Source organism: Brevundimonas sp. TWP2-3-4b1, assembly GCF_049897665.1.
Taxonomy (GTDB): Bacteria; Pseudomonadota; Alphaproteobacteria; order Caulobacterales; family Caulobacteraceae; genus Brevundimonas; species Brevundimonas subvibrioides_B.
On sequence record NZ_JAFCWQ010000010.1, the window covers coordinates 57,672 to 111,689 of the forward strand.

General features: G+C 67.4%; 57 protein-coding genes and 1 pseudogene (2 of these 58 running past the window's edge). 18 read left to right on the forward strand and 40 right to left on the reverse strand.

The window, feature by feature from the left end; all coding sequences use genetic code 11:
- The 4 genes from ACP7A5_RS09630 to ACP7A5_RS09645 all read right to left on the reverse strand — a co-directional run.
- Positions 1-537 carry the start of an aspartate aminotransferase family protein gene (locus ACP7A5_RS09630; RefSeq protein WP_426041775.1) on the reverse strand. The gene continues 645 nt to the left of window position 1, outside the view, so the window shows 537 of its 1,182 coding nt (coding positions 1-537); its start codon is at positions 535-537; its stop codon lies beyond the left edge, outside the window.
- A 118-nt stretch (positions 538-655) separates the two neighbouring features.
- Entirely contained in the window at positions 656-1,036 is a 381-nt protein-coding gene (locus ACP7A5_RS09635; protein WP_426041716.1) for a YkvA family protein, read from the reverse strand.
- A 32-nt stretch (positions 1,037-1,068) separates the two neighbouring features.
- Positions 1,069-1,890 (reverse strand): ABC transporter permease, encoded by an 822-nt coding sequence (locus tag ACP7A5_RS09640; protein WP_426041717.1) that lies wholly within the window; start codon positions 1,888-1,890, stop codon positions 1,069-1,071.
- Between the two features lie 40 nt (positions 1,891-1,930).
- Entirely contained in the window at positions 1,931-2,125 is a 195-nt protein-coding gene (locus ACP7A5_RS09645; protein ID WP_426041718.1) for a hypothetical protein, read from the reverse strand.
- Positions 2,126-2,336: 211 nt separating this feature from the next.
- Between ACP7A5_RS09645 and ACP7A5_RS09650 the strand changes: the two genes are divergently transcribed.
- Complete coding sequence (locus tag ACP7A5_RS09650) at positions 2,337-2,855, forward strand: GcrA family cell cycle regulator (RefSeq protein WP_426041719.1); 519 nt, start codon at positions 2,337-2,339, stop codon at positions 2,853-2,855.
- Between the two features lie 193 nt (positions 2,856-3,048).
- On the opposite strand, the gene ACP7A5_RS09655 is transcribed toward ACP7A5_RS09650, so the two are convergent.
- The 3 genes from ACP7A5_RS09655 to apaG are packed head-to-tail and all read right to left on the reverse strand — an operon-like array spanning position 3,049 to position 4,178.
- Entirely contained in the window at positions 3,049-3,429 is a 381-nt protein-coding gene (locus ACP7A5_RS09655) for a helix-turn-helix domain-containing protein (protein ID WP_426041720.1), read from the reverse strand.
- A 15-nt stretch (positions 3,430-3,444) separates the two neighbouring features.
- Positions 3,445-3,738: a type II toxin-antitoxin system HigB family toxin gene (locus tag ACP7A5_RS09660; protein WP_426041721.1), complete on the reverse strand. Its 294-nt coding sequence runs from the start codon at positions 3,736-3,738 to the stop codon at positions 3,445-3,447.
- Positions 3,739-3,773: 35 nt separating this feature from the next.
- Positions 3,774-4,178: a Co2+/Mg2+ efflux protein ApaG gene (gene apaG / locus ACP7A5_RS09665; RefSeq protein WP_426038161.1), complete on the reverse strand. Its 405-nt coding sequence runs from the start codon at positions 4,176-4,178 to the stop codon at positions 3,774-3,776.
- A gap of 89 nt (positions 4,179-4,267) precedes the next feature.
- On the opposite strand from apaG, the gene ACP7A5_RS09670 reads away from it, so the two are divergent.
- Positions 4,268-5,290: a 2'-deoxycytidine 5'-triphosphate deaminase gene (locus tag ACP7A5_RS09670; RefSeq protein WP_426041722.1), complete on the forward strand. Its 1,023-nt coding sequence runs from the start codon at positions 4,268-4,270 to the stop codon at positions 5,288-5,290.
- A 163-nt stretch (positions 5,291-5,453) separates the two neighbouring features.
- Here ACP7A5_RS09670 and ACP7A5_RS09675 read toward each other — a convergent pair whose 3' ends face one another.
- A complete protein-coding gene (locus tag ACP7A5_RS09675; RefSeq protein WP_426041723.1) occupies positions 5,454-6,749 on the reverse strand; it encodes an MFS transporter in 1,296 nt (431 codons plus the stop codon).
- Positions 6,733-7,209: pseudogene (locus ACP7A5_RS09680) on the reverse strand (cupin domain-containing protein). The gene ACP7A5_RS09675 and the pseudogene ACP7A5_RS09680 overlap by 17 nt, the downstream one beginning before the upstream one ends.
- A gap of 47 nt (positions 7,210-7,256) precedes the next feature.
- On the opposite strand from ACP7A5_RS09680, the gene dapE reads away from it, so the two are divergent.
- Positions 7,257-8,441, forward strand: a complete 1,185-nt coding sequence (gene dapE / locus ACP7A5_RS09685; RefSeq protein WP_426041724.1) for a succinyl-diaminopimelate desuccinylase — start codon at positions 7,257-7,259, stop codon at positions 8,439-8,441.
- On the opposite strand, the gene ACP7A5_RS09690 is transcribed toward dapE, so the two are convergent.
- The 3 genes from ACP7A5_RS09690 to ACP7A5_RS09700 all read right to left on the reverse strand — a co-directional run bounded on the left by ACP7A5_RS09690 (position 8,438) and on the right by ACP7A5_RS09700 (position 10,253).
- Positions 8,438-8,662, reverse strand: coding sequence for a hypothetical protein (locus tag ACP7A5_RS09690; RefSeq protein ID WP_426041725.1), 225 nt, complete (start codon positions 8,660-8,662; stop codon positions 8,438-8,440). The genes dapE and ACP7A5_RS09690 overlap by 4 nt on opposite strands.
- A 38-nt stretch (positions 8,663-8,700) precedes the next feature.
- On the reverse strand, positions 8,701-8,850 hold the full coding sequence (locus ACP7A5_RS09695; RefSeq protein ID WP_426041726.1) for a hypothetical protein: 150 nt from the start codon (positions 8,848-8,850) through the stop codon (positions 8,701-8,703).
- 83 nt (positions 8,851-8,933) lie between these two features.
- Complete coding sequence (locus tag ACP7A5_RS09700; RefSeq protein WP_426041727.1) at positions 8,934-10,253, reverse strand: amidohydrolase; 1,320 nt, start codon at positions 10,251-10,253, stop codon at positions 8,934-8,936.
- Between the two features lie 92 nt (positions 10,254-10,345).
- Between ACP7A5_RS09700 and ACP7A5_RS09705 the strand changes: the two genes are divergently transcribed.
- Positions 10,346-10,690 (forward strand): hypothetical protein, encoded by a 345-nt coding sequence (locus tag ACP7A5_RS09705; protein WP_426041728.1) that lies wholly within the window; start codon positions 10,346-10,348, stop codon positions 10,688-10,690.
- Positions 10,691-10,878: 188 nt separating this feature from the next.
- Here ACP7A5_RS09705 and ACP7A5_RS09710 read toward each other — a convergent pair whose 3' ends face one another.
- Entirely contained in the window at positions 10,879-11,280 is a 402-nt protein-coding gene (locus ACP7A5_RS09710; RefSeq protein WP_426041729.1) for an SRPBCC family protein, read from the reverse strand.
- Positions 11,281-11,500: 220 nt separating this feature from the next.
- Here ACP7A5_RS09710 and ACP7A5_RS09715 point away from each other — a divergent pair, with 220 nt between their 5' ends.
- Complete coding sequence (locus tag ACP7A5_RS09715) at positions 11,501-12,796, forward strand: MFS transporter (RefSeq protein ID WP_426041730.1); 1,296 nt, start codon at positions 11,501-11,503, stop codon at positions 12,794-12,796.
- A gap of 37 nt (positions 12,797-12,833) precedes the next feature.
- A complete protein-coding gene (locus ACP7A5_RS09720) occupies positions 12,834-13,265 on the forward strand; it encodes an SRPBCC family protein (protein WP_426041731.1) in 432 nt (143 codons plus the stop codon).
- Between the two features lie 6 nt (positions 13,266-13,271).
- On the opposite strand, the gene ACP7A5_RS09725 is transcribed toward ACP7A5_RS09720, so the two are convergent.
- From ACP7A5_RS09725 to ACP7A5_RS09765, 9 genes are all read right to left on the reverse strand, one after another.
- A complete protein-coding gene (locus ACP7A5_RS09725; protein ID WP_426041732.1) occupies positions 13,272-14,291 on the reverse strand; it encodes a type II secretion system F family protein in 1,020 nt (339 codons plus the stop codon).
- A gap of 9 nt (positions 14,292-14,300) precedes the next feature.
- Positions 14,301-15,281 carry a type II secretion system F family protein gene (locus ACP7A5_RS09730; RefSeq protein WP_426041733.1) on the reverse strand — a complete coding sequence of 327 codons (981 nt, stop codon included), beginning with the start codon at positions 15,279-15,281 and terminating at the stop codon, positions 14,301-14,303.
- Between the two features lie 6 nt (positions 15,282-15,287).
- Positions 15,288-16,919, reverse strand: a complete 1,632-nt coding sequence (locus ACP7A5_RS09735) for a CpaF family protein (protein WP_426041734.1) — start codon at positions 16,917-16,919, stop codon at positions 15,288-15,290.
- Between the two features lie 3 nt (positions 16,920-16,922).
- Complete coding sequence (locus ACP7A5_RS09740; protein WP_426041735.1) at positions 16,923-18,437, reverse strand: AAA family ATPase; 1,515 nt, start codon at positions 18,435-18,437, stop codon at positions 16,923-16,925.
- Positions 18,438-18,443: 6 nt separating this feature from the next.
- The gene (locus ACP7A5_RS09745) at positions 18,444-19,127 is read right to left on the reverse strand and encodes a CpaD family pilus assembly protein (protein WP_426041736.1); all 684 of its coding nucleotides are present in this window, start codon (positions 19,125-19,127) and stop codon (positions 18,444-18,446) included.
- Between the two features lie 8 nt (positions 19,128-19,135).
- Positions 19,136-20,692: a type II and III secretion system protein family protein gene (locus ACP7A5_RS09750; RefSeq protein ID WP_426041737.1), complete on the reverse strand. Its 1,557-nt coding sequence runs from the start codon at positions 20,690-20,692 to the stop codon at positions 19,136-19,138.
- On the reverse strand, positions 20,689-21,630 hold the full coding sequence (gene cpaB, locus ACP7A5_RS09755; RefSeq protein ID WP_426041738.1) for a Flp pilus assembly protein CpaB: 942 nt from the start codon (positions 21,628-21,630) through the stop codon (positions 20,689-20,691). The genes ACP7A5_RS09750 and cpaB overlap by 4 nt, the downstream gene beginning before the upstream one ends.
- Positions 21,631-21,733: 103 nt before the next feature.
- Complete coding sequence (locus ACP7A5_RS09760; RefSeq protein WP_426041739.1) at positions 21,734-22,246, reverse strand: A24 family peptidase; 513 nt, start codon at positions 22,244-22,246, stop codon at positions 21,734-21,736.
- Positions 22,247-22,361: 115 nt separating this feature from the next.
- Positions 22,362-22,526, reverse strand: coding sequence for a Flp family type IVb pilin (locus ACP7A5_RS09765; RefSeq protein WP_298159380.1), 165 nt, complete (start codon positions 22,524-22,526; stop codon positions 22,362-22,364).
- 366 nt (positions 22,527-22,892) lie between these two features.
- On the opposite strand from ACP7A5_RS09765, the gene ACP7A5_RS09770 reads away from it, so the two are divergent.
- Genes ACP7A5_RS09770 through ACP7A5_RS09780 form a run of 3 tightly spaced genes read left to right on the forward strand, consistent with a single transcriptional unit; the run spans position 22,893 to position 24,424 of the window.
- Positions 22,893-23,327, forward strand: coding sequence for a pilus assembly protein N-terminal domain-containing protein (locus ACP7A5_RS09770; protein ID WP_426041740.1), 435 nt, complete (start codon positions 22,893-22,895; stop codon positions 23,325-23,327).
- Positions 23,328-23,330: 3 nt separating this feature from the next.
- The gene (locus ACP7A5_RS09775; protein WP_426041741.1) at positions 23,331-23,882 is read left to right on the forward strand and encodes a TadE/TadG family type IV pilus assembly protein; all 552 of its coding nucleotides are present in this window, start codon (positions 23,331-23,333) and stop codon (positions 23,880-23,882) included.
- Positions 23,879-24,424: a TadE/TadG family type IV pilus assembly protein gene (locus ACP7A5_RS09780; RefSeq protein WP_426041742.1), complete on the forward strand. Its 546-nt coding sequence runs from the start codon at positions 23,879-23,881 to the stop codon at positions 24,422-24,424. Before ACP7A5_RS09775 ends, ACP7A5_RS09780 begins: the two co-directional genes overlap by 4 nt.
- A gap of 6 nt (positions 24,425-24,430) precedes the next feature.
- Here the strand turns inward: ACP7A5_RS09780 and ACP7A5_RS09785 are convergent, their stop codons facing one another.
- The 6 genes from ACP7A5_RS09785 to ACP7A5_RS09810 are packed head-to-tail and all read right to left on the reverse strand — an operon-like array spanning position 24,431 to position 28,076.
- Positions 24,431-25,747 (reverse strand): anthranilate synthase component I family protein, encoded by a 1,317-nt coding sequence (locus ACP7A5_RS09785; RefSeq protein ID WP_426041743.1) that lies wholly within the window; start codon positions 25,745-25,747, stop codon positions 24,431-24,433.
- Positions 25,744-26,523 (reverse strand): tyrosine-protein phosphatase, encoded by a 780-nt coding sequence (locus ACP7A5_RS09790; RefSeq protein ID WP_426041744.1) that lies wholly within the window; start codon positions 26,521-26,523, stop codon positions 25,744-25,746. Before ACP7A5_RS09790 ends, ACP7A5_RS09785 begins: the two co-directional genes overlap by 4 nt.
- A 19-nt stretch (positions 26,524-26,542) precedes the next feature.
- Positions 26,543-26,845, reverse strand: coding sequence for a winged helix-turn-helix domain-containing protein (locus ACP7A5_RS09795; protein ID WP_426038112.1), 303 nt, complete (start codon positions 26,843-26,845; stop codon positions 26,543-26,545).
- A 2-nt stretch (positions 26,846-26,847) separates the two neighbouring features.
- Entirely contained in the window at positions 26,848-27,474 is a 627-nt protein-coding gene (locus tag ACP7A5_RS09800) for a hypothetical protein (RefSeq protein WP_426041745.1), read from the reverse strand.
- Positions 27,475-27,502: 28 nt separating this feature from the next.
- Positions 27,503-27,916: a hypothetical protein gene (locus ACP7A5_RS09805; RefSeq protein ID WP_426041746.1), complete on the reverse strand. Its 414-nt coding sequence runs from the start codon at positions 27,914-27,916 to the stop codon at positions 27,503-27,505.
- Entirely contained in the window at positions 27,840-28,076 is a 237-nt protein-coding gene (locus tag ACP7A5_RS09810; protein ID WP_426041747.1) for a hypothetical protein, read from the reverse strand. The genes ACP7A5_RS09805 and ACP7A5_RS09810 overlap by 77 nt, the downstream gene beginning before the upstream one ends.
- A 243-nt stretch (positions 28,077-28,319) precedes the next feature.
- On the opposite strand from ACP7A5_RS09810, the gene ACP7A5_RS09815 reads away from it, so the two are divergent.
- Complete coding sequence (locus ACP7A5_RS09815; RefSeq protein ID WP_426041748.1) at positions 28,320-29,066, forward strand: SAM-dependent methyltransferase; 747 nt, start codon at positions 28,320-28,322, stop codon at positions 29,064-29,066.
- A gap of 234 nt (positions 29,067-29,300) precedes the next feature.
- Here the strand turns inward: ACP7A5_RS09815 and ACP7A5_RS09820 are convergent, their stop codons facing one another.
- From ACP7A5_RS09820 to ACP7A5_RS09830, 3 genes are all read right to left on the reverse strand, one after another.
- A complete protein-coding gene (locus ACP7A5_RS09820; protein ID WP_426041749.1) occupies positions 29,301-30,755 on the reverse strand; it encodes an AMP nucleosidase in 1,455 nt (484 codons plus the stop codon).
- Between the two features lie 66 nt (positions 30,756-30,821).
- Positions 30,822-31,706, reverse strand: a complete 885-nt coding sequence (locus ACP7A5_RS09825; RefSeq protein ID WP_426041750.1) for an alpha/beta hydrolase — start codon at positions 31,704-31,706, stop codon at positions 30,822-30,824.
- Positions 31,707-31,763: 57 nt separating this feature from the next.
- The gene (locus tag ACP7A5_RS09830; RefSeq protein WP_426041751.1) at positions 31,764-33,836 is read right to left on the reverse strand and encodes an AsmA family protein; all 2,073 of its coding nucleotides are present in this window, start codon (positions 33,834-33,836) and stop codon (positions 31,764-31,766) included.
- A 178-nt stretch (positions 33,837-34,014) separates the two neighbouring features.
- Here ACP7A5_RS09830 and ACP7A5_RS09835 point away from each other — a divergent pair, with 178 nt between their 5' ends.
- Positions 34,015-34,329 (forward strand): hypothetical protein, encoded by a 315-nt coding sequence (locus ACP7A5_RS09835; RefSeq protein WP_425991955.1) that lies wholly within the window; start codon positions 34,015-34,017, stop codon positions 34,327-34,329.
- Between the two features lie 7 nt (positions 34,330-34,336).
- Here ACP7A5_RS09835 and ccmB read toward each other — a convergent pair whose 3' ends face one another.
- Both ccmB and ccmA read right to left on the reverse strand, forming a co-directional pair.
- The gene (gene ccmB, locus ACP7A5_RS09840; protein WP_426041752.1) at positions 34,337-35,002 is read right to left on the reverse strand and encodes a heme exporter protein CcmB; all 666 of its coding nucleotides are present in this window, start codon (positions 35,000-35,002) and stop codon (positions 34,337-34,339) included.
- Positions 34,999-35,622: a heme ABC exporter ATP-binding protein CcmA gene (ccmA, locus tag ACP7A5_RS09845; protein WP_426041753.1), complete on the reverse strand. Its 624-nt coding sequence runs from the start codon at positions 35,620-35,622 to the stop codon at positions 34,999-35,001. The genes ccmB and ccmA overlap by 4 nt, the downstream gene beginning before the upstream one ends.
- A gap of 203 nt (positions 35,623-35,825) precedes the next feature.
- On the opposite strand from ccmA, the gene acnA reads away from it, so the two are divergent.
- A complete protein-coding gene (gene acnA / locus ACP7A5_RS09850) occupies positions 35,826-38,555 on the forward strand; it encodes an aconitate hydratase AcnA (RefSeq protein WP_426041754.1) in 2,730 nt (909 codons plus the stop codon).
- Positions 38,556-38,639: 84 nt separating this feature from the next.
- On the opposite strand, the gene ACP7A5_RS09855 is transcribed toward acnA, so the two are convergent.
- Together ACP7A5_RS09855 and ACP7A5_RS09860 are read right to left on the reverse strand one after the other, a co-directional pair.
- Complete coding sequence (locus ACP7A5_RS09855; protein WP_426041755.1) at positions 38,640-39,665, reverse strand: endonuclease domain-containing protein; 1,026 nt, start codon at positions 39,663-39,665, stop codon at positions 38,640-38,642.
- Positions 39,666-39,936: 271 nt separating this feature from the next.
- On the reverse strand, positions 39,937-40,824 hold the full coding sequence (locus tag ACP7A5_RS09860; protein WP_426041756.1) for a hydrogen peroxide-inducible genes activator: 888 nt from the start codon (positions 40,822-40,824) through the stop codon (positions 39,937-39,939).
- A 154-nt stretch (positions 40,825-40,978) separates the two neighbouring features.
- Between ACP7A5_RS09860 and ACP7A5_RS09865 the strand changes: the two genes are divergently transcribed.
- Together ACP7A5_RS09865 and ACP7A5_RS09870 are read left to right on the forward strand one after the other, a co-directional pair.
- Complete coding sequence (locus tag ACP7A5_RS09865; RefSeq protein ID WP_303696739.1) at positions 40,979-41,533, forward strand: peroxiredoxin; 555 nt, start codon at positions 40,979-40,981, stop codon at positions 41,531-41,533.
- Between the two features lie 86 nt (positions 41,534-41,619).
- A complete protein-coding gene (locus ACP7A5_RS09870) occupies positions 41,620-42,153 on the forward strand; it encodes a carboxymuconolactone decarboxylase family protein (RefSeq protein WP_426041757.1) in 534 nt (177 codons plus the stop codon).
- Here the strand turns inward: ACP7A5_RS09870 and ACP7A5_RS09875 are convergent.
- Both ACP7A5_RS09875 and ACP7A5_RS09880 read right to left on the reverse strand, forming a co-directional pair.
- Positions 42,144-42,701, reverse strand: coding sequence for a hypothetical protein (locus ACP7A5_RS09875; protein ID WP_426041758.1), 558 nt, complete (start codon positions 42,699-42,701; stop codon positions 42,144-42,146). The two genes, ACP7A5_RS09870 and ACP7A5_RS09875, sit on opposite strands and share 10 nt — an antisense overlap.
- 49 nt (positions 42,702-42,750) lie before the next feature.
- Positions 42,751-43,602: a glutamate racemase gene (locus ACP7A5_RS09880; RefSeq protein WP_426041759.1), complete on the reverse strand. Its 852-nt coding sequence runs from the start codon at positions 43,600-43,602 to the stop codon at positions 42,751-42,753.
- Positions 43,603-43,723: 121 nt separating this feature from the next.
- Between ACP7A5_RS09880 and ACP7A5_RS09885 the strand changes: the two genes are divergently transcribed.
- A complete protein-coding gene (locus ACP7A5_RS09885) occupies positions 43,724-45,916 on the forward strand; it encodes a M3 family metallopeptidase (RefSeq protein WP_426041760.1) in 2,193 nt (730 codons plus the stop codon).
- Between the two features lie 18 nt (positions 45,917-45,934).
- Here ACP7A5_RS09885 and ACP7A5_RS09890 read toward each other — a convergent pair whose 3' ends face one another.
- From ACP7A5_RS09890 to ppc, 3 genes are all read right to left on the reverse strand, one after another.
- Complete coding sequence (locus ACP7A5_RS09890) at positions 45,935-47,893, reverse strand: ATP-binding protein (RefSeq protein ID WP_426041761.1); 1,959 nt, start codon at positions 47,891-47,893, stop codon at positions 45,935-45,937.
- 98 nt (positions 47,894-47,991) lie between these two features.
- Entirely contained in the window at positions 47,992-48,306 is a 315-nt protein-coding gene (locus ACP7A5_RS09895) for a UrcA family protein (RefSeq protein ID WP_426041762.1), read from the reverse strand.
- Positions 48,307-48,441: 135 nt separating this feature from the next.
- Positions 48,442-51,141, reverse strand: a complete 2,700-nt coding sequence (ppc, locus tag ACP7A5_RS09900) for a phosphoenolpyruvate carboxylase (RefSeq protein WP_426041763.1) — start codon at positions 51,139-51,141, stop codon at positions 48,442-48,444.
- A 338-nt stretch (positions 51,142-51,479) separates the two neighbouring features.
- Between ppc and ffh the strand changes: the two genes are divergently transcribed.
- The 3 genes from ffh to rimM all read left to right on the forward strand — a co-directional run.
- Positions 51,480-53,006 (forward strand): signal recognition particle protein, encoded by a 1,527-nt coding sequence (gene ffh / locus ACP7A5_RS09905; RefSeq protein ID WP_426041776.1) that lies wholly within the window; start codon positions 51,480-51,482, stop codon positions 53,004-53,006.
- A 26-nt stretch (positions 53,007-53,032) separates the two neighbouring features.
- The gene (rpsP, locus tag ACP7A5_RS09910; RefSeq protein WP_426041764.1) at positions 53,033-53,611 is read left to right on the forward strand and encodes a 30S ribosomal protein S16; all 579 of its coding nucleotides are present in this window, start codon (positions 53,033-53,035) and stop codon (positions 53,609-53,611) included.
- A gap of 147 nt (positions 53,612-53,758) precedes the next feature.
- Positions 53,759-54,018, forward strand: partial view of a ribosome maturation factor RimM gene (gene rimM / locus ACP7A5_RS09915; RefSeq protein ID WP_426041765.1) — the 5' end (the start) only. It continues 271 nt past the right edge of the window; 260 of the gene's 531 nt are visible here — the first part of the coding sequence; it begins with the start codon at positions 53,759-53,761; the stop codon falls past the right edge of the window.

The window sequence follows — 54,018 nt, forward strand, 5'->3', positions numbered from 1 at the left end:
CACCGGCTCGACGATGATGGCGGCGGTGTTGGGTTCAGCGATCGCGGCCTTCAGCGCATCGTGATCGCCCCACTTCAGCTGGTGGAAGCCCTGCATCTTGGGCCCGAAGCCCTCGGTGTAGCTGGGATTGGCTGCAGCATTGATGGCCCCGTAGGTCCGGCCGTGGAAGGCCCCGTCGAAGCCGTAGATATCGATCCGCTCGGGCTGGCCATTGGCGGCGTGGTATTTGCGCGCCGTCTTGAGAGCGCACTCGACCGCTTCGGTGCCGGAATTGGTGAAGAAGACCACGTCCGCAAAACTGGCCTCAGTCAGGGCGTCGGCCAGTTCTTCCTGACCCGGGATCTTGAAGATGTTGGAGACGTGCCAGAGCTTCTCGGCCTGGGCCTTCACGGCCTCGACCAGCACGGGGTGGGCGTGACCCAGGCCGTTGGTCGAGATGCCCTGAACGCAGTCCAGATACTCGGTCCCGTCCGTGTCCCACAGGCGCGCGCCTCGCCCGCGATCCACTTCCAGCGGCGCGCGATTGTAGACACCCATCAAATGACCGGACACGGACAGACCTCCAGAAGAAACGAAGCCCCGGCGCGGGTGCGACGGGACTTTCAGCAGTCTGGCGTTGTCGGACGGGGGCGGGGGTTAGTCAACACCGGCCCCCTCAGCCATGACGATCCCATTGCAGGCGATAGAGCCACAGGCCACAGGCCACGACTGCCAGAACCCATACCGCCAGGATAAGCGCGCCAGCGACACGACTGGTCGGGCGCTCCAGCATCTCGACTGCTCTCGCCCGGTGCTCCTCCAGAATCGCGAAGGGCAGGAGGCGGATGACGGCGAGCAGGCCCAGTGGAACCAGGATCAGGTCGTCGACCATCCCGATCACCGAAATGAAGTCGGGGATGAGGTCGATGGGGGACAGCGCATAGGCGCTTACGGCCAGGGCGAGAAGCTTGATGGGCCAGGCCACCCTGGGATCGCGTCCGGCCAGATAGATCGCCACCACGTCGCGCTTGAGCCGAAGCGCCCAGTCACGGAGCACGGCCAGCACTCTTTGCGGGTGACCGCCCGTCGTCAGCTCTTCAGCCGCCAGCCGGACCTGAACACCATCCAGCAGGCTCCGGCCATGACGACGGTCAGGACGCCCGACATCACGACGCCAACCAGAAGGTTGCCCTCCGCGTGGCCGATGAAGCCGTAGCGGAAGCCGTCGATCAGATAGAAGAACGGGTTCCAGTGGCTGATGGCGGCGAACGGCTGCGGCAGGTTCTCGACCAGATAGAAGGCGCCCGACAGGAAGGTCATCGGCAGGACGACGAAATTCTGGACCGCAGACAGCTGATCGAACTTCTCGGACCACAGACCGGCGAGGACGCCGACCATCCCCATCAACAGCGAGGCGATCAGGCTGAAATACAGGATGGCCGCGATATGGGTCACCCCAAGCTTGGCGAACGGCATGACGCAGATCGCCGTGACCAGGCCGACCACGATGCCCCGGGTCGCGGCGCCGAGCGAAAAGCCGATCGTCAGCTCCAGCGGGCTCAGCGGGGGCGTCAGGAAGTCGGTCGAGGTGCCCATGATCTTGGCCTGGATGAGGCTTGAGGAGGCGTTGGCGAAGGCGTTGTTCAGGATCGCCATCATGATCAGGCCCGGCGCCACGAACTCGGCGAAGGGGGTGCCGTGCAACGGCGGCCGCGCGCCCTTCAGCGCCACGACGAAGACCAGCATATAGAGCAGGGTCGTCACCACCGGGGCGGCGACCGTCTGGGCTCCGACCTTCCAGAAGCGCCGGACCTCGCGCAGGTACAGGGTCTGCACCCCGATCCAGTTGACCCCGGCGTAGTGGCGCGGGGTCGGCAGGCAGGAGGGTCGGGTGGAGGCGAGATCGGTCATGGTCCGTCAGATGCGGCCGCGTGACACGACACGCAAGGGCTCAGGCGAGGGGGTTAACCCTGCGCCGCGCCTGGTCCGCCTCGGCGATCAGGCGCAGGCCCGAAATCTCGGCAGCGTCCGGCGTCATCGTGATAGCGATCTCCGGCGGATCCACGACCCGAACGCAGCCATGCCCAGCCAATGGAGCCAAAGGCTTGCGTGTGATCGGCGGGTCGGCGGCAGGCGTATCGGTCATGCAGCCTGAACCCGGCCTGACCACGCCTGTTCCGTATCGCGGCGCTTGCGACAGCTCAGCGAACACCGATTCAAGATGTAGTTCCTGTGGACGACTGATTCGCACATCTTGCGTCTGTTAAGGTCTCGTTTACGATTAGTGGTGGCTGACGAGACCCGGGAGGGGCTCCAGGCGCCAAATGTTGAATCAAAACTGTACCCCGGAGGGTGGCATGACCGCAGGCTGGACCGAAGATCGCGTCGGCGCGCTGAAGAAGCTGTGGCTCGAGGGGCAATCCGCCTCGCAGATCGCCAAACAGCTGGGCGGCGGCGTCACCCGCAACGCCGTCATCGGCAAGGTCCACCGCCTCGGCCTGTCGGGTCGCGCCACCCCGTCGCAGCCGGCGCGCACCGCCACCGCCTTCCGCCCGGCCCGTACGCGCACCACGCCCCCGGCCCAGCCGTCGGCGCCTCGGCGTATCGAGGCGGCACAGGCCGTGCTGCGCCCGGTCGTGACGACCCCCAGCTTGCCGGCCGTCGCCGAAATGCCCGGCACCGCCACGGTGATGACCCTGGGCGCCCACATGTGCAAATGGCCGATCGGGGACCCGTCCTCGACCGAGTTCAGCTTCTGCGGACGTCGCGCCTCGGAAGGCGTCTACTGCCAGGAACACGCCCGTGTCGCCTACCAGCCGCAGATGAAGCGCGGCGGCAAGGAAGAGCTGGCCCGCAGCCTGCGTCGCTACATCTAGCTAAGGGCGCTATCGCTCGCGACGCGGTCGCTCACTGCTTGAGCGCGGAGTGTCATCTCCGCAGAGACCCGTCGATTGTCATCCCCGCGAAAGCGGGGACGCATCCGCCTCGCCAGGTCCCTGGCGAGACCGGGGCGGGGCTGCGGTTATCCGGGTTGACGCAGCCCCCCACCCCCCTGCCGGCGCCATCGTTCTAGGCGGCCTGGGCCGTGCCGATCAGAGCCGCCGCCGGGATGCGCCATGCCGCGCTGATGGTGCGGATATGTTCGACGGATAGCCCGCGACGCCCGTTCAGAATTTCCGAAGCACGCGAACGGGATCCCAGAAGCGCGGCGAAGTTGGCCTGGGTGTAGCCACGCCCCTCCATCACAAGACGAATGACCTCGAGCGGGTTCGTGGCGGCGACCGACCAGCGGCGTTCCTCATAGGCTGCGATCACAAGTCCCAGCAGTTCGAAGCGATCCCCCTCCGGCGTGCCAGGCTCGGGCTCGGCGTCGAAGAACGCCTCGTAGGCGGCCAAGGCGGCGGCCAGTTGATCGTCATCATGGATGACGCGAACGGGGAAGGGGGTCATGGTCGCCTCTCCTCTTCAGACCGACGCCGGATCGATCCGGTCATACTCGGCATGGGTTCCGACAAACTTCACCAGCACCTGTTTGAACGGATAGGAAATCCGGACCACCAGCCGATAGTTGTTGCCGCCGATGTCGAAAATGACCCGGTTGTCACCGACGAAATCGACAGTATTGAAGTCGTCGCGCACCTCCTGCGGCGTCCGCCATTCTGCGGCTCGTGCAATGTCATACCACGCCGAAAGCGGCCCCATCGCCCGAGGATACCGGGTCCAGAACTCGACGAGCGTGCGACGCGCCACCACGTTCATACAAACACTCTAGCATGTTCCCGTTTCGGGAACAACTAGTTCAGAACCCGACCGCCCGGCACGTCCAGGCTGAAGGCGGGGATGACGGCCTCGAACGACCGGCCGGTGGCGTCGGTCATCATATAGGCCCCCTCCATCGATCCCGACGGCGTCGGGAGCGGGCATCCGGACGCATAGGAATAGCTGTCGCCCGGCGCGATCAGGGGCTGTTCTCCAACTACGCCCGGGCCGCGCACCGTCTCGACATGACCCGTGGCGTCGGTGATGACCCAGCGGCGCGCCATCAGCTGCACCGCCTCGGGGCCGTGGTTTTCGATCTCCACCTGGTAGGCCCAGACCCAGCGACGCTCGTCCGGATCGGACTGGCCGGCCAGATAGCTGGGCCGAACGCGCACGATGACGCCCTGGGTTTCAGCCACATAGGGTGCGGTCTCATGCATGACCCATCGTCGCCCGGAGCCGGGATCGTGGCAAGCGTGGTCGCCCAACCCGCTATTTCTGGCGGCAATCCCTGTGTATGCCGTTCTCCATGACTCTTGAATTCCCCACGCCGGGCATCCTGCCGGCCCAGTCCATCGAGGCCCTGATCGCCGCCGGAGCAATCAGATCGGCCACGCCCTGGGACGCCGACCAGGTCCAGCCGGCCAGTCTCGACCTGCGCCTGTCCGACCGCGCCTGGCGCGTGCGCGCTTCCTTCCTGCCGGGCCGCCGACTGGTGTCCGAGCGGATCGCTGACGTCGAGATGCACCCGATCGACATGAGCAACGGCGTCGTTCTGGAAAAGGGCTGCGTCTACATCGCCGAGCTTCAGGAACGGCTGAACCTGCCCAAGGGCCTGATCGCGCGCGCCAATCCGAAGTCCTCGACCGGCCGCGTCGATGTCTTCGTGCGCCTGCTCACGGATCGTGGCGGCGCGTTCGACGATGTCGACGAGGGCTACGAAGGACCGCTGTATCTGGAGATCGCGCCTCAGACCTTCTCCATCCTGGTGCGCCCCGGCACCCGGCTGAACCAGCTACGCCTGAAGGCCGGGGAGCCGCCGAAGCTGGAGACCCGCAGCGTCGGCGTCGACCTGCAGACCGGCGACATCGTCGGCTTCCGCGGCCGTCGTCACGCCGGCGTCGTCGATCTCGACAAGATCGACGGCCACGACCCGAAGGATTTCTGGGAACCGCTGACCCTGCGTCGCGGTGAACTGCTGCTGGACCCGGGCGAGTTCTACATCCTGGCCTCGAACGAAGCGGTCGAGATCCCGGTCATGCAGGCCGCCGAGATGACCCCGATCGACCCTTCGGTCGGCGAATTCCGCGTCCACTACGCCGGCTTCTTCGACCCTGGCTTCGGCACCGACGAGGCTCACGGCGCGGGCTCGAAAGGGGTGCTGGAGGTCCGCACCCACGACACGCCGTTCCTGCTGGAACACGGCCAGATCGTCGCCCGACTGGTCTATGAACCGCTGACCGAACGCCCCTCACGCCTCTACGGCGAGGGCGGCAGCCACTATCAGCGGCAGGGGCTGAAACTGTCGAAGCACTTCAGGGCGTGGGGGTGAGACCCAGCCCTCTCCCTCCCCCTCGGGGGAGGGTCGTCGCGTAGCGACGGGGTGGGAAGGGCCGGCGACGCGGACACCGTCGACAGGGATTGCCTCGCCGCCCCCACCCGGTCTCCGCTGCGCTCCGACCACCCTCCCCCGAGGGGGAGGGAGACGTTCGAGCTCAAACCAGCTTGTCGGCCTTCCGCAGACTTGGGAACAGTTTCGCCCACACGCCCGTCGCCGCCAGCGCTCCCACGCCGCCGAAGACGGCCGCGCCGATCGGCCCGAGGAACCGCACCATCACCCCGGAATAGGCCTCGCCCAGTTCGTTCGACGCGCCGATGAACAGCATCGACACCGACGACACCCGCCCGCGCATGTGATCCGGCGTCGACAGCTGGATCAGGGTCTGGCGGATGTTGACGCTGACCATGTCCGCCATGCCGCCGATGAACAGGGCCGCGGCCGAGATCCAGACGACCTTCGACAGGCCGAAGACGATGGTGCAGACGCCGAACACCGCGACCGAGGCGAACATCAGCATGCCGCCGCGTCCCGGGATCGGATAGCGGGCCAGAACCAGGGCCATCAGGAAGGCCCCGCCGCCGAACGAGGCCCTCAGCAGGCCGAACCCTTCCGGTCCGACATGCAGGATGTCGCGTGCGAAGATCGGCGTCAGCAGGGCCACGCCGGCAAACAGCACCACGATCAGGTCGAGCGAGATCGCTCCCAGCACGATCTTCGTGCTCCAGACATATTTCAGCCCGTCCTTCACCGCCTCCCAGCGGTCGCCCGCGGCCTCGACCTGCGTCGGCTTGCCGCTCGTCCTGATGATCAGGAAACAGATCAGGGCGACCGCGAACAGGGCCAGCGACACCGCATAGGCCAGCGGCACGTTCACGCCGACGATGACCCCGCCCAGGGCCGGCCCCGCTATGGCCCCGGTCTGGAAGGCGATCGACTGGGCCGCGATGGCGCGCGGCAGGGCGGCGCGCCCGACCACCATCGGCAGATAGGCCTGGCTGGCCGGGGCGAGGAAGGCCCGCGACGCCCCGAACCCCACGGCCACGGCCAGCAGTCCCCACAGCGGCGGATTGCCGTGAATCGCCATGGCCAGGAACGACAGGGCGCAGGTCCCCTCGGCCAGGATGGCGAGGATCACCGTGCCCCTCCGATCGCGCCGGTCCGCCATCTCCCCGGCCGGCAGGGTCAACAGCAGCAAGGGGATGAACTGCGCCAGCCCGACGAGGCCGAGATAGAGGCTGGCCTGTTCGATCGGATGGTCGCGGCGTGCGATCTCATAGACCTGCCACAACAGGGCCGAGGACTGGATCTGGATCGCCAGCACCGCCGCGAGCCGGCCCAGCCAGATCAAACGGAAATCGTTGATGGCCCAGGGATTGGTCCCGTGGGCGGCCAGCGCAGCCTCGGCGTTGGGCTTGGTGATCGGCTCGGGCGCCTCAGGTGCGTCGGTCATGTTTCGGGTAAGGCGTTCCGTCTCGGTGGAAATAACGGTCCGCGCCCAGGGGCAGGACCATGTCGATGTCGGGATAGTCGGCCCCGTCGCCGCCGGGGGCGCGCGTCCCGACTTCCAGCAGAACCGCCTCGGCGCCCGACCGGTTCTCGATCTTGTGGCCGTTCGGCACGCCCGCCTTGAAGCCCGCACAGTCGCCGGCCTTCAGCACCGTCTCGCCGTCCTCCTAGATCAGGACCACCTCACCCGACAGGACCCAGACGAACTCGTCCTCGGTCGCATGCCAGTGGCGCTGCGACGACCAGGCCCCGGCCGGAAGCCGCAGCAGGTTGACCCCGAACTGATCCAGCCCGGCCGCGTCACCCAGCTTCCAGCGACGGCGCGGCTTGCAGGGCCCGGCGAACTCTTCCGGATAGGCGGTCCCGTGACCGATCGGTGCGGCATCGAGGTCGATCTTCGGCATGGCGGTCCCCTTTCCGGCTGCACGCGATCTCCCTAAAGCATAGCCGTATGGGCGCAGCATCAACTCCTGTCATCGATCCTGTCGAACTGACCCGTGATCTGATCCGCAGGCCGTCCGTCACGCCCGCCGACGCGGGCGCCATGGACACCCTTCAACGCGTGCTCACCGACCTCGGCTTCACCTGCCGTCGCATGGCCTTCGAGGGGCCGGGCGGCGAGGGCAGGGAGGCGCGGATCGAGAACCTGTACGCCCGGCGCGGAACGGGCTCGCCCAACCTCTGCTTCGCCGGCCACACCGACGTCGTCCCGACCGGCGAGGCCGCCGCCTGGTCGTCCGGCCCGTTCGAGGCCGAGGTCAGGGACGGCATCCTCTATGGCAGGGGCGCCGTGGACATGAAGGGCGGTATCGCCGCCTGGGTCGCCGCCGTGTCGCAGGTCCTGGCCGAGGGCGAACCGGCAGGCTCCCTCTCCTTCCTCATCACCGGCGACGAAGAGGGCCCCGCGCTGCACGGCACCAAACGGGTGGTCGAAACCCTGATGGCCGAGGGCGAGGTCATCGACGCCTGCGTCGTCGGCGAACCGTCGTCGCAACAGCAGCTGGGCGACATGATCAAGATCGGCCGCCGCGGCTCGCTGAACACCTGGATCACCGTCCACGGCAAACAGGGCCACGTCGCCTATCCTGCCCGGGCCGCCAATCCGGCCCCCGTGCTGGTGCGCCTGCTGGCCGCGCTCGACGCCCATGTGCTCGACACGGGCTACGAAGCCTTCCAGCCGTCGAACCTGGAGATCACCACCATCGACATCGCCAATCCGGCGACGAACGTCATCCCGGCGGAGGCCCGCGCGCGGCTCAATATCCGCTTCAACCCGGCCCAGACCGGCGACGGCCTGATCGACTGGCTGAACCGCGAGGCGGGGCGGGTCCAGGCCGAAACCGGCCTGCAGATCACCCTGGACCACATGTGCTCGGGCGAGGCCTTTCTGACGCCGCACGGCCCGTTTGTGACGGCGGTGCAGGACGCGGTGGAGGCCTCGACCGGCGTGCGCCCGGAAGCCTCCACCACGGGCGGCACGTCGGACGCCCGTTTCATCCGCGTCCTGTGTCCGGTCCTTGAGCTGGGCCTCGTCGGCCAGACCATGCATCAGGTCGACGAGCGGGTTCCGGTCGCCGAGCTCGAAGCCCTGACCGCGACCTATCGCCGGGTCATCAAGGCGGTTCTGGCCGGCTAGTTCAGCGACCCGGTCGGCGTCGCAGCCATCAGCGCCAATCGGGCGATACGGCGGTCCATGTCGGCGACCGAAGCCTCAAGTCGCGCCTTTTCCGACGCCATATCAACGGGCGTACCGTCCTCATAGAGGATCTGCGCGCCCTGCTGGATCAGGTTCAGGCGATGGATCGCCGTGTCGCGCGCGGCCTTGAAGCGTTCCAGTTCGGTGTCGGAGGAGGTCATTGGCCTCCCCTCGCCGCCCCTGCGCCGCAGGTCAAGCTTCAGGCGAGGACCGCCGCCGCGTGATTCATCATCACCACCACGCCGCCCATCGTCGCGAGGAAGGAGGCGAGGAAGAAGCCGGTCTCTCGCCAGAGCTGGCGTCGAGGCATCGGCTCGATGGCGGGAAGATGGAAGTTCAGGATCCTCATGGTCGCTCTCCGGCGTGACCCACGGAGGTTGCGCCCGGTTCGTTGAACGATTGTGCACGAAGGTGGCGAACGCGCCGTTGACCCTATTCCCGTTCCAGGAAGCGCAGGGCCGAGAGGGCATGGGTTTTCACACCGAGCACCAGCACATCCTCGTTGACGTCGAACCGGGGCGAGTGGTTCGGCGCGGCCGTCGCCGGATCGACGCCGTCGGCGGTCCCGCCAAGGTGGTAGAAGACGCCCGGGACCTCGTTCTGGAAGTAGGAGAAGTCCTCCGCCACCGTCGTCGGCGGCGCCGCCGGGTTGACGTTGCCCTCGCCCGCAGCCTCGGTCAGGACCGGGGCCAGCCAGGCGGACAGCTCTTCATTGTTGAACACCAGGGCGGCGTTCTGGCGGATCGAGAAGTCGGCGGTCGCGCCATAGGCTTCGGCGACGTGGTCGATGGCGGCCTCGGCCCGCTTCACCAGATCGTCGCGCTGGGCCACGTCGAAGGTGCGCAGCGTGCCCGACATCACCGCCTCGTCCGGAATGATGTTGTAGCGGACGCCCGCCTGGACCGTGGCGATGGTGAAGACGGTCGGCGTGGCCGTCGGATCGATGGTCCGGGCCGTCAGGGTGTTCACCGTCTGGATCACCTGTCCCGCCACGGCGATGACGTCGACGCCGCGCCACGGCCAGGCGCCGTGCGTCTGGCGCCCATGCAGGGTGATGTCGACCCGGTCCGACGCGGCCATGAAGCCCTGCGGTCGATAGAAGACCGTCCCCGCCCGGCCCGGCACGACATGCAGGCCGAAGATGGCCTCGACCTTCGGGTTCTCCAGAGCCCCGTCCTGGATCATCAGCCGGGCGCCGCCCAGCGGCTCTCCCGGAGGCACCCCCTCCTCCGCCGGCTGGAAGAGGAAGACGACGGTCCCCGAGAACCGGTCTTTCATCCCGCTCAGCACGCGCGCAGCGCCCAGCAGCATGGCGATGTGGGCGTCGTGACCGCAGGCGTGGGCCACCGGCACAGTCTGGCCCTGATAGGTCCCCGTCGCGGTCGAGGCGAACGGAAGACCCGTCGCTTCCAGCACGGGCAGGGCATCCATGTCGGCGCGCAGGGCGACGACGTGCTGCGGCCCGGATCCCGTCCCGCGCAGGACGCCGACGACGCCGGTGCGTCCCACGCCCTCGCGCACCTCCATCCCCATCTCGCGCAGGTGTTCGGCGACGAAGGCGGCGGTGCGGGTCTCGGCCAGGCCGAGCTCCGGATGGGCATGCAGGTCGCGGCGCCAGGCGATGACATCCGCCTCGATCCCTTGCGCCGCCGTCGCGATGTCGGCGGCGGGCACGGTCTGGGCGAAGGCGGGAGCCGCGAGGAGCGTGAGGGCGGCGGCCCAGAAAACGGAGTGCGCGGCGATACGGATCATGAAAGCTCCCGGGAAGGTGCGGGATGATGACGGTGTCGCGCCCGCCGACGCAAGCGCCTTGCGTCACGCCGCTCGTTGACCGACATCAGGTCATGGCCATCAAGACCTCCAGGACGAAATGGCGCGACGTCGTCCTGGTCTGCAAGAAATGCCAGAAGAAGCTCGACGGCGGCTTCGGCCCGCACGGCGACAAGAGCCTGAAGAAGGCGCTGAAGAAGTATCTGAGGCCCGGCGACGGCAAGGGGCGCAAGGCGGAGCTGGCCGTGATCGAGACGGCCTGTTTCGATGTCTGTCCGAAGAATGCGGTGGTCGCCATCAACGCGGCGAACCCCAAGGCCCTGCTGATCGTCCCGGTCGGCGCCGACCTGTTCGAGGTCAAGGCGCGGCTGGGACTGGATGACGGGCGACGATTGAAGCCGACGCTGACGGTGGTTTAGTGAGCCCTCTCCCCTTGTGGGAGAGGAAGATCGCGCACGGCGGCGTAGCCGTCGTTCTTGCGCGGTCGGGTGACGGGTCCCACCGACCTGGACCAGCAAGCCCGCCCTGGTCCAGCCGCCCGCGTGACCCCTCATCCGTCAGCCTTCGGCTGCCACCTTCTCCCGCAAGGGGAGAAGGAATTGAGCCATTAGCCCGCCGCCTTCTCCATCGCGGCTTTGATTGCGTCGGCGCCCGCGTTCATCATGCCTTCGATGCGCGCCTTGGGCTCCGCCGGCAGGAAATCGACGACCCAGACGAACCGGCATCGGTCCTCGCCTTCAGGCACGACGGTATTCGAGGCGCTGTGGTGTTCGAACAGATCAGCGAGGATCGAATAGACGATGCGGCGATGGTCGTCGTCGATGGCGATCAGCCGCTCGCGCATGACCAGGCCGCCGTCGAAGGTGACGGTGCGGACGTCGCCCTCGACCAGCGTGTCCAGGATGAAACCCGGCGCAACCCGGGTGTGCAGCGCCCCGAAATCGCGCAGCCGGTCCCAGACGAAGTCCGCCGACGCCTCGATGACCCGCTCGATGTGAATGGTGGCCATGTCCGTCTCCCCGTTCAATGCGAACGTGATTGAAGCGTCGCCCGAAGTCTCGCGGCAATCGGACGGCATCGCCCAATTCTCCCCCATCGGGGGAGGTGGCTTGAAGCGAAGCGCAGAGACGGAGGGGGCTCGTCGCAAGCGACGCCGCCTGGGGCCAGCCCCCTCCACCACTTCGTGGTCCCCCTCCCCCGATGGGGGAGGATTAGGCTATGCATCTCGAATGTCGCCTCGCTCTCCCGCCTTCATGATCCTGTTCGTCGTCAGCCTGATCGCGACGGCGGGGAACATGGGGCTGCAGTCGGTGCTGCCGGCGATCGGGCGCGAGTTCCATCTGGCCGACACCCTGGTCGCCGGCGCCTTCGCCATCTCGGCCCTGATGTGGACGTTGACCTCGCCGTTCTGGGCGCGCTGGTCGGACAGTATCGGGCGCAAGAAGGTCATCCTGATCGGCCTGACAGGCTTCGTCGTCTCGATGACCGGCTTCGGGCTGGCGGCGACCTCCGGCATCGAGGGCTGGCTGGGCGCCGGCGTCGCCTTCATCCTGATGGCGACGGCGCGGACCATCTACGGCGTGTTCGGCTCCGCATCTCCCATTGCCTCCCAGGCCTATGTCGCCGACCGCACCACCCCGGAGCAGCGAACCCAGGCCATGTCTCTGCTGGCCTCGGCCCAGGGCCTGGGCACGGTGATCGGGCCGGTGCTGTCGCCCTTCTTCATCCTGCCGCTCGTGGGGCTGGCGGGACCGATGTACGTCTATGCCCTCGTCGGCGTGGTCGTGCTGCTGGTCGTCTGGTTCAAGCTCCCGAGCGGCGAGGTGATCCGCACCCCCTCGCCCAGCGGGCGACGCGGCGGCGCCGCCAGGGGCCTGTGGCGCGACCCGCGTGTGCGCGACTTCCTGCTGTTCGGCCTCTTCATCACGGGGGCCCAGGCGGTCAATATCTCGGTCCTGGGTTTCCACATCATCGACGAGTTCGCGGCCACCGGAATGGAGGCCCGCCAGGCCCAGCCCTTCATCGGTCTGGCCATGTTCGCGGGCGCCCTGGCGACCCTGATGGTGCAATGGGGACTGATCCCCCTGCTCAAGATGCAGCCGCTCCAGCTGATGCGTTGGGGGGCGATCCTGGCCCTGGTCGGCAACCTGATGACGATCGCGGCCCCGGCCTATTTCGGCGTCGTCGTCGGCTATGCCGTGGTGTCGATGGGCGTCGGTTTCGCCCGGCCGGGCTTCACTGCGGGCGCCTCGATCGCGGTGGGGCCGCACGAGCAGGGGGCCATCGCCGGGCTGATGATGTCGCTGGCGGGGCTCAGTTTCCTGGTGCCGCCGGTCGTCGGGGTAGCGCTGTACGAGCTGGTCGAGTGGGCGCCGTTCGCAGCCAACGCAGCCTTGCTGGCGGCGGGCGTCGCCCTGGCCTACCTCAGCCCGGTGCTGCGCTACGATCCGACCCCGGGCGTCGAGGACAACCCCCCGCCCGACGCGCCGCCCGCCTCACAGCCGGGGCCGGAGGGCAACCGTTAGCCTTGCGTCCGGGCGGGAGGCTTGCGAAATCACGACCATGAACTTCAAGATCGAGAAACGCGTCGGCGTCCGCGCCCCTTCCGACAGGATCTGGGAGGTCATCGCCGACCTGCCGGGCTGGGACCAGTGGAACCCGATAGAGACAGGCGTCAGCGGAACCATCGCCTTCGGCGGCGTGATCAATCTGACGGAACGCATCGAAGGCCAGCCGAAGCGTCAGGTCACCGGTCGCGTCGCCGACTGGCAGCCGAACGCCCAACTGGTCTGGACCGAGAAGCGCGGCTGGCTGTTCAACGTGGTCCGCTACTACGAGATCGAGGAGCTCGAGCCCGGCAGCTGCATCATCGCCAACGGCTTCATCTTCTCCGGCTTCCGCGGCGAAGGCTTCCACGACAAGCACAAGAAGACGATCCGCACCGCCTGCGAAGCCATCGGCGAGGCATTGAAGCTGAAGGTCGACAGCCTGTAGGCGGACCTACTTCTCCGCGCTCTGCTCGGCGCGGGGCACGTCCCTGGCCGCATTCGAGGCCATGGTGTCCTGGATCTTGATGATGGCCGGACCCAGGATGACGGTGAACAGCACCGGCAGGAAGAACAGGATCATTGGCACCGTCAGCTGGGCCGGCAGGGCCGCAGCCTTCTTCTCCGCCGCCGACAGGCGCAGATCCCGGTTTTCCTTGGCCATGGTCCGCAGCGCGGACCCGAGAGGCGTGCCGTACTGTTCGGCCTGGACCATTGCCGTGGCGACGGCGCGGACGCCCGGATGGTTGGTGCGTTTGGCCAGGCCCTCATAGGCCATGCGGCGTTCGGGCAGGTAGCTGAGCTCGGCGGACAGCAGGCTGAGTTCCTCGGCCAGGGCTATGGAGGTGGTGCCGATCTCCTGGGCCACCTTCACGATCGCGGACTCGATCGACATCCCCGCCTCGACGCAGATCAGCATCAGGTCGAGCGCGTCGGGAAAGGCCTGCATGATCGACGTCTTGCGCTTGGCGATCACGTTCTGGAGGAACATGTTCGGGGCGTAGAACCCGGCCATGGCGCCCGCCATCACGATCGCCACCTTGACCATCAACGGCTGGCCGAAGTCGTTGATGAAGAAGATGTAGACCCCCGCCAGCAGGAAGCCGACGAAGGGCGAGGCGAAGCGGAAGAAATAGAAGGTCGTCAGCGGCCGCGGCCCGCGGAAGCCGGCCTGGGCCATCTGCTCGACGACCTTGGGGTCCTCCAGCATCTTGGTCAGGTTCAGCCGGTCGACGACCCGCTTCTTGAAGCCGTCGTCGGTATGGCGCAGACCGCCCTGCCCGCCGGCGATGGCCTGACGCGACCGGCGCTTCAGCTCGTCGCGGCGCACGGCGACCGCCTTCATCCTTCTTTCCAGGGCCACGCCGCTGCCCATTCCGCCCAGCAGGGTCAGGATGGTGGCGAAGACCAGCACGGCGACCGCCAGGCTGATGAGGTTCACCGGCTCGACGATGGCGCGCATGATGGATTCCATCTCGCCCTCCTAGAACTTGAACGAGATCATGCGCTTCATCACGAAAATGCCGATCGCCATCCAGGTGGCTCCGCACAGCAGCATGATCTGGCCGCGGAAGTCGGTGAACATCAGCAGCATGTAGCTGGGCGTCGTGATCGAGACGAGGATCATGACCACGGGCGGCATGGAGCCGATGATGCCCGCCGAGGCCACCGCCTCGGACGACAGGGCCTTGATCTTTTCGCCCATCATCCGGCGCGCACGCAGCACGGTCGAAAGGTTGCCCAGCGCCTCGGCCAGGTTGCCGCCGGTCTTCTGCTGGATGGCGATGACGATGGCGAAGAACTTCAGCTCCGGCGTCGGTATCCGCTCGTACATCCGGTCCAGGGCCTGGGCGAGCGTCAGGCCGACGCCCAGCCCCTCGACCAGCTTCTGGAATTCGGGACCGAGCGGCGCGGGGCTCTCCCTGGCGATGATCTTGAAACAGTCGTGCACCGGCAGGCCGGTCTTGATGCCGCGCACGATAACGTCGACGGCGTTGGGGAATTCGGCTGCGAACTTCTTCATCCGGCTCTTGCCGATGAAGCCGACGACCCAGCGCGGCAGGCCCAGACCGGCGACCAGGCCCGCGCCCAGAGCGACGAAGACGTTCGGCCCGAACAGGAGCGCCAGCAGGAAGACGATGACCCCGGCGGCGACGCTGATGATCGTGAAGGTCCTGATCGTCAGGGCCAGGCCGGCGTGCTTCAGTTTGGCCGCCATCGTCATGCGGGCCTTGCGCTCCTGGCGGTCGGCCTCCTTGAGTTGAAGCTCGATGGCCTTGCGTCGGGCTTCGGGCGTATTGGCCTCCGCCTTCGCGGCTTTGGCGCGGGCGTTGCGCGCCGAGGGAGAGGTGAATCCTTCAGCGCGCTTCAGGGCCTGGGCGCTGGAATCATCGCCGCCGACGAAGGCCCAGCCGAGGCCGCCGATGGTGATGAAGGCCAGGACGGCTGCGAGGATGGGAAGCATGGCCGCCTACTCCGCCGCGTCGAGGGCTTCCGCCAGCTCGCGCTCAAGGCCGTAATAGCGGGCCCGGTCCCAGAAGCGGGGGCGGGCGATGCCGGTCGAACGGTGACGGCCGACGATCTTGCCGTTCTCGTCCTCGCCGGTGATCTCGTAGACGAACAGGTCCTGGGTCACGATGACGTCGCCTTCCAGCCCCACCACCTCGGTGATGTGGGTGATGCGGCGCGAGCCGTCGCGCAGGCGCGCGGCCTGGATGATGACGTCGACCGAGCCGACGATCATCTCACGGATGGTCTTGGACGGCAGGCCGTAGCCGCCCATGGTGATCATCGATTCCATCCGGCTGATGGCTTCGCGCGGGGAGTTGGCGTGCAGCGTGCCCATGGAGCCGTCGTGGCCGGTATTCATCGCCTGCAGCAGGTCGAAGGCTTCCGGACCACGGACCTCGCCGACGATGATCCGTTCCGGGCGCATCCGCAGGCAGTTCTTCACCAGGTCGCGCATGGTGATCATGCCCTGGCCTTCCAGGTTGGGCGGCCGGGTCTCCAGACGCACCACGTGCGGCTGCTGCAGCTGCAGTTCGGCGGCGTCCTCGCAGGTGATAACCCGCTCTGTCGGGTCGATGAAGGCGGTCAGGGTGTTGAGCAGTGTCGTCTTGCCCGAACCCGTCCCGCCCGAGATGACGATGTTGCAGCGGCAGGCGCCGATGACGCCCAGGACACGGGCCCCTTCCGGGCTGATGGAGGCGTACTCCACCAGGTTCTTCATCGTCAGCTTGTCTTTTTTGAACTTCCGGATCGTCAGCGTCGGGCCGTCGATGGCCAGCGGCGGGGCGATGACGTTGACGCGGCTGCCGTCCGGGAGGCGAGCGTCGCAGATCGGGGAGCTCTCGTCCACGCGGCGGCCGACCTGGCTCACGATCCGCTGGCAGATGTTCATCAGCTGGGTGTTGTCGCGGAAGCGGACGTTGGTCAGCTGGACCTTGCCGTTGACCTCGATGAACACCCGGCCGGCGCCGTTGACCATGATGTCGGCAATGTCGTCGCGGCCCAGCAGCGGCTCCAGCGGACCGTAACCCAGGACGTCGTTGACGATGTCCTGGACCAGGTGCTCCTGTTCGGCCACCGACATGGAGACGTTCTTGATCGCCACCAGCTCGGCGACGATGTCGCGGATCTCTTCCGACGCGGCCTTGGTATCGAGTTGCGCCAGCTGGGCCAGGTCGATGGTATTCATCAGCGCGTTGAAGATCGTCGTCTTCGTGGCGTGGTAGTAGTCGCTCTGCTCGCGGACGATCTCGGCGACCGCCTGGGCCTTCTTCAGCTGTTCGAAGCCGGGGGTCGCCTTGGGGCCGGGTCCGGCGTTCGGCGGCGGCGCGGCGGCCGGCCTGGGCCGCGCGGCCAGCGCATCAAGACGATCGGCGGCGGGCGACGGCGGGGCGGATGCCGCCCGTCCGGAGGTGTGGGCGAACCCGGTCTCCGCCGGCGGGGCATCGGCGGAATAGGCGAAGGCCTGGGTCTGCTGGCCCTGGTCCGGTTGGGGCGGCAAGGCGTCATCGAACGCCTCGGCCGGCTGGGGCGCAGGCGCGGGCCGGGGCTGGGTCGCTACCCCGCCGGGCTGGGATGTACGCTTTCCGAACACCCGTCAGGTCTTCTTCTTGAACAGGCCGGAGAACATCGACTTCTGTTCGCCTTTCGGCGCCTTGCCGGGCCCCGCGATCATCGGCAATTCGCGGCGCGAGACGATCTGGGCCAGGGTCTGGAAGGCCTCGGCCGCCTTGGACCTGGCCCCAGCGTCGAGAATCATCTGGCCATTGTTGGCCGCCATGCCGAACAGCTTGGCGTCGAACGGAATCGACAGGCTGGGATGGATGCCGAGGGCCGCGCCGAAGTCCTTTGCCGGGATTTCCGGGCGGCCCGGAACGCCGACCTGATTCAGCACCAGCCGGGGCGGCGCGTCGTTCGGACGACCCGAACGGATCAGGTCGATTATGTTCTTTGCGTTGCGCAGGCTGGCCAGATCCGGCGTCGCCACGACCACGACCTCATCGGCCGAGATCAGGGTCTTGCGCATCCAGCCGGTCCAGATGTGCGGCAGGTCCAGGACCACGAAGGGCGCGGTGCCGCGGATCCGGGCGGTGACTTCCTCGAAGGCGTCGGGCGAGATGTCCCAGTCCGTGTCCAGGGTCGCGGGCGCAGCGAACAGCGACAGCTTGTCGGTGCAGCGGACCATCATCCGGTCAAGCAGAACGGCGTCCAGCCGGTCGGGCTGGCCCAGGGCGTCGGCCACGCCCGACAGCGGGTCCTGGTTGAAGTCGAGGCCGGCGGTGCCGAACGGCAGGTCGTAGTCGACGATGACCGTGTTGGCCCCGATCCGCTCCGACATCGCATAGGCGGTGTTGTGCGCCACGGACGAAGCCCCCGCCCCGCCTCGCGCGCCGACGAAGGCGATCGAGCGACCGACGAACGGCTGGGCGGGGTCGGAGAAAAGCCCGCCGATCGCGGCGATCAGTTGCAACGGCTGGACCGGGGCGACCAGATATTCGCTGACGCCCCGCTTCATCAGCTCGCGGAACAGGATGATGTCGTTGGTCGCGCCGATAACGACGACCTTGGTGCCCGCGTCGCACACCTCGGCCAGGCGGTCGACCTGCCACAGCAGGGCCTGGGGATCCTCGAGGCATTCGACGATGATCAGGGGCGGCGTCGGCTCGTGCGAATAGGCGTCCAGGGCGCCCGGGATGCCGCCGACTCGGATCTGGGTCGTGGCGCGGGACATGCGCCGGTCCTGGCCGGCGCGCTCTGCGGCGGCCAGGGTGTCCTGACGCTCGGCGAAGACGTGGATGGCGATGCGCGGAACCGTGACCTCGTTCTGCAGCCCGGAGAACTGGGGCGCGAAGGCGGCGGAGGCGCCGGCCACCAGTTCGCCGACCGGGTTGTAGCCCGGCGCGGGGCCGGGTCCCGAAGCCATCGGCAGGCCGGGATGGGCCACGACCGCCCCTGCAGGAGGCGGAGCGCCGGCCGGAGCGGTAAACTGCAACGGCTCGCGCGGATTGATATCGGCGTCCGGCGACGGCGCGGCGGCCGGCATGAAGTCGAGATCGGCGTCGAACTCGTCGTCGAGGTCGTCAAAAGGGCGGGAGGCGGAGGCATTGGTCATGTCGCGTCAGTCCACCGCATTCGAGACGCGTCCGCGATCCACTAGCGTCTCACGCACCGCCGCCGCCTGTTCGCCCGCGCGGTAGTGGTCGATGACCACCGAGCGTCGCGTCGCGTCGGCCGGAGTCATGGTTCGCGGCGTCACGATGTCGCGCGGATTGGCGATCTGGGCCGCGAGGTTGGCGTTGACCGCGCAGCCGAAGTTCGCACTGCCGGCGTTGTTGCCGGTCCGTGCGAGATTGGTCCACGATTGGCCGCACTGGGGCACCACGGCGCGGACGGTGTCGAACCCGACCAGCACCGGCGCCCGGGGGTCCGGTGCAAAATAGGTCACGATCCTGACCTGATAGGCGGGCACGCCCGCCGCCTCCAGTGCACCCTTGATGCTCCAGGCGGCGGCCGAGGCCACAGGGTCGTCGCCCGACGGCGCCTCGATCGTCAGCAAGGGCGCGCCCTCGGCGGCGAAGCGATTAACCATGTCGCGCAAGGCCAAGGCCTGATTTTCCGACAGACCCGTCTCGTGCACAGCCAGTGCCACCCGATCGACGCCCGGCTCGACCTGCAGGGCGAAGCGCGATGTGGGGTTGATGGGCGTGGGGCCGAGGCCTTCGGCCGGCGCGCCCATACAGCCCGACTGGGCGACGGCGATCGCGGCGGCGAAAAACAGGCTGCTGGTCATGGTACGGGTCATGGGCTCGCTCACTCGATCACATAGCCCACCGGACCCTGCCAACCGGCGGAGCCCGAGTTGGTCGGAGCCGGCGAACCGTAGGCCTGGTTCAACTGGCCGAAGAAGATGGTCTGGGCGTCGGTTGCGATCCGCAGGCCGTCGGCCGGGGTCTGCAGGCGATCACGCGAAGTCGGGTTGACGATGAAGGGCTCGACGATGATCGCCAGCTCGGTCTCGCCTGACAGGTAATCCCGCGACCGGAACAGCTGGCCTAGGATCGGCAGGGCGCCTATGCCGGGGAGGCCGTCGATCGTCTGACGTGTCTCTTCCTGCAGCAGTCCGGCGATCATCATGGAGCCGCCCGACGGGATCTCGACGGTGTTCTGCACGCGACGCACGTTCAGGCCTGCGATGGCGAGTGACGATGCCGTACCGGCACCAAGGATGATGCCGCCGGTCTGGGTCAGCTCCGAGACCTCCACATTGATCTGCAGCGAGATCCGGCCGCCCGACAGGACCACGGGCCGGAACGCCAGGTTCACGCCATACGGCTTGAACTCGATGGTGACATTGCCGTCGCGGTCGCGACCCGTCGGAACGGGATATTCGCCGCCGGCCAAGAAACTTGCGCTCTCGCCATTGACCGAGGTCAGGTTCGGTTCGGCCAAGGTGCGGATAAGCCCCACCCGCTCGAAGGCCTTGATAGTGGCGTTTCCGCGGTTCAGCCCATCGTCCCCGACGGTCTCGCGGGCGGTGGCCGTGTCCCAGTTCTCTATGTTGTAGCGATTGTTGGGGCCGTCGATGACGCCATAGCAGGTGCCGGTCACGCCGGGCGAGCAGGGGATGACCAGTTGGGGCTGGAACCGCGTGTCGCGGCTGATCCCGCTGGTAAGCCCGCCCAGCAGGCTCCCGTTCGTCGCGAAGTTCGCGGCCTGTCCGAGCATGAACTGGGCATCGCCGACTCGGCCCAGAACCGCATTGGTGTCGAAGCCCAGTTGCTTGATGGCGTCTCGCTGAACCTCGACCACCCGGACACGCAGAGTGACCTGGTCGGACTCGGCCACGGTCATCATGTTCAGCACCTTCTCCGGCGCCGAGACGAAGGCGCGGGCGACCGAGACGATCCGTTCGGCCTCGGCGGTGCTGGTGACCATGCCGGTCAGGATGATGCTGTCGTTGACCGCCTCGGCGTGGACCTGGGCCCCCGGAGCGATGCGGCTGAGCGTGTCCTGCAGGGCCGAGGTGCCGGCGTCCACGCGGACGCGCAGGGTCAGGATCTGGCGGCCGGCGGCGTCAAGGAAGACCGCGTCGGTTTCGCCGGGCGCGATGCCGATGATGGTGATGCGGCGTGGCGAATGCACATTGGCCTCGGCCACGGTCGGGTTCGACAAGATGACGTCCCGCGCATCGGCGGGAAGGTCGACGGCGAAGGAGGTGCCGCGCGGCAGGTTGACCAGCTGCGGACCGGAACCCGCCGCGACCGTCTGGCGCGCGCCATAGGTCTGGGCCGTCGCGGGAGCGGCGGCGCCTGCGGTGACGAGGGCGGCGCAGGCCAGGGCGACGAAACGGTTCACAGAGGCGGTCATTGGACGCTCACCACTTCGGGTTCTCCGCCGCGGAAGATGCGGACCGTAGCGGGACGACTGGCGACCGGCGTCCGGGCCGCCGGACCCACGCGACCCGAGGGCCCGGCGGTGTCGGCATAGGACCGCAGGGTCAGCGAAAGAATGCCGGCCGCCTTGGCCAGGGCGAGGGTCTCGGTGTCGCTGGGCGCGATCTCCAGGGTGGCGGTGGCGCCGACCACGGCCTGCTGGTCGTCCTCGGCGCGGGTCGACTGGTCGATGGCCAGGACCTTGACGTTCTGCAGCACCAGACGACTGGCGAACTTGGCCTGGTTCGGAGCATCGTCCGAGCCGCGTTCCAGCTCGACGGTGACGAGCACGTCGACCCGGTCGCCCGGCAGGATGAAGCCGCCGGCGGCGGTCTCGGTCGACACGGCGACGGCCATGGCCCGCATGCCGGGCTCCAGATAGGCGGCCATGTAGCCGCTGTCGCCGGCGCGGACGATCTTGCGGCCCACGATCGGCTCACCGGCCAGGATCGGTTCGCGAACGACCGACCCGAAATATTCCGACTTGGCTCCGCCGCCGGTCAGCGCCTCGGCGGCGCGGGTGACGCGGGCGACCGTGCCCTCGGGCTTGTCTTCTTCCTCGGCTTTGGCGGCCTCGCCCTCGGCGGCGGCGGCTTCAGCCTGGGGCACGGGGACGGATCCGTCGGTGATGAAGGCGGGATTGACCTCGTCGGCGGGCCAGTCCTTCCATTCCAGGTCGGCGTCGGTGAGCCGTTGACCGGGCGCCAGATCACGCGCGGCGACCAGGACCTTGGCCATCGGTCGCGCGGGTTCGGCTGCTGCAGCAACAGCCGCAGGCTCGCCAGAGGACGATCCCATGGCGCGCACGACCAGGGCCAGACCGATGGCGGCCACGGCGGCGATGCAGATGACGGCGATACGGGCGGGCTTCATCGACGGTCTCCGGCGAGACCGGGCCCGAATCGTGGCTCCTGCGGTCTACCGTTAACGACCATGGCGGTCGCGGGTTAACGCGACGCTAAACGCGCAAGCCTAGCTAGCCGGCGGCGAAGGCCGCGAGCAGAGCGCTGGAAGGAAACGCCATCAGGGCGCCGGCGCAGATGGCGATGCCATAGGGAATGTCGCCCTTGGTCTCGAGCAGGGTGTGGACCCAGACCGGACCGCCGACGATGTGGGGCGCGACATCGCGCCGGGCGACGATCAGGGCCAGCGACAGCAGGCCGCCGACCACTGCGGTCCAGAGAATGAATTCAAAGGACGCCGACGGCCCCAGCCACAGGCAGGCGGCGGCGATCAGCTTGGCGTCTCCGCCGCCGATGACCCGAAGCGCGAAAAGACCCATGCCGACCAGAAGGGCGATGACGGCCACGCCGCCATGCATGCCGACCATGTCGACCGGCAGGCCGACCGCCAGGGCCGCCGGGAAGAATCCGAGGATCAGGGATCCCGACAGCCAGTTCGGAATCCGCATCGTCGTCAGGTCCGACAGGGCCGCAGCGATGACCAGGCCGGGCAGGACGCTGAGCAGGGCGAGGGAAACGATGTCCATGACTGCATTCTGCATGGGGCGGGTTAAATCCGGGTTGCCGCGACGACCTCGCCGGAAAAAAACAAAGGGCCGGCGCGTTTCCGCGCCGGCCCCCGCTTTCAAGAACCGTGAGGGCTTAGCCGAGCTTGGCCGACACCTTGCCGAACGTGGCCGACAGGTTGGTGCCGACCAGTTGCACGGCGCCGATGATGACAACGGCGATCAGAGCCGCGATCAGGCCGTACTCGATGGCCGTAGCGCCCGACTCGTCCTTGGCGAAACGCGAAACGAACTTGGTCATGGTGTTCTTCCTTGTGAAATCTGTGAAGCGAGCAACGATGGCTGGGAGGCTCGGTCGCCCGCTTGTCCCCCAAACGCATGGGCATATTGGCCTGGACCGGTTAAAACGGGGCTAGAAGGCGTGGTTACCTGCGCGTTTACTGTGAAAAGTTTGCATGTTTCGATCGTCGTCGCAGCAAACGCCCGCCATCACTGAATAAGACGGCACCTCGGGTCGATGCAAACAAGGTCATGCGTTAACGCTTGTTCAGACGTCTGAACGAAACATAGCCGAAATTCTCTCACTTTAGAGTTTGTAGAGGATTCCGGCCGATCTTCGCGTCTCGCCCTCGCGCGCGCCCGTTCAGAGCTACAAGGACACATACCCATGGCCGGATCGATCGCTGCCCTGCTGCGCCCCGCCCTCCTCGCCGGCCTTCTGCTGGTGGCGGGCGCTGCCCAGGCTCAGACGCTGAACGTCGAGATTGACCGTTCGGCCCGCATCGGCCTGACGGGATCGGCCGCTTCGGTCATCGTCGGCAACCCGGCCATCGCCGATGTCACGGTCGTGGACGCCAACACCCTGTTCGTCACCGGCAAGGGCTATGGCGTGACCGAGGTCGTCGCCGTGGATGGCGTCGGACGGACCATCTTCCAGGGCGAGATCGTCGTCACCGGCGGCTCGACCGGATCCGTCCGCGTGTGGCGCGGCGCCCAGGCGACCGAGATGGCCTGCGCCGCCTCCTGCGCGCCCAGCATCCGCAACGTCTCCGGTCCCGCCACCGCCGCGGCGGCTCCGGCAGCTTCCGCCCCGACCCCCTGATCCATGAGCCGGTCCCTGTTCCTCAGGCGCGGCCGGGCCGCCGTCCGCACGCCCCGTGAAGGCGCTGCGGCGGTCGAGTTCGCCATGGTCGCTGCCCCGTTCTTCTTCATGATCTTCGCGGTGCTGGAACTCGGCCTGGTCTTCCTGATCGACTCCACGCTCGAGAACGCCGTGTTGACCGCCAGCCGGCTGGTTCGCACCGGCCAGGCCGACACCGGGAACATCTCTGCGGCCCAGTTCAAGACAGCCCTGTGCGCCGAGATGAGCGTTTTCGAGGGCGACTGCGGCAGCCGCGCCGACGTCGATGTCCGCGTCATGCCCCGGTTCACCGACGGCATCCCGGACAGTCCGATCCGCAACGGCGTCATGAACACGGGCGATCTTCAATACAACAAGGGCCAGCCGGGCGACCTGATGCTGGTCCGCGTCTGGTACTCCCAGCCGCTGGTCACACCCTTCATGCAGCAGGCCATGTCGCGGCTGGACTCCGGCGCCGCCGTGATCTCGGTCGCCACCGCCTTCCGCAACGAGCCCTATCGCGGGTCCACGCCGTGAGCCTGCGCCGCTCCGCCAGCCTGGGCTTCCTGCGCCGTTTCGGTCGCGACGGGTCCGGCGTGTCCGCCGTCGAGTTCGCCCTGCTCGCCCCCGTCCTGATCCTGATCTATTTCGGCCTCGCCGAGTTCTGCCAGGCCTATATGGCCCAGCGCCGGATGAGTCACTCGACGTCCCAGGTCGCCGACATCGTGGCCCAGTACCAGGCGGTCGACACCGACCTGATCGACGACACCTTCGCTATCGGCGGCCTCGTCCTGGCGCCCTTCCCGGACAGCGCGCTGAAGCTGCGCGTCACCGCCATCACCCGGGGAACCGACGGCGTGGCGCGGGTGACCTGGAGCCGGGGCAAGGGCATGACCGTGCGCACGGGGGTCGTGACCGTTCCCGCCGGCCTGATCGAGAACGGCGAGAGCATCATCATGAGCGAGGGGACCTACGACTATGTCTCGCCGCTCAACCAGGTCCTCGGGACCAAGCAATTCAGCCACACCTACTGGCTCCGGCCGCGGCTCGTGAACACCATCACCTGCACGAACTGCTAGGCGGTCCTAGCCGACGAGCGCCTGTCGGATCGCCGCGATCTTGGTGTCCGTTTCCTGAAGCTCAGAGGCCGGATCGCTGTCGGCCACGATCCCCGCCCCGGCCAGGGTCCGGAACGCCCAGGTCTCGCCCTCGCGCCAGAAGGCGATGGTCCGGATCAGCACCGAGGCCGTCAGCGCGCCGTCGTCGTCCAGCAGGAACAGACTGCCGCACCAGGCCCCGCGCGGGCCTTCGTGAGCCGCGATCACCCGCATGGCCTGATGCTTGGGCGCGCCGGTGATCGATCCCGGCGGGAAGGACGCCGCCAGCACCTCGGCCGGACCGACGCCCGGCTCGGCCACGCCGGTCACGGTCGAGACCAGGTGGTGGACGGTGGCGAAGCTCTCCAGCTCGAACAGGGACTCGACCACGACGGAGCCCGGTCGCGAGACGCGCGACAGGTCGTTGCGCATCAGGTCGACGATCATCAGGTTCTCGGCCCGATCCTTGGCGCTGGCGATCAGTTCGGCCGCCTGTGCCGCATCGATCCCGGGGTCTGCGTCGCGAGGGCGGGTGCCTTTGATCGGCCGCGTCTCGATCCGCCGGGTGTGGGGATCGAAGGTCAGGAACAACTCCGGCGAGTTGGACACCAGCACCCGGTCCCCGATCCGCCAGAAGGCGCCATAGGGCGCCCCTCCCGCCGCCAGCCGGGCGAACACGTCGAACGGGTCGGCCTGGGGCTCGAGTTCGCCGCTCCAGGCCCGGGCGATATTGGCCTGAAACAATTCGCCGGCCGCGATTCGCGCCACGACGTTGGCGACGGCATCGGTGTAATCCCGCTCGGGCCGCTCCGGCTCGAAGCGCGCTGCCGGGACGCCGCCGGGCGCGCCAGGGGTCGCCGAAACGATCCAGCCGACGGCCTCGTCCGCCGTCCCGGTCGCCTCGCCCTCGTCCCGCCCCAGCCCTATGGCCGAGACCGTCCGCGCTTCGTGATCGAAGACCAGCATGGCCGGATAGCGGGCCAGCATCAGATCCGGCCAGTCTCCCGGCGACGCCCCCCGATCTCCGGTCGCCGGGCGGGCCCCGGCGTCATAGGTCGCAAGCCCGACCACGAACCGGTCCATCCCGTCCTCTGCCAGTGCGGCGAAGGAATGGGATGCCTCCATCCGCGTCGCGACGATCCGGTCGGGGGCGCAGGCGACCCAGGAGCGCCGCGCGTTGGGGCCGCCGTCGGACAGGAGACACAAGGCCCCCTGGCGATGCGCCAGCCCGGCCGCGACGGCCAGGGGCTCGACCCAGTCGAGGGTCCTGACGACGCGAATGGCCAGAGTCCCCTCGCCTGTCACGCTGCCAGCCGCTCCGTGATCCGGGCGCGCAGGGCGGCATCGACCCCGAGCGCCTGTTCCAGATAGCCGTCGATCGAGCCGTACCGCTCATCGATGGCGGCGATGGCGGCGTCCAGATAGGCGGGCTCGACCCCCATGAAGGCCACCACGGCGTCGTGCGAGGCCTCACGCCCGGTGAAGCCCTTCAGCTGTTCGGCGATGGCCGGCGCGCGGCCGACCAGATCCACTGCCGTATTGGTCAGCAGGTAGTCCTGCATCAGGTCGTCGTGGCCAACGCCCAGCAGGTGATGGGTCAGGGCCGCCAGCATGCCGGTCCGATCCTTGCCCGCCGCGCAGTGGATCAGCACCGGCCGATCGGTCTCGCCCAGGGCGGAGAAATAGCGGCCGAACAGGTCGATATGAGCCGGAGCGAAAGGCAGCTGGCGATAGGTCGCGGTCATGAACCGGCGGCCCGAGTCAGGCGTCAGGTCCGCGGTCTTGAGGAAGGTGATGTGCGGCGCCTCGCCGGCCTCGTCGAGATCGCTCTCGAACACCTGGCCGGTGAAGTTGGCGGCCCGCTTCGACGGCTGCCGACGCCGTTCAACCGGACGACGCAGATCGACGACCACGCCGAGGTCCAGCGCCGCCAGCCGATCCAGATCCGCCTCCGAGGCCGAGGCCTGATGCGCCGACCGGAAGAGCCGGCCCGTCTTGAGCACCCGGCCGGCGGCGGTGTCGTAGCCGCCATAGTCTCGGAAATTGTCGAGCGCGTCGAAGGCGTGGATGCGGGAGGTCATGGCCTCCCTATAAGGTGTTTCAGCGCGGCCCGACCAGCCCGGCCATGGCATCCAGATAGGCGAGGAAGGCCTTCCTGCCGACCTCGGTCATCGAGGCCTCGGTCAGGGGCTTGCGACCCACGAAACGCTTGGTCACGGCGACGAACCCCGCCTCCTCCAGCTTCCTCAGATGAACCGACAGGTTGCCGTCGGTGGTCTGGAGCCGCGCCTTCAGGGTGCCGAAGTCGGCGCTCTCGACCCCGGACAGGGCCGCCATGATGCCGAGACGAACCCGTCCATGGATGACGTCGTCGATCCGGCCGATATCGAAATCGTCGGCCATTCTCAGCCCCGGTTCGCGGCGCGCATCAGCAGGTAACCCGGCAGCGCCATCAGCAGATACATGGTCGCGGCATAGGCCAGATACTGGGCCGTAGAGCCCGAAATCAAAGCCAGCACGGGCGCTGCGACGAAGGACGCGATCGCCAGCACCCAGAGCCTGCGTTGGCGCAGCATGGTCGCGGAGACTGCCCAGCCCATTCCATAGAAGGTCATGATGATCGAGGGGATGGCCAGCGACCATTCCGCCATATTCACCTCGCCCGTCCGGCTGACGTCGAGCAACATCAGGGCCGTGAACAGCGAAAAGATGCCCCATCCAAGGGCCGACCAGACGCTGCTGAAGGCGCGATTGGCGGCGGTCTCGACTCCTCCCTGCGCCTTCAGCCGGCGGATCAGGACGACCAGGGTGGCGAAGAAGACCAGCAGGGCCACGCCCCAGATCAGGCCGTAACCGCCGGGATCGACGGGAAACAGGCCCGTGATGATGAACCAGTGCGCGACGCTGGCCGTCCCCCAGATCAGTCCGGCCGCGAACAGGATGGATCCGCCATGAGGCGGCGTCTTCGCGCCTTCCTCGGCGAGACTGCGCAGCCAGGCGATGTCGGCGGTGTCGTTGTTTGGATCGGTCATGTTCGGGTTTTCCAGTTTGTGTTCGGTGTCAGCGGGCGCGGCCGAAGGCCAGCATCAGACCGGGGATCAGGGCCGCACAAACCAGGCCGCAGGCATAGGCGAGGTACTGTGTCGGCGTGCCGACCAGCGACGCGACACCCATCGTTCCGCCCAGGGCGCCGAGCGCCACGCCGCCCGCCCAGGATGGTCCGCCGCGGAAGGCCGCGACGGCCCAGGCGGCACCGTAGAAGGCCAGACCGATCGGCGGCATCCACATCATCAGCGCCCAGTTCTGCGTCACGCCGGATACGATCGCCAGCGACACAGCCGCGACGATCTGGAGCAGGATGGCCCGGCGCGACCACGAGGCCGCCCGCAGCGCCGGTTCACCGCCCGCGCCGCGCAGGCGTCGCACGGTGATGATGAAGGCGGCGACCGCTACCGGCCAGCTGAGGGACAGCATCGCCGGGTGCAGAGGCAGGGCCCCCGCTCATCACGCCCCACTGGAACAGGTTGGCGCCGCCGAAGATCGAACCGGCGGCGATCAGGTTGCGACCGGCCGCGATGGCGAGTGTCGGCGGGGCGTGGGAGGAGACGACGGGGTCGAAGGTGGTGGCGGTCATCGCGGGTGCGTCCGTGGGGTGATGCGCTTCAATCCCACATGCACTTTGTGTTGTAAAGTGCTTTTGGCTACTTCGTTCTTCCTTCCTCCGTGCACCCCGGCGACGGCCGGGGTGCAGATGGAGCACGCCGACTCATCAACTAGCCTGCGGTGCGATATCCCAAACTTCCGTATCCGTGATCTGGACCCCGGCCGTCGCCGGGGTGCACGGATGTCGGAGAGCACCAGACCATCGGATCCGCCCATGACGCCGACCTACCACAGCATCGCCTATGCCGGATTCGAGGTCGCCAACCCCGTGACTCTCGACGCCATCCTGGGCCTGGTCGCCCGGACCGGCCTGCTGGAAGGCGCAGTCGCGCTAGACATCGGCGCCGGGGCCGGAGGGGTGTCGGTCGCCCTTGCGCGGGACTTCGGCCTGCGGGTCCAGGCGATCGAACGCTATCCCGACATGGCGGAGATGATCCGCGTCCGCGCCGAAGCGGCCGGTGTGGCCGACAGGGTCGCCGTGGTCGCCGAAGGCTCGGCCACGGCGCTCGACCGGCTCGCCCCCGCCGACCTGATCGTGGCCCTGGGCTCAACCGAACCGGCCGGGCCGGGCATCCGGTCCGCCACCGGGATCTTCGCCCGCATGTCCGACAGACTGGCCTCGTCCGGCTGGCTGCTGTGGGGGGATCTGACCTGGAAGGGCGAACCACCCGAGCCCCTGCGTCAGGTGATCGGAGCGACCGGCGACTACGCGACCCACGAGGGCTGGCTGGCCGCCGCTGAAGCCGCCGGCCTGGAGGTCGTCTCGGCCGGGATCGCCCCGGACGCCGATTGGGACGCCTTCTTCGGCGGCGCCGACACGCGCGTCCGCGACTGGCTCGTCGCCAATCCCGGGGACCCGGCCGCGCCGTCGATCCGCCGGCGCGCCGACCTGTCCAGGACCACCTTCGACTTCGGAAGGCCCTGGCTCAGCTTCGGTCTCTACCTGTTCAGGAAGCCCTGACGGCCTCGCTCATTCACTTCCGATGCCCGGATTGACGCCCATACCCATCAACGGATCGTCCGAATCCGCCTTTCAAATCAGAGGCCGGGTCTAACGAAGGGCGTTTTGTTCGACGCTCCTTGCAGCCGGGTTACAATCCTCGCGAACCGGCTTTCGCCCGCTGCCCAGCAAAGGAGATTTCGTCCGTTTCGTCCGTTTCGTCAGGGTGTTTTCCGTCCGGACGAACCGGACCGGTCAGCGGAACGGCGGCTCGTCGAAGGCGCGCAGCTTGCGGGAGTGAAGGCTCGCTCCCTCCTTGCGCAGCAGGTCGATCGCCTGGATGCCGATCTGGAGGTGTTCCGAGATCGAACCCTCGTAGAAGCGGTTCGCCTGGCCCGGCAGCTTGATCTCGCCGTGCAGCGGCTTGTCGGACACGCACAGCAGGGTCCCGTAGGGCACGCGGAAGCGATAGCCCTGGGCCGCGATCGTGGCGCTCTCCATGTCGATGGCCACGGCGCGGGACTGGTTGAAACGCAGCGCCGACTTGGAATAGCGCAGCTCCCAGTTCCGGTCGTCGGTGGTCACCACCGTGCCGGTGCGCAGGCGCCGCTTGACCTCTTCGCCCGGCGCGCCGGAGACCTGTTTGGCGGCGTCGTAGAGGGCGCGCTGGACCTCGGCGATCGAAGGGATCGGGATGTCCGGCGGCAGGACGGCGTCCAGCACATGGTCGTCGCGCAGATAGGCGTGGGCCAGGACATAGTCGCCGATGGTCTGGCTGGGGCGAAGGCCGCCGCAGTGGCCGATCATCAGCCAGGCGTGCGGCCGGGTCACGGCCAGGTGGTCGCAGATCGTCTTGGCGTTCGACGGCCCGACCCCGATGTTGACCAGGGTGATGCCGTTATGGCCCGGCGCGGTCAGGTGATAGGCGGGCATCTGGTGCTTCTTCCAGGCCGCATCCATGACCGCATCGGCGTCCGCGGTCTCGCGCGTGATCACCACGCCGCCGGCGCACGACAGGGTCTCGTAGATGCTGTTCGGATCCTTCAGCTGCTCGCAGGCCCACCGAACGAAGTCGTCGACGTAGCGGTTGTAGTTGGTGAACAGGATGTAAGACTGGACGTCCTCGACCGGCGTGCCGGTGTAGTGCCTGAGCCGCGCCAGCGAGAAGTCGGTGCGCAGCCCGTCGAACTGCGACAGGGGAAAGTCCTGGTTCAGATTGAACAGGCCGTCGGAGATCTCGTCCCCGATATGGGCCAGGTCGGTGGTCGGGAAATATCGCGCGATGGCCGCCGTCTGCGAAGGGTTCAGCACCACGTCCGAGCCGTCGAGCACATAGGGGAAGGGGATCTCCTGCTCCGACGGTCCGACCTCGAAGGCCACGTCGTAGTCGTGCTGCAGCAGGGTCAGCTGCTCCATCAGATAGGGGCGGTACAGATCCGGCCGGGTGATCGTCGTGGCGTATACGCCCTGACGCGACATCCGGGCATAGGAGCGGATCGGCAGATTGGTGGGGCGGTCGCCGAACCAGCTGATCTTCAGGGAGGGGTAGGAAAACAGCCCGTTCGCCCGGGCCTCGGGGTCCGCCCGCTCGCCCGTGGCGAGGAAGGTCCGGACGGCGTCCCGCAAGGCGGCGACGGATTGGGTGTAGAGAGTTTCAAGGCGATCCAGCGCCTCAGACGCCGACAGCGCCTCGTTTTTCTGTTCTGTCATGACCTCCTCTAGCGGATCATCGTGGCTCTGGCGAGACGGCAGCGCTTCATGTCGTGTGAGCGTCCGTTACGGGCTCGTCGCGACCTGGCCCAGCTCGCGATGGAAGAAGGCGGAGACGTCGGCCAGCACCGGCGCTTTCTTGCGGAACAGTGGCGAGAAGGTCGCGATCAGGTCTTCGTGGCTGAGACCGGGATACAGTTTGGCCTCGCAGCGCCCACCCAGTTCGCGCATCCGCGCGTCAAGCAGGAGGGTGTCCTCGTCGTGGACGATGACGTCGGCAGCGCCATGGCCGAGCCACAGGGGCGGGGCGTCGGCGCGGGCGAAATGCAGGGGTTGGGTCTGGACCGGGTCGGGCGCCTGGCCGAAGGCATTGATGGAAGACTCCACGTCGAACGGCAGGAAGTCATAGGGACCGGCCAGGCCCGCCGTCGCCCGGATCAGGTCCGGCTTGCCGACAGCAGCCATGTAGCTGCGATTCAGGGTGATCATCATGGTCAGGTGGGCGCCTGCCGAATGGCCGATCACGCCCAGCCGCGCTGGATCGCCTCCATAGGTCGCCGCGACCTCGGCGACCCGGGCGACGGCGGCCGCCGCATCCTCGATGAAGACCGGGAACAGCACCTGCGGGACGAGCCGATAGTCGGGTACGGCAACGACGAACCCCTGAGCCGCCAGAGCTTGCGCCGCCCAGCCGTAGAGGTCTTTCGCCCCCGAATCCCAGCCGCCGCCGTAGAAGAAGACCAGCACCGGCAGGGCCGGGCCGGCGCCGTCAGGGGCGTAGAGGTCGAACCGCTGGCGAAGATCCGCCCCGTATTCCAGATCGCGCGCCACCCGACGCACGCCCCGGTCGCGCGGAGCCACCGCATTCAGCACGCCGAGGGGACTGCAGGCGGCGCCGAGCGACGCGACCATGGCGCCGAGCGTCGGCGCGAGCAGGCCTCTACGAGTCATCGGATATTTCTCCCTGAACAAGACGAGGCCAGATACGCACGCCTGCACCATCCGGCCTCACCGCGCATTGGCGATCAGGGAGCCGCAGTTAGCGTCCTCGGCCAGACCGGGCTCGACGAAGGCGAAAAGCGCCGCGATCGGCGCGACCACGGCGGCCAGCAGGCCGGTCAGCCCGGCCTGGACGACGACAGCGCCCGTGTCCACGCCGACGCTCGGCGCCGACAGATGACCGCGCACAAGGATGGGGGCCCAAAGGCGCAGGAGACGCGGCCTCTTCGATTCGCCTTCGATCTTCAGGTCCATCGTCTCGGTCCCGAGATTGATCGAACCCGATCCTTGCGCCAGCACCACGTCGGTATCGACCACGAAGGTCTTCGCCCGAGCCACACCGTTTGTGACCTCGAAGTCGGCGACGGCGCAGCGGATCGAACTGCGCGACTGGTCGCCGCTCAACAACTTCAGCAGGCCGGCGCTGGCGTTGACCCCCAGCAGTTCAGCGAAGGCGGCGCGCAATTCGCCCTGGGGCACGACAAGGCTGATCGAACCCTTCGATCCGGCGGCGAAGCGATGGATCGAATTGCCCTGCCCCTCCAGACGCACACGACCCAAGGCCCGGCCCGTGATCGGCGCCACGCCGCCCCGGACCGGCACGATCGATTCCAGCGGATAGCCTGCCAGGCGAAAATCGATGGCGCTGTAAGGCATCTCACGCGTGGCGTTGATTTTCGCCGTCCCATTCAGCTCGCCGCGATTGAAGGCGAAGGAGACGGGATCGAGATCGAGGACGCCTCCCTCCAGCACGGCGCCAAGGCGCACCGTACGGATGTCGAGGTCGTTCGCCTTCACGCTGGCTGCGCGGTAGGTGAGGGTCCCGTCCATGGTCCGCAGGCGATCGACCTGCAGGGTCGCGTCGGGCAGCAGCATTTGCGGGCCAGAGCCCGAGGCCACGGTCGTCGTATTGGTGCCCGCCGTATTCGTCCGCGTATCGGCGCCCAGGATCGCCATGAGGTCATCGATGTCGAGCAGTCGCGAGGCCAGTTCCGCCTCGACTCTCAACCGATCTCGCGCATCGACCCGTACATTGCCGGACAGGTCGGACGCGCCGACGCGGCCATTAAAGTCAGTGAACGTCCAGATCGCATCGTCGCGGGTCAGGGCGCCGGACAGCCGATAGGGCGGGGTGTTCGGCAGGGTGACCCCAGTCAGCAGATAGAGGTCGTTCAGGTCCTGACCCTGCAGGCTCAGGGTCGATGTGAACTGACCCAGATCGAACGGTCGGGTGATCGACCCATCCGCCACCAGCCGGGACCGCGCGCCGGCCAGAATCGCTTCGAACCGATAGGGCCGGTCGCGGCGGATATTGATGATGGGCCCACCTTCGATCTTCAGTGTCAGGGGCGAGCCGTTGATCGATCCCTGGCCGGTGAGCCGAAAGCCCGTGTCGCCGTCGGCTGCGCTGGCCGCCTCTCGCGCGGTGATCGCGGCTTCCAAGGTGATGTCGCGATCCTGGGCGTCCAGCGAGATGAGGCCGTCATCGATGACCAGCTGGGTGATGAGCGGCAGCTTCAGGCCCTCGCCGGTGTCCGGCTTGTTGGGCTCCAGATCCCAGCTCTGCCGGCCGTCCCTGGTCGAGATCAGCACGACCTTGGGCCGCGTGACGGCCAGAAGCGGCATCTCGATCTGGCCGGCGAACAGCTTCCTCAGCCGGAACTTCGCCTCGATCCGTTCGACATTGGCGGTGTCGGCCTCGCGCGCCCACTGCGGACCGCCGAACTTCAGGTCGCGCACGATCACCGACGGTGTCCAGCTGAACAGGGTGACGTCCAGGTCGCCACGGAGCGCGATCTCGCGATCATATTTCGCCGAGGCCCAGCGCCCGATCGGCTCTCTCAGCCAGTTCCAGTCGAACAGCAGCAGGAAGATCGCCACAGCCAGAATCAGCAGCAGGGTGACCGAGGCGGCAACCTTCTCTGTCCGCCCGGGGCGGCGGAAGGAGCCAAAAACAGGATCGTTCTCGACCACCCAGTCGCGCCATTCGCGTATGCGCGCGCCGGCAGGGACCAGGGCGCGCGCCCGCACTTCCCGCCAGTTCGGTGGAAAATTCAGACGGTTGGGGAGGAGGCGCTTCACGGAGGAACACAACGCGCCAGACGCCGGAAAGGCGCCAAAGCCCCTTGTCCGAGACTGCGGGCCATCGCTAATTTCATCCGTTTGCAGCGGAATTGTCTTATTTTCTTTACAGAGCCGGAATTGCGCGCATTATTCCTCCGAACCCTGATGTCTTTCGGGTCTTGAGGAGGAGCCCGCCATGAACCGTTTCACCACTATCGCCGCCGTCGCCGCCCTCGCCGCGTCCGTCGCCGCCCCTGCCCTGGCGCAACAGAACCGCCTGCCGACCGAGGCGCCCGCCGGCGCCCAGCGCGTGGTGATGATGTGCACGAACGACGCCGCGACCCGCAGCGCCTTCCGCCGCGAGCACGGCGCGCCCCCGACCTTCGTGACCGCCGATCAGGTGCTGCAGGCCCGCGCGACCGGCGAGGCCTGGTCCGCCCCTCGCTGCATGAACACGCGCGAGCATGGCCGTCTGACCCAGACGCTGAACACCTACGCCTCGGTCCGCTGAGGCTCGATTACCCCTGGGCGCTGCGGATCGCCGCGGCGCCCGCCGGAGGGGCGATGACGGCCGCGAACAGCACATAGGCCGTCAGCAGCGCCAGCGCCGAGAGCGGGCTCAATCCCGCCGCCGCCCGGTCGAGCGCGCCTGATCCGAACACCACCGGCGGAATGAACAGCGGCAGCACCACGACTGCGATCAGCAGACCGCCTCGCTTCGCTCCCAGCGCCAGGGCCGCCCCGAGCGCCCCGGTGAAGGCGAAACCCAGACCCCCGATCAGGGCTGACAGCGCCGTCAGCGGCGCCAGTTCGATCGACTGACCCAGGGCCAGGGCTGCGAGGGGCGCAGTCAGGGCCAGCGGCAGTCCGGTCGCCAGCCACTGGCTGACCGCCTTGATCGCGAACACTCCCTCCAGCGCCAGCGGCCCGGTCGCCAGCAGGTCCAGCGCTCCGTCTTCCAGATCCCGCTCGAACAGCCGCTCCAGCGACAACAGGCTGGACAGGGCCAGCGCCAGCCAGGCGATCCCCGCCGCTACCGGTTTCAGCACAGTCGGATCGCCCCCCGCCGCCAGCGGCACGACCGTCGTCAGACAGGCGAAGAAACCGCAGGCCAGCAACGGCCCGCCCCCCCCGCCCCAGGCCAGGGCCAGCTCGCGCCGGAAGAGGATGTATGCCGCCCTCATCGCCCCGCCCCCAGATCCAGCGACCGGGTCGGGATCGGCAGCGGATCATGCACCGCCGCCAGGATCAGGCCGCCGGCCGCTAGATGTCGCGCCATCATCGTCCCGACCGCCTCGCGCCACCTCGCATCCAGCGGGCTCAATGGCTCATCCAGCAGCCACAGGGCGCGCGGCGATCCAATCAGCCGGGCCAGCGCCAGTCGCCGACGCTGACCGGCCGACAGCTTACGCACCTCGAGATCGAGCAGCGGCGTCAGGCCGAGGGTATCGATCGCCTCCTCGATGCCGTGGTGGCTGTGGCCCAGCCATTGGGACTGGAACATCAGCTCATCGCGCGCCGTCCGGGCGCCCTTCAGACCGTCCAGGTGGCCCAGTAGATGCACTTCATGCGCTCGCGCCCGCTCCGGTTCGATCGGCTCGTCGTCGGCGTCGCGAAACGCGATATCTCCAGCCTCAAAGCGGATGAATCCGGCGATAGCGCGCAGCAGCGACGTCTTGCCCGCGCCGTTCGCCCCGGTCAGGGCCACGGCCTCACCCGACGACGCCGCGAACGACAAGGCGCTGAAGAGGGTGCGTTCGCCGCGGGCGAGCCGGAGGTCGGTGATGGACAGGGTCGAAATCACGGCCGCAAGCCCCTAAATTTGCGACCCGTTCTCAATGTCCCCACAGCCGACGTGGATACATGGACGCACCCCGCAACCACCGCTATATCCGGCCTCGCCGCAGCAGGCTGTCGCCGCGCGCGCCGGGGACCTGTGCGCCCCTGCGATCGCCGCGAGACGGCGCAACCGGATGTCCGGGCGGCTTTGACCAGAGGACTTCTCCCATGCCGTCAGTCGACAGCCTTTCCACCCGTCGCGATCTTTCCGTCGGGCGCAAGAAATACGCCTATTACAGCCTTCCCGCCGCCGAGGAAGCCGGTCTGACCGGGATCTCGCGCCTGCCGCGCTCCATGAAGGTGCTGCTGGAGAACCTGCTGCGCAACGAGGACGGCGTTTCCGTCACCGAGGCCGACCTGCGCGCCGTGGCCGCCTGGATCGACAACAAGGGCGCCGTCGAGCACGAGATCGCCTTCCGTCCGGCCCGCGTCCTGATGCAGGACTTCACCGGCGTTCCCGCCGTCGTCGACCTGGCCGCCATGCGCGATGCGATGGCCAAACTCGGCGCCGACGCCGCCAAGATCAACCCGCTGGTCCCCGTCGACCTGGTCATCGACCACTCGGTCATGGTCGACAACTTCGGCACCGCGAAAGCCTTCGGCCAGAACGTCGAGCGTGAGTATGAGCGCAACATCGAGCGCTACAAGTTCCTGCGCTGGGGCTCCTCGGCCTTCAACAATTTCCGCGTCGTGCCCCCCGGCACCGGCATCTGCCACCAGGTGAACCTTGAGAACCTGGCCCAGACCGTCTGGAGTGTGGCCGAGGGCAAGGCGACCGTCGCCTATCCCGACACCGTGGTCGGCACCGACTCGCACACCACCATGATCAACGGCCTGGCCGTCCTGGGCTGGGGCGTCGGCGGCATCGAGGCCGAGGCGGCCATGCTGGGCCAGCCCATCCCGATGCTGATCCCCGAGGTCATCGGCTTCAAACTGACCGGCGCCATGCCGGAAGGCACGACCGCCACCGATCTGGTGCTGACCGTCACCCAGATGCTGCGCAAGAAGGGCGTGGTCGGCAAGTTCGTCGAGTTCTTCGGCGACGCCCTGCCCAACATGACCATCGAGGACCAGGCGACCATCGCCAACATGGCGCCCGAATACGGCGCCACCTGCGGCTTCTTCCCTGTCTCGGCCGCCACCCTCGCCTATCTGACCGCCACGGGCCGCGACAAGGCGCGCGTCGCCCTGGTCGAAGCCTATGCCAAGGCTCAGGGCTTGTGGATCGACGAGACCTCGGAAGACCCCGTCTTCTCCGACGTTCTGGAACTGGACATCTCGACGGTCGTGCCGTCGCTGGCCGGCCCGAAACGTCCGCAGGACAAGGTCGAGCTGACCACCGCCGCCCCGTCGTTCGAGACCGCCCTGACCGACGTCTTCAACCGTGCGACGGACGCGCCCCGCGCCGCCGTCTCGGGCCAGAAGTTCGACCTCGGCGACGGCGATGTGGTCATCGCCGCCATCACCTCCTGCACCAATACCTCCAACCCGTCGGTCCTGATCGCCGCCGGCCTGGTGGCGCAGAAGGCCAACAAGCTGGGCCTGAAGACCAAGCCCTGGGTCAAGACTTCGCTGGCCCCGGGCTCGCAGGTCGTCACCGACTATCTGACGGCCGCCGGCCTGCAGAAGGAGCTGGACGCCCTGGGCTTCAACCTAGTCGGCTACGGCTGCACCACCTGCATCGGCAACTCCGGTCCGCTGGACCCGGCGATCTCGACCGCGATCAACGAGAACGCCATCGTCGCCACCAGCGTCCTGTCCGGCAACCGCAACTTCGAAGGCCGGGTGAACCCGGACGTCCAGGCCAACTACCTGGCCTCGCCGCCGCTGGTCGTCGCCTACGCCCTGGCCGGTTCGATGCGCATCGACATCACCACCCAGCCCCTCGGTCAGGACAAGAAGGGCAAGGACGTCTTCCTGAAGGACGTCTGGCCTACGTCCGCCGAGATCGCCGCGATCCAGAAAAAGTCGGTCACCCCGGCCATGTTCGCCAAACGCTATGCCGACGTCTTCAAGGGCGACGAGCATTGGCAGGGGATCTCGGTCGAGGGCGGCCAGACCTACGAGTGGGACGCCGCCTCCACCTATGTCGCCAACCCTCCGTATTTCGAGGGCCTGTCGATGGAGCCGACCCCGGTCACCGACATCGTCGAAGGCCGGGTCCTGGCCATCTTCGGCGACTCGATCACGACCGACCACATCTCCCCGGCCGGTTCGATCAAGAAGACCTCGCCCGCCGGCCAGTATCTGACCCACCGTGGCGTCGAAGCCGAGGAGTTCAACTCCTACGGCGCGCGCCGCGGTCACCACGAGGTGATGATGCGCGGCACCTTCGCCAACATCCGCATCCGCAACAAGATCACGCCGGACATCGAAGGGGGCGTGACCAAACACTTCCCGTCGGGCGACACCATGTCGATCTATGACGCCGCCATGCGCTACCAGTCGGAGGGTCGTCCGCTGGTCGTCTTCGCCGGCAAGGAATACGGCACCGGCTCGTCGCGCGACTGGGCGGCCAAGGGCACGCGCCTGCTGGGCGTCCGCGCCGTCATCGCCGAGAGCTACGAGCGTATCCACCGTTCAAACCTGGTCGGAATGGGCGTCGTGCCGCTGCAGTTCAAGGCGGACGGCTGGCTGAAGCTGGGCCTGACCGGCGAGGAAATCGTCACCATCCGCGGCCTGTCGGACGTCAACGTCGGCAAGCTGCGTCCGCGTCAGGATCTGTGGGTCGAACTGTTCCGCCCGTCGGACGGCAAGATGGCCCGCTTCCCGGTTCGCTGCCGCATCGATAACCAGACCGAGCTCGACTACTTCAAGGCCGGTGGGGTCATGCCCTATGTGCTGCGCAACCTGGCGGGCGTCGGCGCTCCGGCCCCGGAAGCCATCGCCGCCGAATAGGCTGCCGACCGACCATACGAGAAGGGCCGGCGGAGCCATCCGCCGGCCCTTTTTCTTGGGCCACTCGATTAGTCCCGGAGTGTGTCAACTAACGTGTGCCCACAGATCGCCACGGCCAAGGTCTGTTAGTGCATCGCGCATATGGGAGCGAACTCGATCATTTTCCGCCAGTCTGCTCTTGGTAGACTGGAACAAGGCGGCACGGCGGGCAGCTTGCCTATCGAAACACTCAGAAATCTTTGCATCCACCCATTCGTCTCCAGTCGATGCTGGCCGCTCGAAATTGGACTGCGCGACCGGGATCAAGACTTCGGGGCCAGCACCAACGACAGCTCCAAGGTCGGCCACACTCTGCTCGTAGCAGGCTCGAACATCGTCGCTTATCCCTTTCAACCAGAGAGCATGGTCCATTCGCTCGTTGGCTAACTGGAATGCAGACGCCAACGCTTTCTCTTCCGCTTCCATTGCAAGATCACTCGCAGTGGCAGCTAGTCTTATCGCGTGCCTCTTGCTCGCAAGCTCATCTACTTCTCCGAAAGCGGCGATTGTCTTGGCGAGGCGAGCAAACCCGCTCGTCGGTTGTGGATCTGAAGGCGGGTTTTCAATCTTCCGCTTCCCAAGCTCAAGGGCAGACTGGACTTCCTCAACAGCGCGGTCGGGGGTTTGAAAGACGACCTTCGCTGGAACGCGAAGAACGGTGTAGCCAAGCCCCTCAAAATAGCGGTCCCGCATTTGGTCGCGGGCCTTCGCTTCGGCCGAGGAGTGATAGGCGGCACCATCGATCTCAACTACCAGCCAGTGGTTGACTAGGAAGTCCACGCGGTACCGCCCTTCCTCCACCTGAAAGTCGAGACGAATCCCCTCCGACACCAACGCTCCGAGATAGGGCTGCATCCCAAGGGACGTAATCATGGCCCTCAGGAATGCAATCTCCGCGGGAGATTCGCAGTGCTCTTCGACAAACGCCTGCCATTCGGCTTCACCGGCCGACACTCTAAAATCGTTTCGATATCTCGGGGCCGGCTTGGGCGCTTCAGTCTTCTTCTGCGGCAGGAAGTGCCACAAGACAAAGATCGCGCAGGCGACAAACAAAACAACCAGTGGCGACATAACGCTCTCCCTAAGCCGTATTCACCATCCCGCGTCGGGAAAGCCAATACTTCGGTGCCAACAGCGTCGTGTCCTAGATGCTGCGGCACCGATTCATGAGTTGATCAACGGCATCCCTCTCACGGTGGGAGCGGACTTGAGCGCCCGAGAGCCATCAGGCGATCGGACTTGCGCGAGAGGGTGAGGGTCGGCGCGTCTCCGGTGAGGCCAGACCCTCATGCGTCTCGTTTCGCGAGCCACCTCCTCCTAACGGCAGAAGGACCTGAGTTTCTCAGTCCAGCCGCATCGCCTCCGCCAGAAGCCGCGCTTCCGCTGCCCGGCTCGAACCCGATCGCCAGGCGACGACAATCTCGCGGCGCGGGGCTTCAGCGGCAAAATGGCGGATGACGACGCCCTTGTCGTCGGCGAGCCCGGCCCTCACCGCCATCGCGGGAAGGAAGGACACGCCGAGGCCGGACGAGACCATCTGCACCAGCGTATGCAGCGAGGTGGCGGCGAAGATGTCTTCGCCGCGCGGAGCCTCCATGTCGATCCCGGCCAGGGCCTGATCGCGCAAGCAGTGGCCGTCTTCCAGCAGGATCAGATCCTCCGCCTTCAGCGCTCCGGGCTGGATATCGCCCGGCGCAGCCAGCGGGTGGTCGATCGGCGCAACGGCCAGTATCTCGTCGTCGCCGATCCGGGCGTGTTCGATGCCGGGCGCGTCGTATGGCAGGGCTATGACGGCGCAGTCCAGTTGACCCGCCTTGAGCCCCGCGATCAGGCGCGGCGTCAGATCCTCGCGGATGAACAGACGCAGCGCCGGATAAGATTGCTTCAGTCCGGGCAGGGTCGCCGGCAACAGGAAGGGCGCCACGGTCGGAATGATGCCGAGACGCAACCGCCCCGACAACGGACGCCCCGCGTTCTTCGCCGCCTCGACCAGATCCTCGGTTCTTGCCAGCACGTCCTCGGCCCGGCGGCAGGCTTCGGCCCCGACCGCCGTCAACTGGACGTTTCCGCGCGTGCGCTCGACGACGGGCGCGCCCAGGACGCGTTCCAATTCCTGCACGCCCGAAGATAGGGCCGGCTGGCTGACATGCGCCGCCTCGGCCGCGCGGCTGAACGATCCGTGCTCGGACAGGAGGGTCAGATACTGCAGCTGGCGGAGGGTTGGGAGCATAGGCTTGGCCTGAGATTCAGATAGATATTATCTATGAAGGTAACGACCTCTATCCGTTGACTTTGTGCGACGCAACCGCCATTTCGCACTTGCGGCAGGCCCTCCCCGGCGACCGCCTCATAGACATTCTTGTTTCCTCCGAAAGGGATAACCCATGCTCGGCGTCGGCGAAAAACTACCTGAATTCAAAGTCATCGGCGTGAAGCCGGGCTTCAACTCCCATGAAGAAAACGGCGTCTCGGCGTTCGAGCCCGTCACGAATGAGTCGTTCGAAGGCAAGTGGAAGGTCATCTTCTTTTATCCGAAAGACTTCACCTTCGTCTGCCCGACCGAGATCGCCGAGTTCGCCTCTCTGGCCCGCGACTTCGAAGACCGCGACACCGTTGTCCTCGGCGGCTCGACCGACAACGAATTCGTCAAGCTGGCCTGGCGCCGCGACCACGCCGACCTGTCGAAGCTGCCGATCTGGCAGTTCGCCGACAACGGCGGCAAGTTCGCCCGTCAGTTGGGCATTCTGAACGAGGAAGAAGGCGTCGCCCTGCGCGCCACCTTCGTCGTCGACCCGCACAACGTCATCCAGCACGTCTATGTCACCAACCTGAACGTGGGCCGCGCCCCTGCCGACACCCTGCGTGTCGTCGACGCCCTGCAGACTGACGAACTGTGCGCCTGCAACCGACCGGTCGGCGGCGAGACGCTCGCGGCCTGAGGCCGGTCTCCCTGTCTGACGAACAGAGGGCGGCGGCGGTCAACGCCGCTGCCCTTCTTAATTCCGCACGCTGCGAAAGAACTTTCATGTCGATTGACACCCTGCGCGACCTGATGCCGGCCTACGCCAAGGACATCTCGCTGAACCTCGGCTCCCTCGCCTCCGAGACCGTCCTGAACGACCAGCAGAAATGGGGCTGTTTCCTCGCCTCCGCCCACGCCGTCGGCTTCGCTCCGGTCGTGCGGGCCATTGAGGCCGCCGCGCGTGAAAAGCTCTCGCCCGAGGCCATGACCGCCGCCAAGGCCGCCGCGGCCATCATGGGCATGAACAACATCTACTACCGCTCGCTGCACCTGATGAAGAACCAGGAATACACGACCATCCCGGCGCGCCTGCGGATGAACGTCCTGGCCAATCCAGGCGTGGACAAGATGGATTTCGAGCTGTGGTCCACGGCTGTCAGCGCCATCAATGGCTGCGGCGCCTGCATGGATGCCCACGAGGGCGAACTGCGTAAGCACGGCGTCCCGGCGGCCCAGGTCCAGACCGCGCTTCGGATCGCCTCGGTGGTCCATGCCGCCAGCCGCATCGCGGCCTCGGAAACCGCGCTTCAGGGCTGAGGCGGCTCGCCGTATTCGATCTGATGGATCAGGCGATCGAACGCCTGGTCCATCACCGTGTTGACCCCGTCTGCCATGGCGCCGAGGCCCGGTCCCTCGACCACGAAATCGACCGTGACCGGCCGGCCCCGGTTCTCCGGCTCGGATCCGAAGGTCAGCTCCGCCTTCGTGGTTTTGTCGTGGAGGGGCCCCAACGCCGCGATCATCGTCACCCGGTCCGCCAAAATTCCCGTGACGACGGCGTGCTCGAAGATCGTCCCGTCGGCCAGCCGCTCACACCAACAGCCGCCTACCTCGAAGGCCAGCGACAGGTTCGCGGCATCTCCTGTGTAGGTGTGCGCCGGATCCCACCACCGGGGCAACTCGGAGACGGCGGTCACCACATCCTCCGGCGCGGCCTCCGCCCCCACGGCGAAACGCAGGGTGAAGCCGTCGGCGGAGCGGGAGACGACCTCGGCGCGAGCGTAGGAACTGGTTATCATGACCGCCAGCAGCACAGACGCGCCACACAGCAGAACATCCAGAGCGATCTTGGCGCTGCGGATCATGGCAGGTCCTCCCGCCCGCATCGGGCGCACGGAACGCCGGTCCGTCAAGTCAAGCCGCGTCGAAACTCAGCGGCTCGCCCCAGAACTGGTTGACCATATCCGACTGCGGGCCCGTCTTGCCTGTGGTGATGAAGTCGCGACGGCCGCTCTCGCCCAGACCGTATTCCGGATGCCGCTCGAAATACCGCTCAAGCGCATCGGCCACCGCCGTCGGCTGGTGAATCAGGGGCGTGCCGGGCGGCAGGGCGGCGGCGAAAATGGGCGCCACGATCTCGTAGTGGGTGCAGCCGAGGATGGCCTTGTCCGGATGACGACCGATCCGGCGGCGGAGCGCATCAACGTGGTCGCCGATCACGACCGTCAGTTCCTCGACGGGCGCGCCCAGTTCGATCAGTCCGGCCAGGCCCGGGCAGGGCTCCGAGAAGACCGCCAGGTCTTCGCGGCGCTTGTCGATCTCGATCTCGTAGACCCGGCTGATCGCGGTGGCGGCGGTACAGAAGACGCCGGTGATGTCGATGGCCTCGACCTTGTCGCCACGTCGCTCCGCCTCATAGGTCCAGGGCAGGCCTGTCGCTGCCTCAATGGTCGGGACGATGATGCCCAGCACATTGACCGGCCGCCCGTGACGCTTCGAAGCCTCGGGCACCCAGGCCTGCTGCAGCCGCCTCAGGGCGACGGCGGACGCAGTGTTGCAGGCCAGGACAATGACGCTGGCACCCGCCTGGAACAGCCGCTCGCAGCCGTTCCGGGTGATGTCGACGATCTCCTCGCCGGTCTTCGACCCGATAGGCGCATTGGCCTGATCCGCCAGGTAGATGAAGTCCCGCGCCGGGAACCGCCGGGTCAGCTCGCGGTGGACCGTCAGACCGCCCACGCCGCTATCGAATACGCCTATCGCCATGACCCGGCGTTTAGCGGGCGCTTGCGTCCTCGTCCAACGGGATTACTTCCTGTTCATGTGACGGTCAGGCGACTGAGGCCTAGGGTGCCGCACAACAGAGTCAGATGAACAGGATTCCACCATGCCCATGCCCCTTCCTCGGCGCCAGGTCCTTATCGGCGGCGCGAGCCTGATGGCCCTCGCCGGATGCGCCAGCGCGGGCGCCGGCTCCGCCGGTTTCACCGCGCCGGACCCCGCCGCCGTGGCCGGGGAAGCGCGCATCGCCCGCGCCGTCCTGCCCGCCCAGACCCCGCGCGCCGAACTGCTGCAGCCCTGGACCGGCCCCTACGAAGGCGTGCCGCCGTGGAATGCGATGACCGCTCCGAAGCTGAAGGCCGCGATCCTCGAGGGCATCGAGCTGAACCGCGCCGACATCAACGCCATCGCCAGCAATCCGGAAGCGCCGACCTTCGCCAACACGATCGTGGCGATGGAGCTCGCAGGCCAGCCGCTGGATCGCGCGGTGAACCTGTACGGCGTCGCTACCTCGAACATCGGCGGCGAAGCCTATGACGCGATGGACACGGAGGTCTCCCCCCTGCTGTCCGCCGCCGGCGACGAGATCACCTTCAACGCCCCCCTGTTCCAGCGCATCAAGACCATCGCCGACAACGCCGACCGCGACGGATTGAATGCCCAGCAGAAGCGGCTGGCCGAACGTTCGCGCGACGCCTTCATCCGCTCGGGCGCCAATCTGGACGCCGCCGGCAAGGCCGAACTTGGCCGGATCAACACCGCCCTGTCGAACGCTTTCACCGCCTTCGGCCAGAAGGTCGTGGCCGATGAGAACACCTGGACGGTCATCCCGAACGAAGCCGGACTCGCCGGGCTGCCGGATTCCAACAAGGCCGCCGCCCGCGCCGCCGCGGCCTCGCGTAATCTCGAGGGTGCGGTCATCGTCAATACGCGCTCCAGCGTCGATCCGTTCCTGACCTTCGCCGACGACCGGGCCCTGCGCGAGCAGGTCTGGCGCAAGTTCGTTAACCGTGGCGACAACGGCGACCGCAACGACACCAACGCGACCATCGCCGAGATCGTCCGCCTGCGCGACCAGCGCGCCAAGCTGCTGGGTTATCGCAACCACGCCGAATGGCGGATGCAGGACACGATGGCCAAGACCCCGGCCGCCGCCCAAAGCCTGATGAACCGCGTGTGGGAACCGGCCAAGGCCCGGGTCGCCGAAGAGGTCGCCGACATGAAGGCGATCGCCGGTTTCGACATCGAGCCGTGGGACTACCTGTATTTCGCCGAGAAGGTCCGCAAGGATAAGTACGACCTCGATCAGAACCAGCTGAAACCCTACTTCGAGCTGGGCGCCGTCCGGAACGCCTCCTTCTACATGGCCGAGCGACTGTATGGCTTCGTCTTCACGCCCAAGCCGCAATCGACGGCTCCGGTCTTCGAGGGCGATGTCAAACTGTACGAGGTCACCGACAAGGCCTCGGGTCGCCTGATCGGTCTCTACTACGCCGACGACTTCGCCCGCGCCGGCAAGCGGTCAGGCGCCTGGATGACCACCTACCGGTCGTTCTCGACGCTGGACGGCTCCAAGCCGGTGCTGGCCTCGAACAACAATAACTTCGTGAAGCCGGGGGCCGGCGAGCCGCTGTTGATCTCGCTCGACGACGCCGAGACCCTGTTCCACGAGTTCGGCCACGCCCTGCATTATCTGTCGTCGCTCGTGACCTATCCCTCCTACGGAAACACCCCGCGCGACTTCGTGGAATATCCGTCGCAGGTTCACGAGCACTGGGTGCTGTCACGCCCGATCCTCGATGGCTTCATGAAGCACTACCAGACCGGCGAGGCCATGCCGCAGGCCCTGGTCGACAAGGTCCAGGCCTCGGCCACCTTCAACCAGGGCTATGCGACCGTCAGCTATCTCTCGTCCGCCATGGTCGACATGGACCTGCATACCCAGGCCACGCCGCCGACCGACGTCGACGCCTTCGAGAAGGCCTCTCTCGCCCGTCTGGGCATGCCGCATGAGATCGTGATGCGGCACCGCCTGCCGCAGTTCAATCACCTGTTCACCTCCGATGCCTACTCGGCCGGCTATTACAGCTACCTGTGGTCGGAAGTGATGGACGCCGACACCTGGGCCTACTTCGAAGCCTCGGGCGACGTGTTCGATCCGGACATCGGCGGCCGGTTCAAGTCGATCATCCTGGCGCCGGGCAACACCACGGATCGGGGCGACGCCTACCGCGCCTTCCGGGGACGTGACCCCGACGTCGCCGCCCTGCTGCGGGTCCGGGGCTTCCCGGTCTCGTAAGAGACAAGGCGCGGGCGATCAGGCCGCCGCAGCTCCGGTTGCGGCGGCTTTTTCGTGAGCCGGGCGGGCGTAGTCCCTGAGCGCGGCCATGAGGGCGCGCGGGTCGATGGGCTTGGCGACATGGCCCTGCATCCCGGCCGCGCGGCATTGTTCGATCTGTTCAGGCAGGACGTTGGCGGTCAGGGCCACGATCGGCGTGGAATCACCCGAGGCGCGTATCGCGCGCGTCGCCGCCGGTCCGTCCATGACCGGCATCTGCATATCCATGAGGATCAGGTCATAGGCTGCGGTCGCAGCGGCCTGCACCGCCTCCTCGCCGTTCTCGACCATGTCGAGCGACACGCCCATCGAGCCGACCAGGGCCGCGATCAGCGTCCGGTTGGCCGGGTTGTCCTCGGCCAGCAGCACCCGCAAAGGACGCGCGGGCGCACCACCGGACGGCTCGGCGTCGGGGAATGCCTCGACACCCGACCGGGCCAGCGGCACGCGGAACCAGAAGGTGGAACCGGTGGCGCCGTCGCTAGTGGCGCCGATCTCTCCGCCCATGATGTCCAGCAGACGGCGCGAGATCGCCAGCCCCAGACCCGTGCCGCCGAACTTGCGCGAGACCGAGCCGTCCGCCTGGGTGAAGCGGTCGAACATCTGGTCGATGTGGGCAGGGTCCAGCCCGACCCCGGTGTCGGTGACGGTGGCGCGCAACACGGTCGAACCGTCGGGGCGCTCTTCTGTCGCCAGCGCCAGTCTCACGGAGCCGCGCTCGGTGAACTTCACCGCATTGCTCAACAGGTTCAGCAGCACCTGTCTCAGGCGGGTCACGTCACCGGTCAGGCGGACGTCGTCGCCGACCTCGCAGGTCAGGGCCAGTCCCTTCGCTTCGGCCTGGTCCCGCAGTAGCGCGGTCGCCCCCTCGGCCAGGGCCGCGATCGAGAAGGGTTCCGGGTCCAGCGTCAGGGCACCGGCCTCCAGTTTGGAGAAGTCGAGGATGTCGTTGACGACCGTCAGCAGGGTCTCGCCCGCGCTGCGGATCAGATCGAGATAGCCCTTGTCGCCCTCCGACAGTCCGCCGCCCGCGCCGATCAGGCGCGAGAAGCCGAGGATGCTCGCGAGTGGCGTGCGCAGCTCGTGGCTCATATTCGCCAGGAATTCACTCTTGGCCCGCGACGCCGCCTCGGCCTCGAGGCGGGCGGAGTGCAATTCGGCCTCGGCCTGTTTGCGAGCCGAGATGTCGCGCACGACATCGACGATCTCAGTCAGCGTGCCGGCGCCGTTGATCACCAGACGAGGATTGGCCTCCAGCCAGACCAGGTGGCCGTCCTTGTGAATGCCGCGATACTCATAGCCCTCGGCCGAGACAGCCTCGCGTCGGGCGATCCGTTCGGCCAGAAGGGCGCGTATGCGAACCACATCCTCGGGCGCCACCAGGTCGGCGGGGGCCTTGCCCAGCATTTCGGACGGCGAATAGCCGAACACGGCCCGGGAAGCCGGCGAGACATAGGTCAGTCCCACGCCCATGCGGTGACGCACGACCATGTCCGAGGTGTGGTCGGCCACGAAGCGGAAGGCGCGCTCGCCCTCGATCAGGGTCGCGTCATCGACATGGTCGGTGACGTCGAGAACCATGCCGACCAGCCAGCGACGCCCCTCGGCGTCCGGCGGCTGGCGCCGCCCCCAGGTCAGATGCTGGCGCACCTCGCCCGACGGATGGACCGCCCGGTAACGCAGGGTCGTCGGCGCGTCGCTGCCGAACAGTTTCATGAGCGACCGCGACGCCAGACTGGCGTCGTCGGGATGATAGAGCCGATACAGCTGGTCTATCGTCGGCAGGCCGTCTTCGGGACGCAGGCCGAACAGGTCGTACATCCGGGGCGACCACCAGGCCGTCTCGGTATCGAGGATCCGCCACCAGCCCGCGCCGGCGCTCTCCAGCGCCGTCAGGGCGATGGACGAAGACTCGGCCTCGGAGATGTGCTCGGTCATGCGCGACTGCCGTTACTGAACCGGCAGGATCGCGGACAATCGCTTCAAACCCGTGAACAGTGGGGCTTGTCGAGCCACACCCCCGAAGCGGATTGGATTCAGCTTCGATCAACAGGCGTCCGAACGACGACCCGCCCGCTGCGAGTGCGGGCATAGTCCTCGCGACGGGCGTCAGGCAGTTGGCGCAGGGCTTCTTCGCGGAATGCGACACGGCATCGCGCCTGGTCGAGAGGGGTCCCGAACACGCAGGCAGTATTGGCCATGCCCCGGACGCGCAGATCGAAGGCCGACGCGCCCTGGGGCGTGGCGAAGTTGAGGTCGCCGATCGGGATGCGATAATCGGAGGCCGAGGCGGCTCCGGCGGAAAGGACGGCGACAGCGAGGGCGGCTGTGGCGGCGGCGAAACGGATCATCACTTGCTCCTGGGGCTTGTCGCTCTTCGCGGCGACCTGACCTGAGTGCGGCCCGATTGTTTCCTCGCCGTGAGGAACCCGAGGCCAGAAAACGACGCTTGATGAAATCGCGGCCATGAAGCGTGGCCGTTCTACTCAGCCGCTGTTGCGCAAACCCGCTGCCACCCCGTTGATCGCCAGCAGGATGCCTTCGCGCACCCGGGGATCGTCGTCGCCCGCCCGGCGCCGGCGGATCAGTTCGATCTGCACGTGGTTCAGCGGCTCGACATAGGGCATGCGCAGATGGATCAGCCGGTTGAGCTCAGGCTGGCCGCCCAGCAGCTCGGCCTGACCGGTGATAGCCAGCACAGCGTCGCGCGTCCGGTCCCACTCGGCCTGCAAGGCCCCGAAGATGGCCGCCGACAGCGGCTGGTCGGGCACGAGCGAGGCGTAGCGCCGCGCGATGGTCATGTCCGACTTGGCCATGATCATCTCCATGTTCTGGACCAGGGTGCGGAAGAAGGGCCACGCCGTCGCCATGGCCTGCAGCTCGGCCATGTCCTGACCCTGCACCGCCGAGCCGAAGCCGAACCAGCCCGGCAGCATGACCCGGCTCTGCGACCAGCTCAGCACCCAAGGGATGGCGCGTAGATCCTCGATGGCGGTCGAGGCCGTCCGCGACGTGGGGCGCGAACCGATCTTCAGCTCGGCGATCTCGTTGATCGGGGTGGCGGCGCGGAAATAGTCGACGAAGCCCGGCGTCTCATGGACCAGGGCCCGATAGGCGGCCATCGAGGCGACCGACAGGGCCGAGGCGGTCTTGCCGTGTTTCGCCGTCATCGCCTCGTCCGGCGGCGGCGCCAGCGAGGCGATCAGGGTCCCGGCGGTCAGGGCGTCCAGGTTCCGGCGCGCCACGTCCGGCTCTCCATATTTGTTGGCGATGACCTCGCCCTGTTCGGTGATGCGAATGCGGCCCGCGACCGTTCCCGTCGGTTGCGACAGCACCCCGGCGAAGCTCGACCCGCCGCCACGCCCGACCGCCCCGCCCCGGCCGTGGAACAGCTGCAGCCTCAAACCCGCGGCCTGGGTCACCGTCAGGAGCGCCCGCGACGCCTCATGCAGCTCCCAGGTCGAGGTCAGGTAGGACCCGTCCTTGTTCGAATCCGAGTAGCCGATCATCACTTCCTGGACCCCGCGCGCCCTGGCTACGGCGAGCGCGGACGGCTCCTGGAATAGCCGCTCCAGCGTAGGCCTGGCGCCTCTCAGGTCGTCGATGGTCTCGAACAGGGGCGCAGCCTGGATCGGACAGGCGGCGGGATCCTCGGGCCGATAGAGACCGACCTCCTTGAGCAGTAGATAGACCTCCAGCATGTCGGAGGCCGCGTCGGTCTTGGAGACGATATGGGTGCGGATCGCGTCGGGCCCGAACTTCGCCAGCGCCTCGGCCGCCGCCTCCAGGATCGCCCGCTCCTTCAGGGTCTCGGGGTTGTAGGTCGCATAGGGACTGAACAGCAGGCGAGGCGCCGCCAGTTCGGTCGCCAGCAAGACCAGCCGCGCCTCCTCTTCGAGCGCGGCATAGTCATCGCAAACCCCCGCGACCTTCAGCAGGTCGCCCACGACCCGCGCATGGACGTCGGAATTCTGGCGCAGGTCCAGGGTCGCCATGTGGAAGCCAAATACATCGACCGTGGCGATCAGGCGCGACAGGCCGTCGTCGGCGAACACCGCCCCATGGCTGGCGACCAGACTGTCATGCAGCACGGCGAGGTCGGACCGGAACTCGCCGGGCCCGGCATAGGGCGGGGCTGCGAACGGGGCCGGACGCGGCGCGGTCTGTCCCGTCAGGATCGGGTGAGTCGCAGACAGCCGGGCGTAGATCTGACTCAGGGCCCGGCGATAGGGCTCATCGGCCCGGTGCGGGGAATCGTCGCCCGACCCCTCGGCCAAGGCCTTCAGAGCGGGGCTGATTTCCGCCAGAGAACCCGACAGGCTGAGCTCGGCGCCCAGCGCGTTCGTCGCCTCAAGATAGTGGCGCATCACCGCCTTGGCAGGCGTGGCGAAGGCGGCCCTCAGCGCACTCGCGTCGACATTGGGATTGCCGTCGCGGTCGCCGCCCACCCAGGCGCCGATGCGGATAAAGGGCTTGAGCTCCGGCGCGTCCAGCCTCCGACGCCAGTCGATCAGCTGCTCCGGCGCGACCTTGAGGAACACCCGCTCCAGGAAAGAAACGACGGTGTCGATCTCGTCCTGCACCACCAGGCCGGTCGTCCGCACCAGCCGCGTCGCCCACAGGATCACCGTCTGACGACGCAGGCCGTTGTCCTCGACCTCGGTCGCCGCGCTCTGGTCGCGCGCAACCAGCAGGTCCGACACCGCCGCGATCCGGTCCAGAACGCTCTTCCTGCGCACCTCCGACGGGTGGGCCGTCAGCACCGGCGAGATCAGCGCCTCGGACAGCAGGGCCCGCGCCTCCTCCGCCGTCCGCCCCGCCGCCGTCAGCCGGGCCAGGGCCCCCTCGGGCGTATCTGCCCGCGCGCCCTCTGCCGTTTGCACCCGCGCCCGCCGCTTGCCAGCCCGGTCCTCGGCGACATTGGCCAGCAGGGAGAAGACCGCGAACCCGTGCGCCAGCCCGACCGCGTCGTCGAGCGACAGCTCGTTCAGCAGCCGCTCCAGCTGCGCCGAGCCCTTGGCCCCCGGGTGTCGGTGATAGGCGACGGAGGCCACCCGAACGGCCTCGATCCGGTCGTAGAGATCCTGACCGCCTTCGTCCCGGATCACCTCTCCAAGCAGACCGCCCAACAGACGCACCTCCTCGCGCAGGCGGTCGTCAGCAGCGGGTTCGGCGGATACGGGCATAATCATCTCGTCCAGCGGGGAGGCTGTGAAGCGCGACCGTATCAGCGGTTTTCCGATCGGTCCTTGCAAAGAGCAACGCTGAAACCGGATGTGCGATGCGGTTTCCTGATCCCGTTGGCCGACTTCGTTCGACGGGATTCGACAAATCGCCTCATTTCCCTCATAAGCCGCCGCTTCCGGCGCAATTGAACCTGCGTCTCCACCATCACGCCCCCCGTTTCGACGGGACGAGGATGGCGAGAACCCTCTGCCGACGTGATCGTCGCCAGAGGCCGTTTCGCTATGGAGATCGGTTCGGCGTCGGCCTGAACGCCCTGAGGGGCTGGCGAGGTAGTGAATTGTTCGAGGCTCTGAACGAGCGACTGACAGGCGTTTTCGACCGGATCACCGGCCGCGGCGCCCTGTCTGAAAAGGACGTCGCGGAAGCGATGCGCGAAGTGCGCGTGGCCCTGCTCGAGGCCGACGTCGCCCTGCCGGTCGTCAAGGACTTCATCGCCTTCGCCACCGAGCGTGCCACGGGCGAGGACGTCATCCGCTCGGTCAAGCCGGCCGATCAGGTGGTCAAGATCGTCTATGACGGACTGGTCGAGATGCTGGGCGGGGACGAGCCGACCCCGATCAACCTGAACGCCACGCCGCCGGCCGTCATCCTGATGGCCGGCCTGCAGGGCTCGGGCAAGACGACGTCCTCGGCCAAGCTGGCCCTGCGCCTGACGAAATTCGATCGCAAGAAGGTCATGATGGCCTCGCTGGACACGCGTCGTCCGGCCGCGATGGAACAGCTGGCCCAGCTCGGCAAGCAGATCGAGGTCGTGACCCTGCCGATCGTGGCGGGCGAGAGCGCGGTCCAGATCACCCGCCGCGCCCTGACCTCGGCCAGGCTTCAGGGCTTCGACGTCCTGATCCTCGACACCGCCGGCCGCATCACCCTCGACGAGGGCCTGATGGCCGAGGTCGCCGAGGTCGCCGACATATCGAAGCCCGTCGAGACCCTGCTGGTCGCTGACAGCCTGACCGGCCAGGACGCGGTCCGCACCGCCAAGGCCTTCCACGAACGCCTGCCCCTGACCGGCCTGATCCTGACCCGCGCCGACGGCGACGGTCGCGGCGGGGCCATGCTGTCGATGCGCGCCGTCACCGGCCTGCCGATCAAATACATGGGCTCGGGCGAGAAGGTCGACGCGCTAGAAGTCTTCGACGCCCGCCGTGTCGCCGGGCGCATCCTGGGTCAGGGGGACATCGTCGCCCTGGTCGAGAAGGCGTCCCAGGACCTGGACGCCTCCAAGGCCGAGGCCATGGCCCGCAAGCTGGCCAAGGGTCAGTTCGACCTCAACGACCTCGCGGCCCAGTTGCAGCAGATGAAGCGGATGGGCGGTCTTCAGGGCATTATGAGCATGCTGCCCGGCGTGGCCAAGATGAAGAACCAGATGGCGGAGAGCGGCGTCGACGACCGTATGATTCTGCGCCAGGAGGCCATCATCTCCTCGATGACCAAGGCCGAGCGCAAGAAGCCCGACCTCCTGAACGCCAGCCGCCGCAAGCGGATCGCCGCCGGCGCCGGGGTCGAGGTTCAGGACCTCAACCGCCTGCTGAAGCAGCACCGCCAGATGGCCGACATGGTCAAGTCCATGTCCAAGGGCGGGCCGCGCAAGATGCAGCAGATGGCCGCCATGCTGGGCGGTCTCGGCGGCGGCGGCGGCGGCGCACCCGGCATGGGCGGCGCCGACCTCAACCGTTTGAAGGCCATGGGAGGCGGCAAGATGCCCGAACCCGGCGCCGACGAAATGAAAGCCCTCCAGGACCGGCTCGCCGGACTGGGTGGCGGACAACTCCCGGGCCTGCCCGGTCTACCCACCAAGAAATAATTCGAACCTAGAGAAAGAAGACCGAAATGCTGAAGATTCGTCTGGCCCGCGGCGGCGCCAAGAAGCGCCCCTACTACTACATCGTCGTTGCCGACTCCCACGCTCCCCGCGACGGCAAGTTCATCGAGCGCGTCGGCACCTACAACCCGATGCTGGCCAAGGACGGCGACAAGCCGCGCGTCACCCTCAAGGCCGACCGGATTTCGGAGTGGCTCGGCAAGGGCGCCCAGCCGACCGACCGCGTCGCGCGCTTCATCTCGCAGAGCCAGGACGAAGCCTTGGCCGGCAAGGTCAAGTGGACCCAGTCGAACAATCCGAACAAGGGCGCCCCGGGCAAGAAGGCCCAGGAACGCACCGCCGAGCGCGCCCAGCGCGAAGCCGATCGCGCGGAGGCCGAGGCCGCTGCAAAGATCGAGGCTGCTGAAGCGGCTGTCCGGGCCAAGGAAGAGGCCGCCGCTGCGGCTGAAGCCGCGAAAAACGCCCCGGTTGTCGAAGAGGCCCCGGTTGAAGAGGCTCCGGCCGCTGAAGCTGAAGGCTCCGCAGAGGTCAGCGTCGAAGAGGCTCCGGCCGAGGGCGCCGCCGAAGAAGAGAAGACCGAGGCCTAAGGCTTCATTTTCCGCTCATCCCCGCGGAGGCGGGGACCCGGTGCTTTGGGCGATCGGCGCCGCCTGCGTGGCGGCGCCGTCGATCCAGGCCGGTGATTCACAAAAGAACTGGGTCCCCGCTTTCGCGGGGATGAGCGGATTTCTCTTATGACCAACACCAAACCCAAACTCATCCTCGTCGGCCATGTCGCCGGCGGGTTCGGGGTCAAGGGCGAGGTGCGGATCACGGCCTATACCGCGGATCCTCTGGCGCTGACCGACTACGGCCCCCTGCTGCGCGCCGATGGCTCGCACGGCCTGACCCTGACCCAGACGCGGGCGACGAAGGACGGCGTCGTCGGGCGGGCGAAAGAAATAGCCACCAAGGAAGACGCCGACGCCCTTCGCAACCTGAAACTCTATGTCCA

What these genes read in the sequence shown, in the direction of transcription:
- ACP7A5_RS09640 (WP_426041717.1), bottom strand. Translation starts at nt 1,890, where the DNA reads ATGACCGATCTCGCCTCCACCCGACCCTCCTGCCTGCCGACCCCGCGC.
- ACP7A5_RS09645 (WP_426041718.1), bottom strand. Translation starts at nt 2,125, where the DNA reads ATGACCGATACGCCTGCCGCCGACCCGCCGATCACACGCAAGCCTTTG.
- ACP7A5_RS09650 (WP_426041719.1), top strand. Translation starts at nt 2,337, where the DNA reads ATGACCGCAGGCTGGACCGAAGATCGCGTCGGCGCGCTGAAGAAGCTG.
- ACP7A5_RS09655 (WP_426041720.1), bottom strand. Translation starts at nt 3,429, where the DNA reads ATGACCCCCTTCCCCGTTCGCGTCATCCATGATGACGATCAACTGGCC.
- ACP7A5_RS09660 (WP_426041721.1), bottom strand. Translation starts at nt 3,738, where the DNA reads ATGAACGTGGTGGCGCGTCGCACGCTCGTCGAGTTCTGGACCCGGTAT.
- apaG (WP_426038161.1), bottom strand. Translation starts at nt 4,178, where the DNA reads ATGCATGAGACCGCACCCTATGTGGCTGAAACCCAGGGCGTCATCGTG.
- ACP7A5_RS09670 (WP_426041722.1), top strand. Translation starts at nt 4,268, where the DNA reads ATGACTCTTGAATTCCCCACGCCGGGCATCCTGCCGGCCCAGTCCATC.
- ACP7A5_RS09675 (WP_426041723.1), bottom strand. Translation starts at nt 6,749, where the DNA reads ATGACCGACGCACCTGAGGCGCCCGAGCCGATCACCAAGCCCAACGCC.
- dapE (WP_426041724.1), top strand. Translation starts at nt 7,257, where the DNA reads ATGGGCGCAGCATCAACTCCTGTCATCGATCCTGTCGAACTGACCCGT.
- ACP7A5_RS09690 (WP_426041725.1), bottom strand. Translation starts at nt 8,662, where the DNA reads ATGACCTCCTCCGACACCGAACTGGAACGCTTCAAGGCCGCGCGCGAC.
- ACP7A5_RS09695 (WP_426041726.1), bottom strand. Translation starts at nt 8,850, where the DNA reads ATGAGGATCCTGAACTTCCATCTTCCCGCCATCGAGCCGATGCCTCGA.
- ACP7A5_RS09700 (WP_426041727.1), bottom strand. Translation starts at nt 10,253, where the DNA reads ATGATCCGTATCGCCGCGCACTCCGTTTTCTGGGCCGCCGCCCTCACG.
- ACP7A5_RS09705 (WP_426041728.1), top strand. Translation starts at nt 10,346, where the DNA reads ATGGCCATCAAGACCTCCAGGACGAAATGGCGCGACGTCGTCCTGGTC.
- ACP7A5_RS09710 (WP_426041729.1), bottom strand. Translation starts at nt 11,280, where the DNA reads ATGGCCACCATTCACATCGAGCGGGTCATCGAGGCGTCGGCGGACTTC.
- ACP7A5_RS09715 (WP_426041730.1), top strand. Translation starts at nt 11,501, where the DNA reads ATGTCGCCTCGCTCTCCCGCCTTCATGATCCTGTTCGTCGTCAGCCTG.
- ACP7A5_RS09720 (WP_426041731.1), top strand. Translation starts at nt 12,834, where the DNA reads ATGAACTTCAAGATCGAGAAACGCGTCGGCGTCCGCGCCCCTTCCGAC.
- ACP7A5_RS09725 (WP_426041732.1), bottom strand. Translation starts at nt 14,291, where the DNA reads ATGGAATCCATCATGCGCGCCATCGTCGAGCCGGTGAACCTCATCAGC.
- ACP7A5_RS09730 (WP_426041733.1), bottom strand. Translation starts at nt 15,281, where the DNA reads ATGCTTCCCATCCTCGCAGCCGTCCTGGCCTTCATCACCATCGGCGGC.
- ACP7A5_RS09740 (WP_426041735.1), bottom strand. Translation starts at nt 18,437, where the DNA reads ATGACCAATGCCTCCGCCTCCCGCCCTTTTGACGACCTCGACGACGAG.
- ACP7A5_RS09745 (WP_426041736.1), bottom strand. Translation starts at nt 19,127, where the DNA reads ATGACCCGTACCATGACCAGCAGCCTGTTTTTCGCCGCCGCGATCGCC.
- ACP7A5_RS09750 (WP_426041737.1), bottom strand. Translation starts at nt 20,692, where the DNA reads ATGACCGCCTCTGTGAACCGTTTCGTCGCCCTGGCCTGCGCCGCCCTC.
- cpaB (WP_426041738.1), bottom strand. Translation starts at nt 21,630, where the DNA reads ATGAAGCCCGCCCGTATCGCCGTCATCTGCATCGCCGCCGTGGCCGCC.
- ACP7A5_RS09760 (WP_426041739.1), bottom strand. Translation starts at nt 22,246, where the DNA reads ATGGACATCGTTTCCCTCGCCCTGCTCAGCGTCCTGCCCGGCCTGGTC.
- ACP7A5_RS09765 (WP_298159380.1), bottom strand. Translation starts at nt 22,526, where the DNA reads ATGACCAAGTTCGTTTCGCGTTTCGCCAAGGACGAGTCGGGCGCTACG.
- ACP7A5_RS09770 (WP_426041740.1), top strand. Translation starts at nt 22,893, where the DNA reads ATGGCCGGATCGATCGCTGCCCTGCTGCGCCCCGCCCTCCTCGCCGGC.
- ACP7A5_RS09775 (WP_426041741.1), top strand. Translation starts at nt 23,331, where the DNA reads ATGAGCCGGTCCCTGTTCCTCAGGCGCGGCCGGGCCGCCGTCCGCACG.
- ACP7A5_RS09790 (WP_426041744.1), bottom strand. Translation starts at nt 26,523, where the DNA reads ATGACCTCCCGCATCCACGCCTTCGACGCGCTCGACAATTTCCGAGAC.
- ACP7A5_RS09795 (WP_426038112.1), bottom strand. Translation starts at nt 26,845, where the DNA reads ATGGCCGACGATTTCGATATCGGCCGGATCGACGACGTCATCCATGGA.
- ACP7A5_RS09800 (WP_426041745.1), bottom strand. Translation starts at nt 27,474, where the DNA reads ATGACCGATCCAAACAACGACACCGCCGACATCGCCTGGCTGCGCAGT.
- ACP7A5_RS09805 (WP_426041746.1), bottom strand. Translation starts at nt 27,916, where the DNA reads ATGCTGTCCCTCAGCTGGCCGGTAGCGGTCGCCGCCTTCATCATCACC.
- ACP7A5_RS09810 (WP_426041747.1), bottom strand. Translation starts at nt 28,076, where the DNA reads ATGACCGCCACCACCTTCGACCCCGTCGTCTCCTCCCACGCCCCGCCG.
- ACP7A5_RS09815 (WP_426041748.1), top strand. Translation starts at nt 28,320, where the DNA reads ATGACGCCGACCTACCACAGCATCGCCTATGCCGGATTCGAGGTCGCC.
- ACP7A5_RS09820 (WP_426041749.1), bottom strand. Translation starts at nt 30,755, where the DNA reads ATGACAGAACAGAAAAACGAGGCGCTGTCGGCGTCTGAGGCGCTGGAT.
- ACP7A5_RS09825 (WP_426041750.1), bottom strand. Translation starts at nt 31,706, where the DNA reads ATGACTCGTAGAGGCCTGCTCGCGCCGACGCTCGGCGCCATGGTCGCG.
- ACP7A5_RS09835 (WP_425991955.1), top strand. Translation starts at nt 34,015, where the DNA reads ATGAACCGTTTCACCACTATCGCCGCCGTCGCCGCCCTCGCCGCGTCC.
- ccmB (WP_426041752.1), bottom strand. Translation starts at nt 35,002, where the DNA reads ATGAGGGCGGCATACATCCTCTTCCGGCGCGAGCTGGCCCTGGCCTGG.
- acnA (WP_426041754.1), top strand. Translation starts at nt 35,826, where the DNA reads ATGCCGTCAGTCGACAGCCTTTCCACCCGTCGCGATCTTTCCGTCGGG.
- ACP7A5_RS09855 (WP_426041755.1), bottom strand. Translation starts at nt 39,665, where the DNA reads ATGTCGCCACTGGTTGTTTTGTTTGTCGCCTGCGCGATCTTTGTCTTG.
- ACP7A5_RS09860 (WP_426041756.1), bottom strand. Translation starts at nt 40,824, where the DNA reads ATGCTCCCAACCCTCCGCCAGCTGCAGTATCTGACCCTCCTGTCCGAG.
- ACP7A5_RS09865 (WP_303696739.1), top strand. Translation starts at nt 40,979, where the DNA reads ATGCTCGGCGTCGGCGAAAAACTACCTGAATTCAAAGTCATCGGCGTG.
- ACP7A5_RS09870 (WP_426041757.1), top strand. Translation starts at nt 41,620, where the DNA reads ATGTCGATTGACACCCTGCGCGACCTGATGCCGGCCTACGCCAAGGAC.
- ACP7A5_RS09875 (WP_426041758.1), bottom strand. Translation starts at nt 42,701, where the DNA reads ATGATCCGCAGCGCCAAGATCGCTCTGGATGTTCTGCTGTGTGGCGCG.
- ACP7A5_RS09880 (WP_426041759.1), bottom strand. Translation starts at nt 43,602, where the DNA reads ATGGCGATAGGCGTATTCGATAGCGGCGTGGGCGGTCTGACGGTCCAC.
- ACP7A5_RS09885 (WP_426041760.1), top strand. Translation starts at nt 43,724, where the DNA reads ATGCCCATGCCCCTTCCTCGGCGCCAGGTCCTTATCGGCGGCGCGAGC.
- ACP7A5_RS09890 (WP_426041761.1), bottom strand. Translation starts at nt 47,893, where the DNA reads ATGACCGAGCACATCTCCGAGGCCGAGTCTTCGTCCATCGCCCTGACG.
- ACP7A5_RS09895 (WP_426041762.1), bottom strand. Translation starts at nt 48,306, where the DNA reads ATGATCCGTTTCGCCGCCGCCACAGCCGCCCTCGCTGTCGCCGTCCTT.
- ppc (WP_426041763.1), bottom strand. Translation starts at nt 51,141, where the DNA reads ATGCCCGTATCCGCCGAACCCGCTGCTGACGACCGCCTGCGCGAGGAG.
- rpsP (WP_426041764.1), top strand. Translation starts at nt 53,033, where the DNA reads ATGCTGAAGATTCGTCTGGCCCGCGGCGGCGCCAAGAAGCGCCCCTAC.